45 protein-coding genes and 11 pseudogenes are annotated in these 52,962 nt (G+C 67.5%); 28 read left to right on the forward strand and 28 right to left on the reverse strand.

Annotated features, from left to right (window positions below):
* Nucleotides 1-193 precede the first annotated feature (193 nt).
* Nucleotides 194-1,000 (forward strand): annotated as a pseudogene (locus FE633_RS36465) (transposase).
* A gap of 19 nt (nucleotides 1,001-1,019) precedes the next feature.
* Here the strand turns inward: FE633_RS36465 and rocD are convergent.
* Nucleotides 1,020-2,315 carry an ornithine--oxo-acid transaminase gene (gene rocD / locus FE633_RS36470; protein ID WP_138049463.1) on the reverse strand — a complete coding sequence of 432 codons (1,296 nt, stop codon included), beginning with the start codon at nucleotides 2,313-2,315 and terminating at the stop codon, nucleotides 1,020-1,022.
* Between the two features lie 212 nt (nucleotides 2,316-2,527).
* Here rocD and FE633_RS48845 point away from each other — a divergent pair.
* Nucleotides 2,528-2,649 (forward strand): annotated as a pseudogene (locus tag FE633_RS48845) (IS110 family transposase); the annotation flags it as partial.
* A 102-nt stretch (nucleotides 2,650-2,751) separates the two neighbouring features.
* On the opposite strand, the gene FE633_RS36485 reads toward FE633_RS48845, so the two are convergent.
* Nucleotides 2,752-4,029, reverse strand: a complete 1,278-nt coding sequence (locus tag FE633_RS36485; RefSeq protein ID WP_119104003.1) for an ArgE/DapE family deacylase — start codon at nucleotides 4,027-4,029, stop codon at nucleotides 2,752-2,754.
* A gap of 186 nt (nucleotides 4,030-4,215) precedes the next feature.
* On the opposite strand from FE633_RS36485, the gene FE633_RS36490 reads away from it, so the two are divergent.
* Complete coding sequence (locus tag FE633_RS36490) at nucleotides 4,216-4,653, forward strand: Lrp/AsnC family transcriptional regulator (RefSeq protein ID WP_119104022.1); 438 nt, start codon at nucleotides 4,216-4,218, stop codon at nucleotides 4,651-4,653.
* A 1-nt stretch (nucleotide 4,654) separates the two neighbouring features.
* On the opposite strand, the gene FE633_RS36495 is transcribed toward FE633_RS36490, so the two are convergent.
* The 3 genes from FE633_RS36495 to FE633_RS47910 are packed head-to-tail and all read right to left on the reverse strand — an operon-like array spanning nucleotide 4,655 to nucleotide 7,018.
* Nucleotides 4,655-5,422: an amino acid ABC transporter ATP-binding protein gene (locus tag FE633_RS36495; RefSeq protein ID WP_119104004.1), complete on the reverse strand. Its 768-nt coding sequence runs from the start codon at nucleotides 5,420-5,422 to the stop codon at nucleotides 4,655-4,657.
* Nucleotides 5,422-6,243 carry an amino acid ABC transporter permease gene (locus FE633_RS36500; protein WP_246113991.1) on the reverse strand — a complete coding sequence of 274 codons (822 nt, stop codon included), beginning with the start codon at nucleotides 6,241-6,243 and terminating at the stop codon, nucleotides 5,422-5,424. The genes FE633_RS36495 and FE633_RS36500 overlap by 1 nt, the downstream gene beginning before the upstream one ends.
* The gene (locus FE633_RS47910) at nucleotides 6,236-7,018 is read right to left on the reverse strand and encodes an ABC transporter substrate-binding protein (RefSeq protein WP_246113992.1); all 783 of its coding nucleotides are present in this window, start codon (nucleotides 7,016-7,018) and stop codon (nucleotides 6,236-6,238) included. The genes FE633_RS36500 and FE633_RS47910 overlap by 8 nt, the downstream gene beginning before the upstream one ends.
* Nucleotides 7,019-7,732: 714 nt before the next feature.
* Between FE633_RS47910 and FE633_RS49900 the strand changes: the two genes are divergently transcribed.
* Both FE633_RS49900 and FE633_RS36515 read left to right on the forward strand, forming a co-directional pair.
* Nucleotides 7,733-8,194: a helix-turn-helix domain-containing protein gene (locus FE633_RS49900; RefSeq protein WP_484422052.1), complete on the forward strand. Its 462-nt coding sequence runs from the start codon at nucleotides 7,733-7,735 to the stop codon at nucleotides 8,192-8,194.
* Between the two features lie 53 nt (nucleotides 8,195-8,247).
* Nucleotides 8,248-9,064 (forward strand): annotated as a pseudogene (locus FE633_RS36515) (IS701 family transposase); the annotation flags it as partial.
* An 84-nt stretch (nucleotides 9,065-9,148) separates the two neighbouring features.
* Here FE633_RS36515 and FE633_RS36520 read toward each other — a convergent pair.
* From FE633_RS36520 to FE633_RS36545, 6 genes and pseudogenes are all read right to left on the reverse strand, one after another.
* On the reverse strand, nucleotides 9,149-9,859 hold the full coding sequence (locus tag FE633_RS36520) for a LuxR C-terminal-related transcriptional regulator (RefSeq protein WP_138049465.1): 711 nt from the start codon (nucleotides 9,857-9,859) through the stop codon (nucleotides 9,149-9,151).
* A gap of 114 nt (nucleotides 9,860-9,973) precedes the next feature.
* On the reverse strand, nucleotides 9,974-10,915 hold the full coding sequence (locus tag FE633_RS36525; RefSeq protein ID WP_138049466.1) for an SGNH/GDSL hydrolase family protein: 942 nt from the start codon (nucleotides 10,913-10,915) through the stop codon (nucleotides 9,974-9,976).
* 372 nt (nucleotides 10,916-11,287) lie between these two features.
* Nucleotides 11,288-11,587, reverse strand: coding sequence for a response regulator (locus tag FE633_RS36530; RefSeq protein ID WP_171060265.1), 300 nt, complete (start codon nucleotides 11,585-11,587; stop codon nucleotides 11,288-11,290).
* 154 nt (nucleotides 11,588-11,741) lie between these two features.
* Nucleotides 11,742-13,052: a sensor histidine kinase gene (locus FE633_RS36535; protein ID WP_138049467.1), complete on the reverse strand. Its 1,311-nt coding sequence runs from the start codon at nucleotides 13,050-13,052 to the stop codon at nucleotides 11,742-11,744.
* A gap of 613 nt (nucleotides 13,053-13,665) precedes the next feature.
* Nucleotides 13,666-15,858 (reverse strand): annotated as a pseudogene (locus FE633_RS36540) (MMPL family transporter); the annotation flags it as partial.
* Nucleotides 15,859-16,063: 205 nt separating this feature from the next.
* Complete coding sequence (locus FE633_RS36545; RefSeq protein ID WP_138049468.1) at nucleotides 16,064-16,915, reverse strand: IS5 family transposase; 852 nt, start codon at nucleotides 16,913-16,915, stop codon at nucleotides 16,064-16,066.
* A 68-nt stretch (nucleotides 16,916-16,983) separates the two neighbouring features.
* Here FE633_RS36545 and FE633_RS36550 point away from each other — a divergent pair, with 68 nt between their 5' ends.
* Both FE633_RS36550 and FE633_RS36555 read left to right on the forward strand, forming a co-directional pair.
* Nucleotides 16,984-17,523, forward strand: a complete 540-nt coding sequence (locus tag FE633_RS36550; RefSeq protein ID WP_119104012.1) for a Ku protein — start codon at nucleotides 16,984-16,986, stop codon at nucleotides 17,521-17,523.
* 127 nt (nucleotides 17,524-17,650) lie between these two features.
* Nucleotides 17,651-18,483, forward strand: a protein-coding gene (locus FE633_RS36555) for an IS5 family transposase (protein ID WP_138049469.1) whose coding sequence is annotated in 2 segments (ribosomal slippage) — nucleotides 17,651-18,011 and nucleotides 18,011-18,483 — 834 coding nt in all. Because the reading frame shifts where the segments join, the coding sequence is not laid out codon by codon here.
* A 96-nt stretch (nucleotides 18,484-18,579) separates the two neighbouring features.
* On the opposite strand, the gene FE633_RS36560 is transcribed toward FE633_RS36555, so the two are convergent.
* Nucleotides 18,580-19,431 (reverse strand): SDR family oxidoreductase, encoded by an 852-nt coding sequence (locus tag FE633_RS36560; RefSeq protein ID WP_138049470.1) that lies wholly within the window; start codon nucleotides 19,429-19,431, stop codon nucleotides 18,580-18,582.
* 101 nt (nucleotides 19,432-19,532) lie between these two features.
* Here FE633_RS36560 and FE633_RS36565 point away from each other — a divergent pair, with 101 nt between their 5' ends.
* Complete coding sequence (locus FE633_RS36565) at nucleotides 19,533-20,108, forward strand: TetR/AcrR family transcriptional regulator (protein ID WP_138049471.1); 576 nt, start codon at nucleotides 19,533-19,535, stop codon at nucleotides 20,106-20,108.
* 542 nt (nucleotides 20,109-20,650) lie between these two features.
* A pseudogene (locus tag FE633_RS36570) lies at nucleotides 20,651-20,813 on the forward strand (IS5/IS1182 family transposase); the annotation flags it as partial.
* Between the two features lie 11 nt (nucleotides 20,814-20,824).
* Here FE633_RS36570 and FE633_RS36575 read toward each other — a convergent pair.
* Nucleotides 20,825-21,511 (reverse strand): helix-turn-helix domain-containing protein, encoded by a 687-nt coding sequence (locus FE633_RS36575; RefSeq protein WP_246113993.1) that lies wholly within the window; start codon nucleotides 21,509-21,511, stop codon nucleotides 20,825-20,827.
* Nucleotides 21,512-21,575: 64 nt separating this feature from the next.
* Here FE633_RS36575 and FE633_RS36580 point away from each other — a divergent pair, with 64 nt between their 5' ends.
* Entirely contained in the window at nucleotides 21,576-22,379 is an 804-nt protein-coding gene (locus FE633_RS36580) for an NAD(P)H-binding protein (protein WP_138049472.1), read from the forward strand.
* An 881-nt stretch (nucleotides 22,380-23,260) separates the two neighbouring features.
* Here the strand turns inward: FE633_RS36580 and FE633_RS36590 are convergent.
* The gene (locus tag FE633_RS36590) at nucleotides 23,261-24,031 is read right to left on the reverse strand and encodes a transposase (RefSeq protein ID WP_138049474.1); all 771 of its coding nucleotides are present in this window, start codon (nucleotides 24,029-24,031) and stop codon (nucleotides 23,261-23,263) included.
* Between the two features lie 95 nt (nucleotides 24,032-24,126).
* On the opposite strand from FE633_RS36590, the pseudogene FE633_RS36595 reads away from it, so the two are divergent.
* Nucleotides 24,127-24,434, forward strand: a pseudogene (locus FE633_RS36595) (IS5/IS1182 family transposase); the annotation flags it as partial.
* Between the two features lie 8 nt (nucleotides 24,435-24,442).
* Here the strand turns inward: FE633_RS36595 and FE633_RS36600 are convergent.
* A pseudogene (locus FE633_RS36600) lies at nucleotides 24,443-24,775 on the reverse strand (transposase); the annotation flags it as partial.
* Nucleotides 24,776-24,809: 34 nt separating this feature from the next.
* On the opposite strand from FE633_RS36600, the gene FE633_RS36605 reads away from it, so the two are divergent.
* Nucleotides 24,810-25,400 (forward strand): MBL fold metallo-hydrolase, encoded by a 591-nt coding sequence (locus FE633_RS36605; protein ID WP_246113994.1) that lies wholly within the window; start codon nucleotides 24,810-24,812, stop codon nucleotides 25,398-25,400.
* A 441-nt stretch (nucleotides 25,401-25,841) separates the two neighbouring features.
* Here FE633_RS36605 and FE633_RS36615 read toward each other — a convergent pair whose 3' ends face one another.
* The 3 genes and pseudogenes from FE633_RS36615 to FE633_RS36625 form a co-directional block, all read right to left on the reverse strand.
* Nucleotides 25,842-26,537: an alpha/beta fold hydrolase gene (locus tag FE633_RS36615; RefSeq protein WP_138049476.1), complete on the reverse strand. Its 696-nt coding sequence runs from the start codon at nucleotides 26,535-26,537 to the stop codon at nucleotides 25,842-25,844.
* A gap of 114 nt (nucleotides 26,538-26,651) precedes the next feature.
* Nucleotides 26,652-27,903: pseudogene (locus tag FE633_RS36620) on the reverse strand (IS256 family transposase).
* Between the two features lie 130 nt (nucleotides 27,904-28,033).
* Entirely contained in the window at nucleotides 28,034-28,591 is a 558-nt protein-coding gene (locus FE633_RS36625; RefSeq protein WP_138049477.1) for a hypothetical protein, read from the reverse strand.
* 382 nt (nucleotides 28,592-28,973) lie between these two features.
* Between FE633_RS36625 and FE633_RS36630 the strand changes: the two genes are divergently transcribed.
* The 5 genes from FE633_RS36630 (at nucleotide 28,974) to FE633_RS36645 (ending at nucleotide 33,054) form a co-directional block, all read left to right on the forward strand.
* Nucleotides 28,974-29,423, forward strand: a complete 450-nt coding sequence (locus tag FE633_RS36630; RefSeq protein ID WP_246114003.1) for a hypothetical protein — start codon at nucleotides 28,974-28,976, stop codon at nucleotides 29,421-29,423.
* Between the two features lie 258 nt (nucleotides 29,424-29,681).
* On the forward strand, nucleotides 29,682-30,395 hold the full coding sequence (locus FE633_RS36635) for a transposase (protein WP_171060267.1): 714 nt from the start codon (nucleotides 29,682-29,684) through the stop codon (nucleotides 30,393-30,395).
* Nucleotides 30,379-31,344 carry a phosphotransferase family protein gene (locus FE633_RS36640; RefSeq protein ID WP_171060268.1) on the forward strand — a complete coding sequence of 322 codons (966 nt, stop codon included), beginning with the start codon at nucleotides 30,379-30,381 and terminating at the stop codon, nucleotides 31,342-31,344. The genes FE633_RS36635 and FE633_RS36640 overlap by 17 nt, the downstream gene beginning before the upstream one ends.
* A 550-nt stretch (nucleotides 31,345-31,894) precedes the next feature.
* Nucleotides 31,895-32,206: a hypothetical protein gene (locus FE633_RS48855; RefSeq protein WP_246113995.1), complete on the forward strand. Its 312-nt coding sequence runs from the start codon at nucleotides 31,895-31,897 to the stop codon at nucleotides 32,204-32,206.
* A gap of 14 nt (nucleotides 32,207-32,220) precedes the next feature.
* Entirely contained in the window at nucleotides 32,221-33,054 is an 834-nt protein-coding gene (locus FE633_RS36645; RefSeq protein WP_246113996.1) for an MFS transporter, read from the forward strand.
* Nucleotides 33,055-33,642: 588 nt separating this feature from the next.
* Here FE633_RS36645 and FE633_RS36655 read toward each other — a convergent pair.
* A complete protein-coding gene (locus FE633_RS36655) occupies nucleotides 33,643-34,464 on the reverse strand; it encodes an IS5 family transposase (protein ID WP_138049480.1) in 822 nt (273 codons plus the stop codon).
* 439 nt (nucleotides 34,465-34,903) lie between these two features.
* Here FE633_RS36655 and FE633_RS36660 point away from each other — a divergent pair, with 439 nt between their 5' ends.
* Both FE633_RS36660 and FE633_RS47915 read left to right on the forward strand, forming a co-directional pair.
* Nucleotides 34,904-35,749, forward strand: a complete 846-nt coding sequence (locus FE633_RS36660; RefSeq protein ID WP_138049481.1) for an NAD(P)H-binding protein — start codon at nucleotides 34,904-34,906, stop codon at nucleotides 35,747-35,749.
* A gap of 145 nt (nucleotides 35,750-35,894) precedes the next feature.
* A pseudogene (locus tag FE633_RS47915) lies at nucleotides 35,895-36,218 on the forward strand (transposase); the annotation flags it as partial.
* A gap of 1,158 nt (nucleotides 36,219-37,376) precedes the next feature.
* Here FE633_RS47915 and FE633_RS36670 read toward each other — a convergent pair.
* Nucleotides 37,377-38,170, reverse strand: a pseudogene (locus FE633_RS36670) (IS5 family transposase); the annotation flags it as partial.
* Between the two features lie 52 nt (nucleotides 38,171-38,222).
* Here FE633_RS36670 and FE633_RS36675 point away from each other — a divergent pair.
* The 3 genes from FE633_RS36675 (at nucleotide 38,223) to FE633_RS48865 (ending at nucleotide 40,127) form a co-directional block, all read left to right on the forward strand.
* Nucleotides 38,223-39,002: an MBL fold metallo-hydrolase gene (locus FE633_RS36675; RefSeq protein ID WP_138049482.1), complete on the forward strand. Its 780-nt coding sequence runs from the start codon at nucleotides 38,223-38,225 to the stop codon at nucleotides 39,000-39,002.
* A gap of 117 nt (nucleotides 39,003-39,119) precedes the next feature.
* The gene (locus FE633_RS48860) at nucleotides 39,120-39,557 is read left to right on the forward strand and encodes a TolB-like translocation protein (protein ID WP_246113997.1); all 438 of its coding nucleotides are present in this window, start codon (nucleotides 39,120-39,122) and stop codon (nucleotides 39,555-39,557) included.
* A 153-nt stretch (nucleotides 39,558-39,710) separates the two neighbouring features.
* A complete protein-coding gene (locus FE633_RS48865) occupies nucleotides 39,711-40,127 on the forward strand; it encodes a TolB-like translocation protein (protein ID WP_246113998.1) in 417 nt (138 codons plus the stop codon).
* Here the strand turns inward: FE633_RS48865 and FE633_RS36685 are convergent.
* Complete coding sequence (locus FE633_RS36685) at nucleotides 40,108-40,461, reverse strand: DUF4158 domain-containing protein (RefSeq protein WP_138049483.1); 354 nt, start codon at nucleotides 40,459-40,461, stop codon at nucleotides 40,108-40,110. The two genes, FE633_RS48865 and FE633_RS36685, sit on opposite strands and share 20 nt — an antisense overlap.
* 4 nt (nucleotides 40,462-40,465) lie before the next feature.
* Entirely contained in the window at nucleotides 40,466-40,609 is a 144-nt protein-coding gene (locus FE633_RS47520) for a hypothetical protein (protein ID WP_171060269.1), read from the reverse strand.
* A gap of 132 nt (nucleotides 40,610-40,741) precedes the next feature.
* Here FE633_RS47520 and FE633_RS36690 point away from each other — a divergent pair, with 132 nt between their 5' ends.
* Nucleotides 40,742-41,764, forward strand: a complete 1,023-nt coding sequence (locus FE633_RS36690; RefSeq protein ID WP_246113999.1) for an alpha/beta fold hydrolase — start codon at nucleotides 40,742-40,744, stop codon at nucleotides 41,762-41,764.
* 401 nt (nucleotides 41,765-42,165) lie between these two features.
* On the opposite strand, the gene FE633_RS36695 is transcribed toward FE633_RS36690, so the two are convergent.
* The gene (locus FE633_RS36695; protein WP_171060270.1) at nucleotides 42,166-42,987 is read right to left on the reverse strand and encodes a helix-turn-helix transcriptional regulator; all 822 of its coding nucleotides are present in this window, start codon (nucleotides 42,985-42,987) and stop codon (nucleotides 42,166-42,168) included.
* Between the two features lie 77 nt (nucleotides 42,988-43,064).
* On the opposite strand from FE633_RS36695, the gene FE633_RS36700 reads away from it, so the two are divergent.
* The 3 genes and pseudogenes from FE633_RS36700 (at nucleotide 43,065) to FE633_RS48875 (ending at nucleotide 44,463) form a co-directional block, all read left to right on the forward strand.
* Complete coding sequence (locus FE633_RS36700; RefSeq protein ID WP_246114000.1) at nucleotides 43,065-43,814, forward strand: dienelactone hydrolase family protein; 750 nt, start codon at nucleotides 43,065-43,067, stop codon at nucleotides 43,812-43,814.
* A gap of 152 nt (nucleotides 43,815-43,966) precedes the next feature.
* Nucleotides 43,967-44,191: pseudogene (locus tag FE633_RS48870) on the forward strand (helix-turn-helix domain-containing protein); the annotation flags it as partial.
* A 14-nt stretch (nucleotides 44,192-44,205) separates the two neighbouring features.
* Nucleotides 44,206-44,463: a hypothetical protein gene (locus tag FE633_RS48875; RefSeq protein WP_246114001.1), complete on the forward strand. Its 258-nt coding sequence runs from the start codon at nucleotides 44,206-44,208 to the stop codon at nucleotides 44,461-44,463.
* On the opposite strand, the gene FE633_RS36710 is transcribed toward FE633_RS48875, so the two are convergent.
* On the reverse strand, nucleotides 44,436-44,936 hold the full coding sequence (locus tag FE633_RS36710) for a GNAT family N-acetyltransferase (protein ID WP_138049485.1): 501 nt from the start codon (nucleotides 44,934-44,936) through the stop codon (nucleotides 44,436-44,438). The genes FE633_RS48875 and FE633_RS36710 overlap by 28 nt on opposite strands.
* A 344-nt stretch (nucleotides 44,937-45,280) precedes the next feature.
* Between FE633_RS36710 and FE633_RS36715 the strand changes: the two genes are divergently transcribed.
* Complete coding sequence (locus FE633_RS36715) at nucleotides 45,281-45,493, forward strand: hypothetical protein (RefSeq protein WP_246114002.1); 213 nt, start codon at nucleotides 45,281-45,283, stop codon at nucleotides 45,491-45,493.
* A 481-nt stretch (nucleotides 45,494-45,974) separates the two neighbouring features.
* Here FE633_RS36715 and FE633_RS36720 read toward each other — a convergent pair whose 3' ends face one another.
* Both FE633_RS36720 and FE633_RS36725 read right to left on the reverse strand, forming a co-directional pair.
* Nucleotides 45,975-46,409 (reverse strand): hypothetical protein, encoded by a 435-nt coding sequence (locus FE633_RS36720; protein ID WP_138049487.1) that lies wholly within the window; start codon nucleotides 46,407-46,409, stop codon nucleotides 45,975-45,977.
* Nucleotides 46,410-46,435: 26 nt separating this feature from the next.
* Nucleotides 46,436-46,936, reverse strand: coding sequence for a hypothetical protein (locus FE633_RS36725; protein WP_138049488.1), 501 nt, complete (start codon nucleotides 46,934-46,936; stop codon nucleotides 46,436-46,438).
* Nucleotides 46,937-47,343: 407 nt separating this feature from the next.
* On the opposite strand from FE633_RS36725, the gene FE633_RS36730 reads away from it, so the two are divergent.
* Nucleotides 47,344-48,480: a YecA family protein gene (locus tag FE633_RS36730; protein WP_138049489.1), complete on the forward strand. Its 1,137-nt coding sequence runs from the start codon at nucleotides 47,344-47,346 to the stop codon at nucleotides 48,478-48,480.
* 54 nt (nucleotides 48,481-48,534) lie between these two features.
* On the opposite strand, the gene FE633_RS36735 is transcribed toward FE633_RS36730, so the two are convergent.
* Nucleotides 48,535-51,642 (reverse strand): class I SAM-dependent DNA methyltransferase, encoded by a 3,108-nt coding sequence (locus FE633_RS36735; RefSeq protein WP_342791245.1) that lies wholly within the window; start codon nucleotides 51,640-51,642, stop codon nucleotides 48,535-48,537.
* A 36-nt stretch (nucleotides 51,643-51,678) separates the two neighbouring features.
* The coding region (locus FE633_RS47525) for a WD40 repeat domain-containing protein (protein WP_212747324.1) at nucleotides 51,679-52,962 on the reverse strand (1,284 nt) is incomplete at its 5' end.

The raw sequence follows: 52,962 nt of genomic DNA on the forward strand, positions 1-52,962 counted from the left end.
CCCGTCACGGCTCGCGGTATGAGGGGAGCGAGTAACTCCCACTCGTGGTCGGTCAGTTCATGGCGGCGTATCACACCCACCATGATCCATCACGAGATGATCTTTGAAGACGGACCCTAGGGCCTGTGTGAGGTCGTGATCGATCTGGCCGATGCGGATCCGCGTGGAAGGTGGGTCCGGTAGGAAGACGGTCGTGACGCGCAGGCAACTCACAGGCGAGCAGTGGAAGTTGATCGAGCCGTTTCTGCCGATGGGCGAGTACGGCCCGTACCCCGAGCGGCTGCGGGAGCAGTTCGAGGGGGTGATCTGGCGGTTGCGCACCAGCAGCCAGTGGCGGGAGATGCCACGTGAGTTCGGCCCGTGGCCGACGGTCTACGGCCGCTTCCGGGTCTGAAGGGAGCCGGCGTCTTCACCGCACTGCTGGAAGGCGTGATCGCCGAGGCCGCCCGCCAGGGAAAGGACAGACTTATCCCTGGTCAGCGTGGACTCCACCACCGCCCGCGCCTACCACGACGCCGTCGGCATGTGCATCGGCCAGGAGGTCATGGACGCCCTCGAGGAAGCCGCCGCCGACCAGGAACGGGCCCGGTAAAAGGGGGCGGCGGCCCGCCGGAACAGAACGGACAAGAAGGAAGCGACGCCCCCGACCAGGAAGAGCGGCGGCACATCAGGCGACGGCGCAAGCTCCGCTTGAAACAAGCCCTGCTCGGCAGGTCCCGTGGCGGGCTGACGAGCAAGGTTCATCTCGCCGCAGACCGCAAGTGCCGTCCGTTGTCGTTCGTCCTGACCGCAGGACAGGCAGCCGACAGCCCGCAATTCGTCCCCGTGCTGCAGCAGGTGCGGATCCGTCTGCCTGTCGGCCGTCCCCGGACCCGGCCTGGGGCAGGCCTGACGGGGCATCGCGACTCGATGCGACAAAACACTCGAGAGCTGCCTCACCGGCCTCCACCTCCGCGCCTCCATCATCTGGATCAACGACCTGCTGAAGGCAACCGATTGATCATGACGTCACACAGGCCCTAGGAACGCCATTGCGGGGAGACAGCGCTGGGTGAAATTCCCTCCGGGGGCAGGTCGCTGCGATCGTCGGCGGCCAACACCGCCGCCAACTGCTCCACGGCCCATTGCAGTTCCGCCGATTTCACGACGAGGGGCGGCGCGAGTCGGACGGTTGATCCGTGGGTGTCCTTGGCCAGGACTCCTCTGCGCAGCAGGCCCATGCACACATCGCGCCCTAACCGGCCGATGACATCCACCCCGGCCCAGAGGCCGCGGCACCGTACGGCTGACACATGCTCCGAGGGAAGTGCTCGCAGCAGGGCTTCGAGGTGTGTGCCGAGCTGCGCGCTCCGTTCCTGGTAGGTGCCCTCCTTCAGCAGCCGGACGACCGCAGTGCCCACCGCGCTCGCCAGCGGATTGCCACCGAAGGTGCTGCCGTGCTCGCCCGGCCGGAAAACCCCGAGCGCCTCTCGGGTGGAAACGACCGCGGACACCGGCAGGATGCCGCCGCCGAGGGCCTTGCCGAGGATGTACGCGTCAGGGGTGACGCCCTCGTGGTCACAGGCGAAGGTCGTCCCGGTGCGGCCGAGGCCCGACTGGATCTCATCGGCGAGCATCAGGACGTTGTGCCGGGTGCACAGCCGACGGACGGTGGCGAGGTAGCCGGCGGGCGGAATGACCACCCCACCCTCGCCCTGAACGGGTTCGATCAACACGGCGGCGGTGTCGTCGTCGATGGCCGCCTCGAGCTGGTCGGCATCGCCGTAGGAGACACTGACGAACCCGGGCGTGTACGGCCCGAAGCCGCGCCGCGCGACAGCATCGTCGGAGAAGCTGATGACGCTGATGGTGCGTCCGTGGAAGTTGCCCCCCGCGACGATGATCTTGGCACGCCCTTCGGGGATGCCCTTGACCTGGTAGCCCCACTTACGCGCCATCTTCAGGGCTGTCTCCACTGCTTCCGCGCCGGTGTTCATCGGCAGTACGAGGTCCATGCCGCACAGCTCGGCCAGCTCCGTGCAGAAGACACCGAGCTGGTCGCTGTGGAAGGCCCGGCTGGTGAGGGTGAGCCGTTCCAACTGCTCCTGGGCTGCCGCGATGAGCGCGGGGTGGCGGTGGCCGAAGTTAAGGGCGCCGTAGCCGGCGAGCATGTCGAGGTAGCGGTTCCCTTCGACGTCCCATACCCACGCCTCCTCGCCTTCGCGGACAACCACCGGGAGTGGACTGTAGTTGGCGGCCGAGTGCGACTCGACGACGTGGATCGCCTGTTCGGTCGCGACGCCGGGCAGGCGCGTGTCGGTGGACGACGACGTCATGAGTTTCTCCGTAAGTTGTTGTGGGCCCGGGCGGGCCGGGTGTGGCTGATGAGTTCTTTTCTTCAGTGGCTCAGCAGGAGTGGCCGCCCGGCTCTCCGGGGCGCCCTGGCTGCTGATTGAGATGTGCGCGCCTTGTGCGGTCGCTGATTACGGAGATGACGGCGGGGTGTTTCTCGGGCCGACGGCACGCTGCGCGGAACGAGGAGAGGCGAGTGAACGAGCGACGGGCCCGGGTCGGCCTCGACGCCGGCAAGGGCCACCACTGGGCCGCGGTAATCGACGAAACCGCGCGACCCTGTGGTCGAGGAAAATCGACAACGACGAGTCGGCGGTCCAGCCAGCGTCCTGTGGGCCCTGTTGCGCGACAACCGGGTCTTCACCCCCGCCCTGCCGGTCGCGCAAGCGGTTTGACTTCGTCATTGAGACTCCTTCTGCGTCATTTGGTGCCGACCGAGCGCAGCACGGTGAGTACCAGTGCGCGGGTCACGTCGACTGTCTCGCTGATCGAGACCTGTTCCTGGGGGCTGTGGGCGAGGCGTACGTCGCCCGGCCCGAAGTGCAGGGTCGGTATGCCGGCCGCGGAGTAGAGCCGCAAGTCGCTTCCGTAGGGCGCACCGCGCTCGCGCGGTACGGCACCGCCGTCCGCGACATCGGCGTACGCGGTCCGGACGAGGTCACGCAGGGGATGGCCCGCGGGCAGTCGGCCGCTGGCGAACTGGCCTCCGGGCCACGTCACGGCCGCGGGGTGATCGCGCAGCCACGGATCGGCCGCACAGACCTCGGCGACGCAGCGCTCGAAGTCGGCGCGGGCGGCCGCCGGGTCCTCGTCGAGCCGTACGCCCAGCCTGCCCTGGGCCACGAGCAGGTCGGGGACGGTGCTCGGCCAGTCGCCCGAGCGCAGCGTGCCGACGGACAGCGCGTAAGGGGTCGGGTATTCCGCCAGCAAGGGGTCGGGAGCGACATTGCGCTCGGCTTCCAACCGGGTCAGAGCCGCGTGGATCGCTCCGTACGCGGTGATGGCGCTGACCCCGGCGTCACGCGTACTCGCGTGGGCGGCCTTGCCCGCGACCTCGATGCGAAAGGTCAGTGCGCCGGCCGTCGCGGTCACCAAGGTGCCGCCCGTCGGTTCGGTGATGACACACGCGTCGCCGGTGTGTCCGCGCCGGAGCGTCCCGAAGGCTCCGATTCCGCCGTCCTCCTCGCCCACCACACAGTGCGCCGCCACCCGGCCGCGCAGTTCCGCCCCGCTCGCCCGGATCGCGGCCAGCGCCGCGAGGTTGGCCACCAAGCCGGCCTTCATGTCGCAGGCTCCGCGGCCGTGAACAAGGTCATTGGCCACCCTCGGCACGAACGGATCACCGTCCCACTGCGCCCGGTCACCCGCGGGTACGACGTCGACGTGCCCCTGCAGGATCATCGTCGGCCCGTCCCCGCCGTCAGGCGTGGTCGCCACGAGCCCCCAGGCTTCGTCGCGGGGTGCCTCAGATCCGGGGAAGGCAGGGTCGGCGCGAAGCTCGGGCAGGTCCATGGACCACAGATCGACATCGAGCCCGAGCCGGTCGAGGTGCCCGGCGAGCCGGTGTTGCAGTTCCGACTCGGCGGCGCTCCCGGTCACGCTCGGAACCGTGAGCACGTCGAGCAGCACGGTCGCGATCGCGTCCTCGTCCACGGCCGCCAGTGCGGACGCCTCCTCGGCACTGAGCCCTGCGGGCATAGTGATCTCCTGTCGGGTCGGTGGCCGGAGGGCCTTTTTCGATTTCCGCAATCGGCAAGCAGCGCAATGATGAGACGTTCTGAGCCCGATCAGTTTTGTTTCTTGCTCTTCGCCGGAGATGAGGGGCACAATCTTGCGTCCGGGGCGGAAAGCCCGATCACCAGCGGGACCAGACGGAGGCAGTTCGTGGACTCCATCGACGAAGAGATCATGCGGTGCGTCGTCCGCAATGCCCGAAGCACCTACGCCGAGATCGGGGAGGCGGCCGGGCTGTCCGCGCCCGCCGCCAAACGGCGGCTGGACCGCCTGGTCGCCACCGGGGCCGTCCGCGGGTTCACCGCCCTCATCGACACCCAGACAATGGGCTGGCGTACCGAGGCCTTCGTCGAGGTGTACTGCAAGGGCAACCCGACCCCAGGAGCCCTGGGGGAGTCCCTCGGGGAGATCCCGGAGGTCATCGAGGCGTGCACGGTGTCGGGCTCCGCGGACGCGATGGTGCACATGCTGGCCCGGGACATCACGCATCTGGAACAGGCGATCCAGCGAGTCCGTGAGGCGCCGGTGATCGACCGGACGAAGAGCGTCATCGTGCTCTCCCGGCTGATCGACCGGCCCCGGCTGTAACTCAGGCCGGCAACGCATGGGTGGGATCCAGCACGCGCCGGAGGAATGCTCGGGTCCGCTCATGGCGCGGGTTGCCGATCACATTGTCCGGGGTGCCCTGCTCGACGACGACTCCGCCGTCCATGAACACGACCCGGTCGGCAACTTCCCTGGCGAAAGCCATCTCGTGGGTGACCACGAGCATCGTCATGCCCTCCTCGGCGAGGTCTCGCATCACCGTGAGAACGTCTCCCACGAGCTCCGGGTCGAGTGCCGACGTCGGCTCGTCGAACAGCATCAGCATCGGATCCATGGAGAGCGCTCTGGCGATCGCGACCCGCTGTTGCTGTCCGCCGGAGATCTGGGCGGGATAGGCGGCGGCCTTCTCGGTGAGCCCGACCCGTTCGAGGTTGGCGCGGGCGATCCTGTCGGCCTCGGCGGTCTTACGCCCCAGCACTGTCTTCTGGGCGACCGTGCAGTTCTCCAGCACGGACAGGTGCGGGAACAGGTTGAACTGCTGGAACACCATCCCGACGTGTCGCCGGGCCGCGTCGAGGTGGCAGTCCGGGTCCGCGAGGTTCTCACCCCGCACGATCACCGCTCCGCCGTCTGGACGCTCAAGCAGGTTGACGCAGCGAAGAAGAGTCGACTTGCCGGAACCGGACGGACCGATGAGGCAGACGACCTCACCCTCACCGACGGCGAAGTCGATATCTCGAAGCACATGGTTGTCACCGAAGGACTTGTGCAGCCCCTTGATCTCGATCAGTTCGGTTCCGGAAGCAGCCATCAGCGAGCCTTTACGGAGGAGGATTCCAGCCGCCGAGCCAAGAAACCCAACGGAAGGGTGATGATCAGATAGCAGAGGCCGGCGGTGACCAGAGGGGTAAGGTTCGACTGCGTATTGGCCAGTTCCCGGCCGAAGCCGGTGAGTTCGTTGCCGGTGGCCGAGACGCCGATGATGAACACCAGGGACGAGTCCTTGACCAACAGCACCAGTTCATTGGTGAGCGGCGGCAATATGATCCTGAAGGCCTGTGGCAGCACGATCTTGCGCATCGCGAGACCCGCCGGCATACCCAGTGAGCGGGCGGCTTCGACCTGCCCTCTCGGGACAGCCTGGATTCCTGCCCGGATCGTTTCGGCCATATAGGCCGCCGCGACGATTCCCAGAGCGAGCCAGACCACGCCATAAGGATCGAAGGGAATGATCAATCCGCCGAACGCCAGCGGGAGCAGGCTGAAGGCGATGAACACGATGACGGCCGGGAGCCCGCGGAAGAACTCGATGTAGGCCATCGCGAACCACCGGTATGGACCGATCGGGCTGAGCCGCATCAGTGCGAGCACCGTCCCTGCCACGAGACCGATCAGAAAGGCGCCGGCGGTGTACTCGAGAGTCTTGACAAGCGCCGACAGCAGTCCGTCCGCAAAGGCAGACCTGATTAGCTGCGGTTCGAGGAATACGTGCGCGATCTGGCCCCAGTCGGCGCTCGCGGCCGCCCCCACGGCGACCATGGCGATCACGACGTACTGAAGGATGCGGTTGCGTCGGGCCTTGCGGCGTGGACTCAGCGCGGTTCGTTCTTCGATGACAGTCGCGCTACTCACCGCGGTCAACTCCGAACCATTTCTTGTAGAGCCGGTCGTAGTCCCCGTCCGACTTGGCCTTGGCAAGTACGGCGTTGAGCTTTGCGAGCAGCTTGGCTCCGTTCGCACCCTTCCGGTCCGCTCCGAACCCGTACTGCTCACCGGTACGGAACTCGTCCACCACGGCGGTGTCAGGATTGTTCTTGGTGAAGTTGTACAGCACGCCGTTGTCGTTGATCCCCGCATCCACACGGCCGGACTTCACATTGTTGGTGAGCAGTGCGAGGTCTTCGAAGACAACTGTGGTGAACCCGTACTTCTTGGCCTGCGAATTTGCGTACTTCTGGCCGGTGGTCCCCGACTGGACTCCGACCTTCTTGCCTGTGAGGTCGGCAAGAGATCTATAGCCGGAGCTCTTCTTCACGAACAGGACCTGGGTGGCATCCATGTAGGGATCGGAAATTCTGATGGCCCTTTTTCGCTCCTCGGTGATGGTCATGGCGCCCGTGCCTATGTCGCATTTCTTGGCAGCAAAGGCGCCGCCGGAAGTGATCTGCGACCATTCGATGCTCAGAAATTTCGGTTCGACGCCTAGATCCTTGGCCAGCAGGCTCAGCAGATCGGCATCGAAGCCGACGACCTTGCCGCCGTCCTTGTACACAAAGGGCTTGTACGGCAGCTGCGTGCAAATGGTGAGATCCACCGCGGAGACCAGACCGATGCCTTCCACCTTGCCGCCGGGCCCGGAGTTTGTCCCGCAGGCCGTCAGAGTCAGTACAAGACCAGCTGCTGCCACACCCGCAGTCGAACGGCGAGAGAATACGCCGGATGTGCAGACCACTTTCACCAGAACGCTCCCTTGTTACGGGCCCGGCAGCGGCGGATACCGCTACACCTCTGTTTCGGCCCATTGTTGAGATCTCTGCGGACCCGGGCGATTGCGGCCCGATTTGAATAGTGGGGCGCATCGAAGTGGAATCGTCGGTAATTCCGGGTGGCTCACCGGGTTCTCGCTGAATGTTAGGGCCGAGACCCTGCTGCAATCAATCGCTAATTTTGTTGCTTCGTATCATTTTTCTTGCGTCATTGAACTGTGTGTGGCGATCCGTTGCGCGGTTTTTCTCGCTGAATCTCGCCGCTCGGAGGCATCGACGGAGGTGGCGTCATACGGACGCACGTGCCGGTATGCGTGGGTCCCGCATGGTGAGAGGGGTGGGTTGCCGGCGCATCGAAGCCCCGGTGGCACCCTGCTCTGACCACCCCGCGTTTGCAGCGTGCCTTCCCCGGTACGGCGGGTTCCTCGACGCCATTGATGACTGCGGGCGCTCCTTCCAGGGCCACAGGACCATCCATCCGGCGCTGGAGCGACGCCGAACTCATGGCAAAAGGATGACCTTCGGCATACATCACTGGCGTCCAAGGCCCTGCAGCCCGAGGACGCCGGTCTGCCGCGTGGGCCGCGGCGTCGCTCCGGGGCCTGCGCCGCGAGGAAGCCGCGCTGCTGGCCGGCATGTCCGCCGACTACTACGCCCGCATCGAGCAGCAGCGCGGCCCGGTGCCCTCCGAGTCGATCCTCGCCGCGATCGCCCGCGCCCTGCACCTGACACTGGACGGCGATCACCTGTTCCGGGTCGCCGGGCACACTGCCCCGGGCCCCGTCCCGCACCGGACTGGCCCGCGGCCTGATCCACCGTTGGTTCACCGACCCCCGCTCCAGGCGGATCTACCCCGTGGCCGCCCCCCGTCGCGCAGCCGCGCCTTCACCTCCGACTTTCGCGCCTCCTGCACCCGCCAGGGATCGAACTCCCGTGCGGGCGAAATCACCGACGCGCTGCTGACCGGGAGTGAAGTGTTTCACCACGCTGCGGAACAGACACGAGATCGGCGTTCGGCGCCCGGACACCAAGCGCTTCGCACTCGGGTGACGAGCACCCTGCCACGCCCTGATCTTCGACCGCCTCGTGCCGGGTAGGGCCCGGGCTGCTGGTCGTGATGCTTCCGGCAACCATCCAGTACCCGCTGTTTGTGTTCCTCGCCTACGTTTCCGGCCGCGGACGGACGCTGATCGACCGCAGCCTGTATCTGCCCACGTCAGGGACGGACGACCGGGATCGACGCCGCCGGTCCGGCATCGACGACCACGTCGCCTTCGAGACGAAGGTGGCCATGGCCAAGACGATGGTCCGCCGGGCGATCGCCGAGCGGATCCCGTTCAGGTGGGTGACGGCAGACGCCGCTTACGGCTTCAGCAAGGGCTGGCGGTTCGAGCTGGAGCAGGCCGATGTCTTCCATGTCATGGCCACAACCCGGCACGACGCCGTCGTCACCCGCTGGGCCCTCGACCATCCCGTCCACGACCTGTTTCCCGGTCTGCCGCGGCAGAAGTGGAAACGCCGCCCCTGCGGCGCGGGGGCTCACGGCCGGCGGATCTACGACTGGGCCCGTGTCGAAGTGAGGCCCTGGCACCGCGAGGATCGCCGGCACTGGGTTCTCGCCCGCCGCAGTGTCAGCCCCGCCCGAGGAGATCTCCTACTACATCGCCTACTGCTCCGCCGACACGACCCTGGACGAGTTGATCCGCATCGCGGGCAGCCGATGGGCTGTCGAGGAGTGCTTCCAGACCGCGAAGCAGGAATGCGGCCTGGATGACTACCAGGTCCGCCGCTGTCCCGGCTGGCACCGCCACATGACCCTGGCCATGGCCGCCCACGCCTGCCTGACCGTTCTGCGCGCCCGCGAACTCGGCGCCGACGAACACATCCTGCACTGGCCGACATGGCGCTGCAGACGACAACACCAAGCCCGTATCAGTCACTACAAACGACGCGGACATAGCCCATGACAACTGCCCAGCACTCAGAACAAACACCGGTGCAGTACTAGGGTGCCCCTCCTTGCGGCTGCGACGAGTGGTCCACGGTCCGCCTCACAGGGTCGGGCGGGCGCGGCCGGGCGCTGGGAGCGGCGAGCGAGTGGTGTGCGGTTCGGTCAGGCCCGACTCGTAGGCGAAGGCTACTGCCTGGACGCGGCTGCGGGCGCCGATCTTGGTGAGGATGCGGCAGACGTGGGATTTGACGGTGGTCGGGGCGAGAGACAGGTGTGCGGCGATCTCGGTGGTGCTCCAGCCGGAGGCCACGGCGGCAAGGACCTGACGTTCACGTTCGGTGAGTGCGCCGAGCCGTTCCGTCGGGAGGGACGCGGAGGCGGGCGGCCGTCGTCGGATGGTGTCGATAAGCTGGCGGGTGAGACCGGGCGGGATGACGGCGCCTCCGGCCGCCACCGCGCGAATGGCCGCGGTCAGCTCGTGCGGGGCGGTGTTCTCCGGAAGCAGTGCGTCAGCACCGGCCGCCAGCGCGGCCCAGGCGTACCCGTCGGGCCCGACGGGGGCAAGCACCAGTACGCGAGGGTGGGGCGGGCTGTCGCCGCGTGCGATGCGGCGGACGGTGTCGATCGAGTCCGTGCCGGGCTTGAAGATGTGCATGAGGACGACGTCCGGGCGAAGCGCGGTGCTCATGCGGACCGCCTCGGCACCGCCGGCCGCCTCGCCGACCGGGCTCAGGTCCGGCTCGCAATCCAGCAGGAGGTGATAGCAAAGGCGTCGCAGCTCCTGGTCGTTGACGATGAGAACGGTGGGCATGCTGCCTGGGTTCTTCCTGTGGGTGGGACCATGCCGGCGACGAGGGCGGTGCCGCGGGGTGGACCGGACGGGCCGGTCGCCGGCGACTGGAAGTCCCCTGCCTCCTGCGGGCGTTCAGTCGCCGATCGCGCGGAGCACGGCGTCGGCCATGCTTTGCTCGCCGTGCGCGTTCGGGTGGACGGCGGCGGCTGGACTGCTGGGCCGCAGGGGCTCGATCCAGCGGGTCTTCTGCGCGGAGCAGGCGTCGTGGCCGACGGACGGGGAGTAGGTGTCGACGTACGTCGCTCCGACGGCCTCAGCCTGCCCGCGCAGCATGGTGTTGAGCTGCTTCCCCTTGTCGTGCAGGTAGGTCGCGTCACCGGGCGCGAGGGGCAGTTCCCTGCCGCAGCCTTTGCCTTCGGCGGGCAGGATCGCCGGATAGCCGACGACGTAGACCCGGGCCTTCGGCGCACGCCGTTCGATCTCGACCAGCGCCGCGGACAGCTGTCGGCCGGTCGCCTGGATCTTCTGTGCCACTTCGTCGATGCCGCCGTCGACGTGCTGCTTCTTGCAGGGCGCATCGTCGGAGAAGAGACGGTCGCTGCCGGTCGCACGGTACATCGCGCCCATCGTGACGCATTTCGTGACCGTCGAGCCGAAGCCGATGTCGTTGCCGCCGATGCCGAGGGTGACCAGCCGCGTCCGCGTCGAGAGGGCCGAAAGCTGGGCGGGGTTGGTGCCGTTGGACGTCTTTTGCGGCGCGGTGAGGTTGGTGATGGTGGCACCGCTGCAGCTGACATCACGGAAGTCGGCAGCCGTGACGCCGAGTTGGCGTGCCACCACCGCAGGATAGTTGTGGTCGGATCGGTCGCAGCCGGCCGGTGTCCCGGACTGTCGGGGGATCTTCGGGCCGGAGGTGTAGGAGTCGCCGAGAGCGACGTAGGGCCCCGGCTGCGGTCGCTCGTCCTTGGCGTTCTCGTCGTTGCCGGTGCCGTCCGGCCGCCCGATGAGGACGGCGGTGAACAGAACGCCGCAGCTCACGATCCCGGCCAGACCTGTGCGTGCATACGGTCCCATGGGTTTCTCCTGTCGTCGTCACTGATGACCAACTGCTGGGCGGGCACCGCAGCGCAGGCGGCTGCGTGCGATGGGCGGCGGTGCCCGGAGCGGGACCGGCAGGGTTGGCTGGGGAGAGAGGGTTTGCCCGGATCACGGCGGGGACGAGGCGTGTGCGACCCTGCCGTCAAACTAGGCGGGAAAACGCGCATGTCATCGGCACCGCGGGACCGAATACGGCAGTGCCGAGTAGTACCGCGGTAGGAAGGCGCGTCGACTCTGGGAGGAGGCGCGGTGGGGTCGGCCGGGCGAGTCCCGTGTCGTGGGTTGTACGCCGATCGTGACCAGGCGGCAATTTCGGCCAGGGCCTTGCGCTCATGCTGGGCAGGCCGGTCAGACGCGGGTCGCGGCGATGCCGAGCTCGGGCCGGGCGATCTGCGCGGTGACGGTTTCCAGCAGGCGGCGCGGGATGGCGGGCACGTCCACGGCGTCACCGCACGCGACCGTCCTGATCCCCACCAGGAGTTCGTCCGGGTGGGCGTCCGCGAGCCGGAACCCGCTGGCTCCGGTGCGCAGCGCGCCGTAGGCGTACTCGTGCAGTTCGAAGCTGGTCAGCAGGGACCCCGGGAGGTCCGCCGGACTCGACGATGTGCCGTGTGGTCTCGATACCGTCCATGCCGGGCATGCGGACATCCGTCAGGACGGCATCGGCGGAGTTCGGCGGCGGTACGGACTGCTGCGCTGGTCCGCGGCCTCGCCGACGGCGGTGAGGCCGGGGCTGAGCCTCCAGCAGCATGCCGAAGCCCAATCCGCTGCAGCGCCTTGTCGTCGACGGTGAGGACGATGGTCAAGCGGGGTCCTTCTCCAGGGAGTTGACCGGCGGGTTGGGGATGAGGGTGGCGTGGACGGTCCAGCCGCCGTGAGGGTTGGGGCCGGCGGTGACCTCGCCCCGGTAGAGGGCGGCGCGCTCGCGCATGCCGACCAGCCCCCGGCCGCTGCCCGTCCGGCCACGGCGTGCACGTGGGGTACGGGGCGGCCCGGTGTCCTCGACCGTGAGGCGCACGGTGTCGGGGTCGGCGGCGATGGAGACATGGACCGAACTGTCGGAGGCGGCGTACTTGACGGTGTTGGTCAGGGCCTCCTGGATGATGCGGTACGCGGACAGCTGGAGTCCCGGGGCCAGTTCGGTGAGGTCGCCGTGCGCGTGCAGGGCGACGGTCGGGCCGGCGGCGCGGACTCGGTCGAGCAGCGCGTCGAGGTCGGCGAGGCGGGGCTGCGGGGCGAGCGGGACGTCGTGCGACCGGCCCTGACCTTCGCGGTCGTCGCCGATGACGGCGAGCAGGCGGCGCAGTTCGGCCAAGGCGTCGCGGCCGCTGGCGCTGATGGTGCGGAGGGTATGGGCGCCGCGTTCGGGCTTGGTCTCGGTGAGGCCGGCTGCGCCGTCGGCGAGGCCGACGATGACGGCGAGGGTGTGGCCGAGGATGTCGTGCATCTCGCGGGAGACGCGAGCGCGTTCCTGAGCGGTGGCGAGACGGGCCTGCTGGTCGCGTTGCTTCTTCAGGGCGTCGATGTAGGCGTAGGCCAGCCGCAGGAGCAGGCCCAGTGCCGCGAACGCCACTACGGTGACCATCACCATCAATGTCACGGGCTCCGGACGCGTGACGTACTCCAGCTGCTGGCCGCGCCAGAAGAAGTAGGCCCATGCGACGAGTTGCACGAGGGTGACGCCGGTGGCGACGGCTAGGTGGCGCGGCGTGCAGTGACGGCCGACATTGAAGAGGGCGACCACCCGGGCGAATTCGGCGCCGGTCAGCACACCCAGAGAAAGAGACACGACGGAAACGGCCGTGGTGAGGGCGAAGACCAGCATGGGGCGTCGTTCCCGCCACAGCAGTGGGATGCAGAAGGCGAGGACGAGGGGCAGCTGGGGATTGCCGACGTTGTGGGGATTGAGGTGTGCGTCGCTGCCGCCCGCGAAGCAGAAGACCGGGACCCCCCACCGCCGGACCCAGGGACGGGCCCGGTCGGCCCGCCGCCACGAGGCGAGCCGGGAGACGACCGAGCCGATCACCCGTTGCTCGGGATCGCTCGTCAGGGCCTGAAGGAACTGGCGCTCGTCCGGGCGTGGGGCGGGAGCGGGGGCGCTCGGTGCGGTCACGGGACAGGCCCTTCGCGATGTCAGGCCGCCCGCCGGCCCGGGGGGATCGGGCCGGCGGGCGGGGCAGGGGAGACGGCCGGGGAGAGTCGGCCGCCACGTCAGGAGCCGGTGCGGAAGCCGGTGCTACGGCTCGCTCTCGTCAACTCCTGCGCATCGGGTTCTTCAGGAGCTTCCTGCGTACCGGTGCCTCCGACTCCGTCGTCTCGGCGGGGACGGTGGCGTCACCGCCCTGTGCGCGGCGCTGCCTGAGCCTGGACAGTCCGTGTGCTTTCCCGGGGGCCTGCTGTGCGGGTGCCTCCGACTCCGTCGTCTCGGCGGGGACGGTGGCGTCACCGCCCTGTGCGCGGCGCTGCCTGAGCCTGGACAGTCCGTGTGCTTTCCCGGGGGCCTGCTGTGCGGGTGCCTCCGACTCCTTCGTGTCGGCGGGGGCGGTGGCGTCGCTGCCCCGTGCGCGGCGCTGCTTGAGCCTGGACAGTCCGCGTGCCTTCCCGGGGGCCTGCTGGGCAGGTGTCGGCGTGTCCGGGCCGCCAGAAGTGGGGACGCCGGTGAAGGTGCGGGGGGCGCCGTGGTCGTCCGAGCCCGTGTGGACCCCCGCGGCGACACCGGCGAGCACGGGTTCAGGCGCGGAGTCCGTCGGCTCGGCTTCGAGCGCGTGGCGCAGTTTCTCGCCCTCGACATCCACGTCGGGCAGGATTCGGTCCAGCCACTTCGGCAGGGTCCAGGAGCGGTGGCCGAGCAGGGCCATCACCGCCGGGACGATGGTCATCCGGACGACGAAGGCGTCGAAGAACACGGCGGCGGCGAGCCCCAGGCCGATGGACTTGATCAGCACCTCGGCGTCGAGGAGGAATCCGGAGAAGACGGAGACCATGATGACCGCGGCGGCGGTGACCACCCGGCCGCTGTGCCGGAAACCCTGCACGATGGCCTGTGTGGGTTCGGCGCCGTGGACGTACTCCTCCCGCATCCGGGAGACGAGGAAGACCTCGTAGTCCATGGCGAGTCCGAACACCACGCCGATCAGCACGATGGGCAGCAGGCTGACGATGGGTCCGGTCTGGTCGACGCCGAAGAGGTCCTTCAGCCAGCCCCACTGGAAGACCGCGACCAGGACCCCGAGGGTCGAGACCACGCTGAGCAGGAAGCCGAGGGCGGCCTTGAGCGGGATCACGATCGACCGGAAGACCAGCAGGAGCAGGACCAGGGCCAGGCCCACGACGATGGCCAGGTAGGGCACGAGCGCGTCGGAGAGTTTGGTGCTGACGTCGATGTTGACGGCGGTCAAGCCGGTGACCATCAGGTCGGCGCCGGTGTCCTGATGCAGGGCGCCGCCGTGGCCGCGGATCTCGCCCACGAGGTCCTTGGTGGCCTCACTGGTGGGGGCGCTCTTGGGGACGGCGCCGAGCAGGGCCACGTCGCCGGCCTGGTTGAAGGAGGGAGGACGGACGGCCGCGACATCGTCCAGCTTGCTCAGCATGGTGTACGCGTCCTGGGCGGCTGCCTTGGGATTGTCGCTGTCCCGGGCGTCGACGACCACGGTGAGCGGTCCGTTGAAGCCCGGCCCGAAGCCCTTGCTGAGGGTGTCGTAGGCGATGCGCTGGGTGGTGCCGGGGGGCTTTCCGGAGTCGTCGTTCAGGGCCATCTTCAGGGACATCGTGGGGATGGCCACCAGGGCCAGGCCGACCACCGAGACGGCGAGCACCTTGACCGGGTTGCGGGTGACGAACCTCGCCCAGCGCACGCCCATAGACTCGCCCTCGCCGCGCTCCAGCGCCTTCATACGGCGGGTGAGCAGCTTGCTCGTCATGATCCGCATACCGGCGAAGCCGAGCACGGCGGGCAGCAGGGTCAGCGCGATGATCACGGCGACGGCCACGGCGAAGGCGGAGGCCAGGCCCATGGAGGTGAGCATGCCGATGCCGATGACGCTCAGGCCGCTCAGCGCGACGATCACGGTCAGGCCGGCGAAGACGACCGCGGACCCGGCGGTGCCCAGGGCCCGCCCGCAGGCTTCCTCGGGTTCGTGGCCGTCGCGGATCTCGTTGCGGTAGCGGGAGACGATGAACAGGGCGTAGTCGATGGCGACGGCCAGGCCCAGCATCAGTGCCAGGGTCGTGGAGGCCGAGGCCAGGTCGAAGAAATGCGTGGCGAGCGTGACCGACAGGATGGCCGCGGCCACCCCGAGGATCGCGGTGAGCAGGGGCAGTCCGGCCGCGATCATCGAGCCGAAGGTGATCACCAGAACAACGGCGGCGACTCCGACGCCAATCAGCTCGGCCGCCTTGCTCGCGGCCTTGTCCTTGACGGCGTTGCCGCCCAGGCTCACTTTCAGGCCGGCCTTCTCGCCTTGCTGAACGACATCGGTCTGGACGGCGTGGGCCGCGCCGCTGACGTCGGCCTGGGCGACCTTGTAGGACACCTGGGCGTAGGCGATGGTGCCGGACTTGCTGAGCAGGCCGCTGGTGAAGGGATCGGAGACGCCCGACACTTGTGGCGACTTCTCCAGCTTCGCCACCAGGGACTCGACCTCGGCCTTGTTGGCACCGGAGGTGAGCTTCTGCCCGCTGGGCGCCTCGAACACCACACGCGCGGTGGCACCGTCGGCGGATGCCTGCGGAAACTCCTTCTGCAGCAGGTCGATCGCCTTCTGCGACTGCGTGCCCGGAACGCTCAGGGCCCCCGAGGAGGTGCCAGGTGCACTCATGGCGCCGATGCCGATGGCGGCCAGGACGGCGACCCACAGCATCACGACGAGGCGTCGTCGCCGGAACGTCAGCCGGCCGAGCCGATAGAGGAAGGTGGCCACGGATTACTCCCACCAGGAGAAGAGATCATTGGGTGAGCTGGGCCTGACTGACCCGCGATCTCAACCTAGGAGCGGTACCGGGCGACCATCCCGTACCGCGGAACCGAATCCGGCGGGGCCCGTTAGTACCGCAGTACTACGCCCTGTCCTCCTCGCAGCCCGTCGGCCGACGATGCCCCGATCTAAGAGGGCATCTGATCAACGTTCACGACGTTGTGGGCGTGATGCCCGTTTCGTTTCGCCAGGTTGGTGTGGATTCTCCGGTGAGTTCGCGGCTCATTTTGTTAGCCATGGCCCAGTGGATCATCGCCCGTGACCGCTGGGGCAGGGCTTCATAGTCCCGCACCAGGTGGCGGTGCTGCATCAGCCAGCCGAAGGTCCGCTCGATCACCCAACGCTTCGGCAACGGATGGAACCCCGTGGCCGAGGTCCGCTTGACGACCTCCAGCCAAATCCCCAACGCGGCACCGTGGTTGAACACACGTCCCTGATAACCACCGTCAGCCCAGACCTTCGTCACACTCGGATGGGTGGCCGCGAGCTCGGTCAGCAACTGCTTGCCGCCAGTGGAGTTGTGGACCGAGGCGGCCGTGACGACGACGGCCAGGACCAGACCGAGGGTGTCCCTGATCAGGTGCCGCTTGCGTCCTTTGAGCTTCTTGCCGGCATCGATGCCCTGGCTCGACTCAGCCACGTTTGCCGAGGTCTTCACGCTCTGCGCGTCCACCACGGCTGCGGTCGGTTCCCTGCTGCGACCATGGGCCTGGCGGGTCTTGTTCCGTAACAGATCATGGACCCGCTGTGTGGTGCCGTCCGCTTCCCACTTGGCGTGGTAGTCGTACACGGTCTTGTACGGAGGAAAGTCCTGGGGCAGATACTCCCACGGGATTCCGGTGCGATTGACGTACAGGATCGCGTTCACGATCTCTCGCAGATCATGCACCCGCGCTGCCGTGCCGGGCCCGGTACGGGCGGTCCGCCAAGCGGCGAACACCAGCTCGATCAGGGCCCACCGGGCATCGGACACGTCACTGCGATACGGACGACGAGCACTCACACACCAGGCAACGACCGTCGGCCCCGACAGTCACAAAAACATCCCAAAACACTGACTACCTAGATCAGATGCCCTCTAAGCCGTATGTGCTGCTGCGGAAGGCCCTGGAGCGGACGAGCAAGGCGGCGATCGCGAAGTTCGCGTGGCACGGCCGGGAGCGGCTGGGCCTGCTGCGTATCCGGGAAGACGCGATCGTGCTGCATGCGATGCGGTGGGACGACGAGGTCCGTGACCCGGCTGCCCTGGCACCCGGCCAGGTGGAGGTGTCGGAGGAGGAGATCCAGAGGGCCGAGCTGCTGATGGACAGCATGATCCGCGATGATCTCGAGGGCGATGAGTTTGTGGACCACTACACGGACGCGCTCGCCGAGGTGATTACGGCGAAGCGGGAGGGCAAGGAGCTGCCGGAGATGCCCGAGACGGCGGCGCCGGCGGGCGAGGTCGTCGATCTCATGGCGGCGCTGGAGGAGTCCGTGAAGAAGGCACGGGTGTCGCGCGGCGAGGACGCCGAGGTCCACGAATTGCCGAAGAAGAAGACCGCGGCGAAGAAGGCGTCCGGCAAGAAGCCTGCCTCGAAGAAGAAGGCGAAGGCTGCGGGGAGCTCCTAGACGAGTAAGTCCGGTCTCCGGTCACTGATCGCCTACGACCGCTGACCGGAGATCGGAATTAGAACTCCTAACAGAATGACGCCTTCACCCTTGGAATGTTGGCGCCTGATGGAGTGTTGGCCTGCACATGCGAAGGGGTGAGCAGCTGCCATGGATTGTGCCGGATGAGCTGTGGGCGCGGATCGAGCCGTTGCTGCCGGTCGTGTCGCGCCGTGCGGATCACCCGGGGCGCAAGCGTCTGGACGACCGCAAGGTGCTGTCGGGCATCCTGTTCGTGCTGTACACCGGCATTCCTTGGGAGTTCCTGCCGCAGGAACTGGGCTTCGGCTCGGGCATGACCTGCTGGCGGCGCCTGCGTGACTGGAACGACGCGGGTGTCTGGCAGGGTCTGCATGAATCGCTGCTGGTCGAGCTGCACGCCGTCGGCGCGTTGGACTGGTCGAGGGCGGTGATCGACGGCTCTCACGTGCGGGCCATGAAGGGTGGCCCAAAACCGGACCGAGCCCGGTCGACCGTGCCCGAACAGGCTCCAAGCACCATCTGATCACCGAAGCGCACGGTATCCCGCTGGCCGCATCGCTGACCGGCGGAAACCGCAACGACGTCACCCAGCTCATGCTCTTGATCGAGGCCGTCCCGCCGGTGCGCGGCCGACGCGGACGGCCCCGCCGACGCCCCGACAGGCTCTACGCCGACCGCGGCTACGACCACGACAAGTACCGCAAGCAGGTCCGGGCGGTCGGGATCACCCCCGTCATCGCCCGTCGCGGCACCGAACATGGCTCAGGACTGGGCGTCCACCGGTGGGTCGTCGAGCAGAGCTTCGCGCTGCTGCACTGGTTCCGCCGCCTGCGGATCCGCTGGGAGAACCGCGACGACATCCACGAAGTATTCCTCATCCTCGGATGCGCACTGATCTGCTGGCGGCGCCTGATGGGATTGCGTAGGAGTGCTGGGTGAGACGACGTGCTGGACCTTCCGGATGTCGCGGTTGTGGAGATGCGTGGCTCGGTGGTTGCGGCCGGGGTGTTCTGACGTCTCGTGTCGGTGGGCGGATCAGTGGGTGAAGGCGACGGATGCAGCAAGTTCCTTCTGGGTTTCGAGTGCGGTGAGACGTTCGGTGAGTGCGGTGTGGATGGCGTTGTAGGTGTCGGAACCGAGAGCCAGGCGCAGGGGCGGGTTCGGGTGGCGGGTGGTGTCGTAGATGGCGGCGGCGAGCTTGGCCGGGTCGCCGGTGAAGACGCTCTCGTCGGCGGTCTCCAGGTAGCGCCGCGTCTGGCCGACGGCGTTGTCGCGGTAGGGGGTCGATTCGGTGGTGTAGCGCAGGGCCGAGGCGAAGCCGGTGCGGGTGGCGCCGGGCTCGACCAGGGTGAGGTGAATGTTGAAGTCGGCAACTTCGCGGCTGACGCTCTCGGTGAAGCCTTCCAGCCCCCATTTGCCCGCGTGATAGGAGCTGTGTGTGGGGGTGCCGATCTGGCCGCCCATGCTGGAGATCTGGATGATTCGGCCTCCGCCCTGCTCGCGCATCGGCTTCAGGAAGGCCCGGGTGATCAGCATCGGAGCGAGCAGGAGGACCTCGATCTGGTCGCGGATCTGCTCGACAGTCATCTCCTCGGCGGCGCCCACGACTGCGTATCCGGCGTTGTTGACGACGATGTCCACCGGTGCGGACTGGAGAGTCTTGCCGATCACCTTGTCGATGTCGGCCGACCGGGTGATGTCGAGGGTCTCGAGCGTCAGCCGGTCGCCGTACGTCTCGCGCATGTCTTGCAGAGCTGCGGGGCGGCGGACCGTGGCCGTGACGCGGTCGCCGCGCTGGAGGGCGTGCTCGGTGAGGTGGCGGCCCAGGCCGCCGGAGGCTCCGGTGACGAACCAGTGACGTACAGCCTTGTCGGAGGGAGTGGGCATGGAGTCTCCTGGAGTAGAGTGATACCGGAACGTATTCCGGTTAGGAGTTAAGCGGAACGCATTCCAGAATGCAACTGGAGACAGGCACTGGAGGAACCCGCATGCCCGCCACCCCCCGCCGGACCAGGAGCGATGCGCTACATAATCGGGAGCGTCTGCTGGAGGTCGCGGCACAGGTCTTCGCCGAGCAGGGGCTGGACGCCGCGCCGGCCGCCATCGCCAAGCAGGCGGGCGTCGGTGTCGGCACGCTCTACCGACACTTCCCGACTCGAGAAGCCCTCATCGACGCCGCCTACCGACACCAACTCACCCGCGTGTGCGAGAAGGCACCAGACCTCCTCGCCCAGCATCCGGCCGCCGAGGCCACCCGGATGTGGATGGAACACTTCCTCGACTACGCCACGGCCAAGAGCGGCATGTCCGCAGCACTCAACGCGGTCATCGCCTCCGGAGTCGACCCATACGCCGACAGCCGCGCACTCCTTACCGACGCCGTCGCCACCCTTCTCGAGGCCGGCGCCCGAGACGGCAGCCTGCGAACCGACGTCACCTCCGACGATGTCCTACTCCTCATGGGCGGCATCGCCTATGCCGTGCAGCACGGCACCAAAGAGCAGGCCAGTCGGCTCGTCGACCTCCTCATGGACGCGCTGGCCAAAGGCTCGACCGTGAGTTGAACCCAAGCTGCCGGACCGGCGCGTCGAATGCGCACGCAAGTGCGGCCATTCATCGAGCTGCTGCGCCAACACTCATGAGGCGCCGGACACATGACGCACACCAAGCTTCGAACGCATTCTGTTAGTGGTTCTGAGTCGCCCCGGAAGCGTGACGTGAAGTCGAACGCGTCCCGCCGGGCATCGTGGTCCAGCAAACTCACCTCTGCGGCCTTCGTATGAACGTGAATCCGTGGCGGAACGCATGATCATGCGAAGGCCGTCCGCCTGCCCGGCGAATCCCCGGACGAGTGAGCGCGTACGACGCGACGTTCGAGGTCAGAGGTTAAAAGACAAGGTGAGAAACTGTGTCGTATCTTCGCTTTGAGTAATCTGTGCTGGTCAAAGCGGTGCGGCACGCTGGCGGGGCGACCAGCTTCTGCCTGCGAGTGGACTCCTCTAATTTAGAGCTCGCACAGATAGGCGCTATGGGGCACCTCGGAGTAGGAGTGCCACAGGCCTTGGTGATCATGGAGTTGCGACGCTCTGTGATCACCGGGAAACCTGTGCCTGCCTTGCGATCACGGCTGACCGAACCTCTCTGGGACCAATTCGCAGCGCTGCTTCCACAGCGGACCGTCTACGAACCAACCCATCCGCTGGGCTGCCACCGCACACGGATCAGCGACCGGACCATCTTCGACAAACTGCTGCAACTCCGCCTTTCCCGGTCTTGGAACTCAGACAGTGCACGGAGTCGCGGCGGGACGCCGCCCCGCGGTGAACGCGGCCGGCGAGATGCCCATGAAGTGGCGGAACTCGCCCGTCATGTGGGACTGGTCGTAGTAGCCCGCCGTCGCGGCGATGTCCGACCACCGGCTGGCGCCCGCCGCGAGCACGGTGCGAACCCGGTCGATACGCGCGAAGTGCTTGGGGGACAGGCCGGTGCCCTCGGTGAACAGGGTGTGCAGGCGGCGCTCACTGATGTGCAGCCGGGCCGCGGTCGTGGCGACAGTGGCTCTGACCAGTAGGTGTGCCGCCTCTTCGAGCCGCGCTGAGGGCTCCGGGCGGTCGGCCAATGCTATTTCGAGAGCAGCGATCGGATCGGCGGCGAGCTGATCGACGTCCAGGCCCGGTAGTTCACGCAGCGGAAGGGCCCGGTCGGCGAGATCACGCAGCGGACGGCCGAGCAGGGCTTGGGCGCGACCCGGCCGCATGCGAACCCGCACGCACGAGTGGCTGGGCGCACCGACGTGATAGGCGGCCCTGGTGCGGGGGCCCATGACGATCAGCTCACGCTTTTCGATACGCAGGAGAAGTGTGGTGGCGTGATCGGGCACGTCGACCGCCGCCGAACCGGCCGCCGTTGCGACATCGATCCCGGCCACCCAACGCAGAAGGGCAGGCGGCATGTTGAGAGAGTTCACGCGGCCCCACGATAGTGCCGAAAACTCCTATCACGTGGCGTGAGAGCGATGCGATCGTCGGGCCATGATCCTTGTTACCGGTGCCACTGGCACCATCGGTAGTCACGTCGTGCGTCTGCTCACCGACCGGGGCGTGCCGTTTCGGGCGATGTCCCGCCGCGAGCGGCCCGGCGGGGTGCGGGCCGACTTCGACGACCCGGCATCGCTGGCGGGCGCGGTGGCCGGCGTCGACACGGTCTTCCTGGTGACCGTGCCACCCGTGCCGACAGCGGACCACGACATCGACCTGATAACGGCCGCGAGGGCAGCGGGCGTCCGTAAGATCGTCAAGTTGTCCGCGATCGGCAGTGGCAAGCTGTTTGACGGGGCGACCGTCGGCGAGTGGCACGTCGCCGCGGAGGAGGCGATCGAGGCCAGCGGACTCGTGTGGACGATGCTCCGCCCGCCGAGCTTCGCGTCGAACTTCTTGCGCTACAGGGCGCTGATCCAGGCCGGAGAGCCGATCCCGAACCTAACCGGCGACTCCCGGCAGGCCATCGTCGACCCGAGGGACGTGGCCGCGGTCGCCGTCGCCGCCATGACCAGTGATGCACACGACGGCCAGCGGTACGACCTGACCGGGCCCAAGCTGCTGACATTCACAGACCAGGCGGCGATCCTGGAGCGCGTGCTGGAGCGGCTGGTCAAGATCATCGACGTGAGCGCGCTCGACCAGCTGCCGACCGGGATGATCACTGGCATCAGCTGGGCGCGTGCCGGCGGCGCGGCCTACGTCACCGACGACGTGCTGCGGGTGCTCGGCCGACCGGCGGGCACGTTCGAGGAGTGGGCACGCGACCACCAGGAGGCTTTGGCTGCGATGCCGTAACCACCGCCGTCGCCGACGGCCGCCAGGCTGTCCTGCAACAGACCCTCATAGCTCAAGGGATAGAGCCCGTTCTCCTTCGGTGCTTGGCTGGAGCTGGAGATAACTCGCGCTAAGGCTTGTCCCGTAATGATCTTTTGGTCGGAGGGTTGTGAGGCTTTGCCTCACCGGCTTCGGGCTTGATGCTCTCGCACGCCGGGTATCGCAGCCCTATGCACGCATGGGGAGAGGCCGTGTGGACGGGACCCCGGTTGGAGACTTTTCTGCGAGGCGTGGTGCGGCGGGTGCTGGCGAGAGATGCGCCGCAGCCGTGGTGGATCCCGCGGCGCATGCTGAGTGTGGTGTCGGCAGATGTCGACGCCGCTGCCGGTGTCGGGGCGGTCTGGATCGTGTGGCGTCCGAAGTCACCGCAGATGCGTGAGCACATTGCGCTCCTGGAGTGGTTCGGCAAGCAGTGGCGGTACGTGGGGGGCGGCAGCGGCCCCGGAGAAGGTCCTGTCAACGTCGACGTACTCGACGTTCGCAGCGGCGGGGGCGTCCTCAGCCTTACTCGCAGCATTGACCCTCCGTGTTCCATCACTGCAGCCCCGTGGATCGGTTGCGCCAAAGTGCGTCTCGGGCGGGACGTGAGTCACGTTCTCGTCGGTGCTCGCCGGATCGAGAACCCCGAGCACTGCGAGCTCATCGCGGTTTGGGCGTCCCCCTACATCAGGCGCGGAGCCCGTCCCGTCATCGTGGCCCTGGGACGCGACGGCGCCGAACTCTCCCGCATCGGCCCTCATGACAGCCTGGACACTCGTACCTGGGCGCGGTTGAGAGAGGATCTATAACCAGCCTGCTTCCTGGGTCTTGTCGTCCTGGCTGTCCTGCGCTGTTCCTGCCGGTCACCCAGCGAGGGTGAGGTTGTGCAGGCGAGCGATCCCGAGCATGGCGTGGTGGACGCCGTCTCCTTTGAGGCGGCAGTCTCGGAGGATCTTCCAGGTCTTCATGCGGGCGAAGGTGTGCTCGACCCGCGCGCGGACCTTGCGGTGAACGGTGTTGTGTTCCTCTTTCCAGGCCGGGAGTTCGGCCTGGCCGGGTTCACGGCGGTGCGGGATGATCAGTCCAGTGCCCCGATAACCGCCATCTGCGATCACCGTGGTGTTGCCGACGGCGTCCTTCGCGCCGGACAGTTCCCATGCCTTGCAGTCGTTGCGGTTGCCCGGCAAGGGTCGGCCGACGGCGACCACGAGGCGGGTGTCGGCGTCGATGACAACCTGGTGGTTGGTCGAATACCGGTAGTTCTTCGACTGCTCGGCGACCTGGTGGTCGCGGGTGGGGACGAGGGTGCCGTCCACGATCAGGACGGCGTCGCGGCGGAACCGTTTGCGCGGCTGCAGCGCCAGCGCCGGCCCGAGATGGTCGATGACGCGGTCCGCTGTTGACTTCGATACCCCCAACAGCGGGGCGAGTTGGCGCAAGGTCAGGTTCGTCCGCCAGTACGCGGCGACCAGCAGGACCCGGTCCTCCAGTGGCAGGCCCCACGGCCGGCCCTTGCGGACCGGATCCGCACCTTCGCGCCGCAGTGCGGTGATCAGCTTGCCGAACTGACGTGGGCTCAGCCCGGTGAACGGGGCTATCCAGGACGGCTCAGACGCCGTGATCACACCAGCCACGACAAGATCATCTCACCCGCGACCAGCACTTACGGGACAGCCCTTAGTGAGTGTGGGGTCATGGTGACCGGGTGAGGCGGTTGTCCCAGCGGTGGGTGGTCCAAGCACCCGGAGGTGGAGAAGCCGCCGAACGCTCACCGGTCGACCGAGGCAGACAGGGCCTCAAAGGCTCGGGCATGACAGACGGTTACGGCATCCCGCTGGGCCGCGTCCTGGCCGGAGCGAACTGCCATGACTCGCCACTGCTCGCCCCGACCCTGGACCTTCTGGACGACTTGGGCCCGCTGCCCGCTGCCCGACGACATCACCGTGCACCTGGACACCGGCATACGAACGCCCGATCGACGTCATCAACGCCTTCTTCGACCTCACGGATGCCGTCATCACCGTGCGTAGCCTCCTCGCCGCGCATTGCCCCGTCGATGGCGATCTGGTCCAGTACGAGGCCGACGATGCGGTCGTACGCCTCCAGGGCGATGTGCCGGATCCGGGTGAAGACCCCGAGCCGGATCCACTCGTCACGACGGTTGCGGATCGTGGTGGCTGAGCAGTGGTGTCTGCCAGGGCTTCGAAGGAACAGCCGAAGCGGAGGAGTTGCAGCAGTTTGTCGAAGATGGTCCGGTCGCTGAACCGTGTGCGGTGGCAGCCGAGCGGATGGGTTGGATCGTAGACGGGCCGCTGTGGAAGCAGCGCTGCGAATTGGTCCCACAGAGGTTCGGTCAGCCATGATGGCAAGGCAGGCACAGGTCTCCTGGTGATCACAGAGCGTCGCAACTCTATGATCACCAAGGCCTGCGGCTCTCTTACTCAGGGGTGCCCCCGTAGCGCCTATCTGCGCGAGCTCCTGGTCGCGCTAGTCACCCCGCTGCCCGCGGCCGGCGGACCGGTGCTGGGCGAGATCATCGAGCATCAGGCGCACGCTGTCGGCCACGCCGCGGTCCTCCTCGCGAACCGTGGCGTCCTGCTCGCCGGCGACATGCTCTCCGACGTCCTGATCCCGCTCTTCGACTTTCGCCAAGACGATCAGGTGGGAGCCTACGAGGCCGCGCTCGCCCGGCTGGGTGAGGCCGCCGCGTACGTCGATGTCGTGGTCTCCGGCCACGGCGCCGTTGCCGAAGGTCCCGAGGTGGCGGCCCGCCTCGCCCCCGATCATGCCTACATCGACGCGCTCCGGCGAGGAGAGGAACCGGTCGACGCGCGTCTGGGGCCGCATGCGGACTGGCTCTCCGGCCCCCACCGGTCGAACCTGGAGCAGGCCCGAGGGCGGGTAGGGCCCGGGGGTCCATGGCGGGTCTGCCGGACCGACACCCTGACCAAGCTGGTCGGCTCGATGGCGGTCCCGCCGGGAGACCTCCTCGACTGCGGCTGACGGCCGGCCGCAGAGCCAAAGACGGGCAGGCTTCGCGGGCGGCTCCCGGGCGCCGAGGTTTGCGAGCCGGGACTAGCGCGGTGACAACTGCGCCAGTCCCGGCAACCGATCTGGAGACCGGTGGTCCCAAGACAAGCGGTCACCCGGAGCCACTTCGCGGCTCTGGCAGCGATCACGGCGAGCCGTCACGGTGGGTCACATGCTTGCCGGCCCGGTGTCTACCTCGGGTGGGCGTGCCGATTACGAGAACTCTGCCCACGATGTGTCCGGACATCGGTTTCGAGCAATTGTCAAATCTTGTGGATCGGTTGGGGTTGTTCACGCGACGCAAGGGTCTCGGGGCGTTCGACGAGCTGACCTCGTCCGAAGCGGGCTCCGGCTCTGACCAGGGCCACGAGGTGGGTGCATGCACGGCCCGCCAGCCGCAGGCCGAGCCGGCGATCAGCCGTGGATGGCGTTGAGGACGGCGGCAAGCTTTTCGGGCGCACTGATCATGGCCATGTGGCCGGTGTCGAGATCGATGACGTTGGGCCGAAGCAGCTCAATGGATCGCTGCTGGAGTTCTTCGACGTAGCACTGGTCGCGCGTGAGGTGCACGTACGTCCGGGGGATCTCGCGTTTATAGCCGCTCAGGTTCACGGCCTCGCTCAGCAGGGCGGCCGAGTCGTCGGCCAGCCGGTCCAGGGTGGACGCGGCGGTCGCCTCGTCCATGTCGTTGCACAGCATTGCGGCGGCGCCCTCGCGGGTCTGGTGGTAGACGCCGTCGGCGATGGACTGCTCGACCAGACCCCGCACTCCGGGATCGATCTGGTCAAGCACCCGGGATCTGTCCGGCGGCACCACGGCCGACACGAGGACGACGTGGCGGATCCGGTCAGGTATGAGGTCCAGGACACGCGGGATCGTGACGCCCGCGAAGGAGTGACCGACCAGTACCACGTCCCGCAGATCCTTCGCTTCGACGTCCTCGCGGACCACATCGGCGCAGTCCGCGAGAGTGACTGTGCCCAGGTCGACTTCGGCTCTGGTCCCGCGCCCCGGAAGGTCGACCGCCAACGCTTCCGCACCTAGATGGGGGATCAGCTCGTCCCAACAGTTCGCGCCGAAACTTGCCCCATGGATGAGAACGAACGCCATGATTGACCTCCTCGTCAACGATGTCAGCCAAACCATAATTGAATTCAGTTCTGTTGGGGAGGCTTGCGGCAGGGCAAGGGAGTAAAAGCCAAGACGTGGATCGGTTGGGGTTGTTCACGCCGCCAGGATCTCGGGGCGTTGAACGAGCTGACCTCGTTCGAAGCGGGCTCCGGCTCTGACCAGGGCGACGAGGTGGGCTCCGGTGACTGCGCGCCAGCGGGCCTGGGCGGATTCGACGAGCTTGAACACCATCGCGAGGGCCGCGGCCGGGCTACCGGCGCCGCGGGCGACCTTGGTGCGGAGCTTGACCGTGGAGAAGGTCGACTCGATCGGGTTCGTGGTCCGCAGGTGGATCCAGCGCTCGGCCGGGAAGTTGTAGAACGCCAACAGCTCCTCCCGGTCCTCGGTGATCTTCGCGACGGCCTTGGGGAACTTCGCGCCGTAGGTCTTCGCGAACGCCTCGACCGCCTTCTCGGCGTGCGCGCGGTCCTCGGCGTTGTAGATCTCCCGTATCGCCTTCGTTGCGCCCGGCTGTGCGGAGTTCGGCAGGGCGCTCGTGACATTCCGGGCCTTGTGGACCCAGCACTGCTGGTGGCGGGCAGCCGGGAACACCTCGGCCAGCGCCTTCCACAGCCCCATCGCGCCGTCGCCGACGACCAGCTCGGGATCGCGCATGCCGCGCCTGCGGCAGTCGCGCAGCAGGTCGGCCCACGACTCGGTCGACTCGCGCAGCCCCTCCGTCAGCGCGATCAGCTCCTTGGTGCCGTCCAGGCGCACACCCATCAGCATCAGGACGCAGGAGTGCGCCTGTCCGAGCCGGACCTTGGGGTGCACCCCGTCCGCCCACACGTACACGTAGTCGCTGCCCGCGAGGTCGCGCTGCTGGAAGGCGGCGTGGTCGTCCTGCCACTGCTTCGTCAGCCGGGTCACGGTGGCCGGCGACAGGCCGGCCGCCGAGCCGAGGAACTGCTCCAGCGCGGGCACGAAGTCCCCCGAGGACAGCCCGTGCAGGTAGAGCAGCGGCAGCACTTCGCTGACCTTGGGCGACTTGCGGCACCAGGGCGGCAGGATCTTCGAGGAGAACCGCATCCGCTCGCCGGTGGCCGCGTCCACCGCTTGTCGTTCACGCGCGGGCCGTGACCTCGACGGGACCTGCGGCGGTGGTCACGGTGCGGGGCCGGTGGTGTCCGTTGCGGACCACCAGGCGGCGCCCGGCCGCGTCCTTCTCGGCGGCCAACTCGGGTATGTACTAGTTGACTTCGGCCTCCAGCGCGGCGGCGAGCATCCGCCGGGCGCCCTCGCGGACGATCTCGTCGATCAGGGAGCCGGACTCGGTGGATCCGTCGGCGTTCACTACGCTGAGCACGGGCGTGCCTTCCCGACCCGCGCTGCGAACGCGGGCCTACTCGGTGACCATCACAGGATCATTCGGGAAGGTACGCCCTCCGCGTCCAACCCGAGGCCGATCCACAGGTCTGGAGCATTGCTCATCGGTTTCATCCGTTGCCGGCGTCCACGGGGTGCGTCGCTTCGTCGAGTGCAGCTCGAGCTGTTGTGGCGAAAGCGCCGATGCGTTCGGAAACTCTGGTCACCTCGACTGCATGCCGTTCCACGAACGTGACGTTGTGGTCGGGGGCTCCCTCTGCGGAGTCGCGCCATGCGAGCAACGTCGTGTGCATCGAGTGGAGTGCAGTCTTGACGCCGTTGGCTGCCTGTTCCACAGACTCGGGTCCTTCGACCGCAAGAGCAGCCCAAGTTGCCTGCACTTCTCCTAGTTTGTCGTGTGCGTCATGGAGATAGTGGTCAGCCCCTTCCACATCCACATCGCCGATCAGGGCGCGTGCGGCCTGCTTCAGGGCGTTGCGCGTCTCATTGGAGGGAGCGAGAAAGGCGCTGTAGGCATCGCGCCGGGCCTGCCTGCGCCAATGCGCGTGGTCAACTCTGGCCTGGGCCCCAATCTGCTGCCGGCTCGACCACCCGGATATTGCCGATGCGGAGACGGTTCCGAGGACGCCTACCGTTGCCCCCAGCAGTGCTGCGATTCCCTGATCCACAGAGAGATTGTGCATGCGTCGGACTGCTTGTGTCCGGAAGGTGGCGGCTGTCGATCACGGGGAGCTGTCACGATCGGGGTTGTGTTTGGGTCCCCGGCTCGTGCCGGGGTGCGCTGTACCGCGCCGATCGTATTTGACGCTCCATCATGTCTATCGGGATCTGAGTGGAACGGCTTGGCGTAGTCGACGTCCTGGATGTGGATGGACGTGAACTCTCTTGGCGGGGTGTGCTGTTCGCGGGGATCGTGGTGTTCGCCGAGGCGACCTTGTGCGGCAAAGGGGCGTTGATCGCGCGGGCTCGTGGCCGGGCCCGGGAAGGAAACTGAGCTGCGGGCGACCGTCGTCTCGGGGGCACGATCGCTATCGACGGCAGTTGCAGGACGTGCCGCTGGCCGCCCGGCCGGTCCGCATCGTGCTGGACGTCCGCCGGTTCGTTTGCATGAACACGGAGTGCGGGCAGAGGACGTTCGCCGAGCAGATCCCGGGCTTCACCAGCCTGTTCGCCTGCGTCGCGGATCGGTTGGGTGTGTTGCTGGACGGGTTCGTGCTGGTGTTGGCCGGCTGTGCCGGGGCGCGTATGGTCCTGGCGCTGGGCATTACGGCGGGGTGGGTGGGGGGTGTTGGACCGGATTGGGGCGATGCTCGATCCGTCGTATGGCACTCGGCGCGTGCTGGCGGTGGCGATTTCGAGATCAAACGCGGCCACTTGTACGCCACCGTGCTGACCGACGGGGAGACGCACAGCGACGTCGACGTGCTGCCCACCCGGGACACCGCACCGCTGACGACCTGGCTGCTCGCCCACCCCCGGCGTCGAGGTCGTGTGTCGTGACCGGGCCGGTGCCTAAGCCGAGGGCGCCACTGCCGGGGCGCCCGGCGCCCAGCAGGTGGCTGATCGCTTTCACCTGTGGATGAACCTCGGTCAGGGCCGTCGGGAAGTGCGTCGCCGCGCATCGCGCCTGCCTGCGTCCATCGTCGGCACCGGCTCCGTCGGTGCCCTCCACCGGCCTCGTCGCAACCCGCGACGTCGCACGGCAACGGGCGCCTCGCCGCGCGGTTGCGGGTGCATCGTGCCCTGGTCCATGGTCTGTTGGACGAGGGGTTGGGTCTGCGGGTCATCGCCCGGATTCTGGGCTGGGGCCGTCACACCGTGCAGTGGTACGCCCGTGCCGAGCACTGGCAGCAGGTTTCTCTTGGACGCCACCGCCGCGGCAGCAGCCTGGATATCCACCACGTCTACCTCAGCCGGCGCATCGCCGAGACCCGGGGGCGCATCTCGCTCGTGGCCCTGCATCGCGAACTCGCCGAACGCGACTGGCACGGCAGCTACTCCACCCTGCGGGACTGGGCCGCACACCGTCTTCACCAGCCTCACCGGACCCCGCGGCCACCGCCGGCGCCACCCAGCACGCGGCAGGTCACCGGCTGGCTTACCCGTCGTCCCTCCACGCTCACCGGGGACGAACACCAACAGCTGAAGGCGGTCCTGGACGGCTGCCCCGAGCTGGCCACCATGCACCGGCTGGTCCGCGGCTTCGGGGACATGCTCACCCAGCGGACCGGCGTCCTGCTGCCCGCCTGGATCGAGGGCGCCGCCGAGGCGGAACTGCGTGGATGGACCGGCTTCGCCCGCGGCCTCACCAGCGACCTCGACGCCGTTACCGCCGGACTCACTTTCCGCTGGCGCTCGGGCGGCACCGAGGGCACGCGTGAACCGCATCAAAAAGATCAAAAGGCAGCTGTAGGGACCACTGTCGCGGGTGTCGTGGTCGGGATGATGGGGTGGCATGGTGACCAACCATGATGAGGCAGTGGTTGTCCGACCGTTGACCCTGGCTTGGGTGAGCCGGCATCTGGAGGCCGGCGAGCGGGTCGTCAGAGCCGAGGCGCTGGACGGCGGTATCACTGCCGAAATGCGGCGGCTGACAGTCGGCACGCTGGATGGAGGCACCCGTGACCTGGTGCTGCGGACCTTCGTCGACCCGTTCTTCGTGGAGCACGCTGAGGTGTGGCTGAACAGGGAGGCTGGCGCTCTGACCCTGCTCACGGGGACCGGCGTGCCGGCTCCTGGACTGGTTGCGGTTGATCCGACCGCCGCGCAGTGCGAGTTTCCATCACTCCTGATGACACATCTGGCGGGCCGGACGGTCCTCGACGATGAGGGATTGGAGGCGCGCGTCCCTGTGCTGGCCCGTCAACTCGTGGCGATCCACGCGTTGCGACCCGTCGAGCGGCCCCGGGAGTATGTGGCGTTGACGACCGCCGGCACCGTCGTGACTCCGAAGGGCGCCGACGCGGCGGCTTGGGCCGCGGCGATCGATGTGATCCGCAAGCCCGCGCCGCTCTATGAAGGGCGGTTCCTGCACGGGGATTTCCATCCCGGTAACGTGCTGTTCGACGTGGCGCCCCCAGGGCCGGCAGGTGCCCGGATCACCGGCGTGGTCGACTGGGCGGCTGCCTCCTGGGGCCCGGCGGATGTCGATGTGGCGCACTGCTGCACCAATCTCGCGCTGCTGCACGGCCCGGCGTGGGGTCTGCGGTTCGCTGAGGCGTATGAGGAGGCCGGCGGGGTGCTGGCCGCGGCCGCGTGTGAGCGGCTGTACTGGCGGGTGCGGGACGGGCTGGCGTTCTCAGAAGAAGTGCAGTTGGTGTCGCAGCCATGGCGAGAGGCAGGGAGGATGGAGCTGACGACGCGGGCCGTGGAGGAGCGGCTGGATGCCTATGTCACCGCTCTGATGGACGCGCTGGGCTGAGCCGAGGCGGTCCGGGGCGCGGGCACGGCGGCGAGCGCCGGGACCGCCTTCCACGTCCGGCAGCAAAGACGATCGCACACCCGTACCGGGGCACCCCGGGTACGGACTGGCTCCCGGCCGACGGCTCTGCGACGAGGCCGAATCGAACGGCGACATCACTCGCCGTGACCGTTTCCCCGTGATCTGTGACAGTTCCCTGTATTGGCTCCGCCTTTCCTGCTTGGGCTGGCCCCGCTTCACTGTGATCAAGGTGTCGGGTTCCGGCTTGTGATGGGCGCGGCTTCCGGCCTGTGCTGGCCCCGTTGGAACCAGCAGGACGTCGGCCGACGCTACGAACGCAAAACCGGCCACTTCCTGGTCTTCACCAGCATCGCCTGCTGGCTCATCTGCTGTCGCAGACTCGCCGAATGAGATGACGTGGTAAGGGAGTTGCACGGTTCGTGGCTTTTCCAATGGGTCACCGGTGACAGATTCCAGCGACGAACTGGCCCGCTGAACGGGCATGGAAACGGGGAGCCTTCGGGCGGCTGCGTCCCCTAGGTTTCACCCCATGGCCTCATCCGTCGGTCCTGAAGACCGAGTTGCCGGGGCGCGGCCGCGTCTGGTGACCCGCCCGCTGCTTTTGCGCTGTGTGACGGTCGTCGGCTCCTCGGCGAGCTTCTATCTGCTGCTGTCGGTCGTCCCGGCGTACGCGCAGAGCGCGCCGGGCGGGGGCAGCGACAAGGCGGGCCTGGTCACCGGTGCGCTGATGCTGGCCACGGTGGCCGGCGAGCTGATAACCCCATGGCTGGCCGCACGCTGTGGCTATCGCGTGATGCTGGGGGCGGGCTTGTTGTTCTGGGTGCTCCGGCACTGGCCCTGACCGTGTCGCAGAGTATGGCGTGCATCGTGGCGGTGTGCCTTGTCCGGGGGCTCGGCTTCGCGTTCACCCTGGTGGCGGGTGGGGCGCTGACGGCGTCGCTGATCCCGCCCGAACGCCGCGGGGAGGGGCTGGCCCTGATCGGCATCATGGCCGGTGTGCCGTCGCTGGTGGGCCTGCCGCTCGGGGCCTGGCTGGCATTGCACACGGGGTACGGGCCCGTCTGCTCGGTGGCGGCACTGGTCGCCCTGGTCTCCATCGCCGCCGTCCCAGGCCTGCCCGGCAGGGAAGCGGCGCCGGGGCCGGGCCTGGGGATCTTCGCTGGGGCCCGTTCCGGCACCCTCGGCCGCCCCACGGCCGTGTTCGCGGTGACGGCAGTGGGCGCGGGGATCGTCGTCACCTTTCTGCCACTGGCCGTGGCGCCGGGCTCTTCCGGCGTGGTCGCCGCGGCACTCTTCGTGCAACCGGCCGCCGCGACCGCATCCCGCTGGTTCGCCGGTCGGTGCGCCGACCGGCGCGGAGCCGCCGGGCTGGTCGTGCCGGGGCTGGTCGCCTCAGCCGCCGGCATCCTCGTCGTTGCCCTCACGGGCGTCCCCGTCGCGGTCGTCGTGGGTGCGGCCGTGTTCGGGGTCGGCTTCGGCATCACCCAGAGCGCAACCATCACGCTGATGTACTCCCGGGTCCCGGCCTCCGGGTACGGGACGGTGAGCGCCCTGTGGAATGTCGCTTACGACGCGGGTATGGGCATCGGCGCGGTCGGCTTCGGCACGGTGGCCGGCTTGACCGGCTACCCCTGGGCATTCGTCCTGACCGCGCTGCTGATGCTGACAGCCCTCGTCCCGGCCTGGTAGGACCAAACGGCAGCGTGCAAACAACGTGCGACGACCAGGGAGGATCGGGCGGTGACGCAGGAGGGGCAACGGTGAGCGATTACCCGCACCCTCATCCACCACCGCAGACTCGCCAAATGAGATGACTTGTCAGTGCCAGTTGGTGATGCCTGGCGTTTACGGCAATTCCTTGCGGTGGCGGGTAGCTGATCGCCCTGCTGATGCGCAGAGAGCTGACTGATCGGCTTTGGAACCGTGGCACAAGCCGAACGACTAACCAGGCACTTTGCCCTGGACGAGTATCGAGTGCACTACAGAGTCACGCCGCTGCCCGGGTTTTGGGATGTGCTCGCGGATGAAGCCCTCTTCGACCATGTCGGCCGCAGCCATGGTCTTCGCTGAGGCCTCGTTGAGCGGGGAGCGGGCGCCCCGGATGAGATTCAGCCGCAGGTCTTCAAACCCAAGGCTGAGCAGGATGCGTACGGTCTCGATGCCGTAGCCGACACCCCATGTTCCGGACGCAGCGCGGACCCGAAGGTGGCTGCGCGCTGCTGGGCGGTTCTGTGGTGAGGCGGCCGAACCTGATCAGCTCCTGGGTCTTGCGTTCGATCACCGCGATTCCCGGGTCAGCCGTCTGCTTATGAGGTCGATCATCGCAAGGTGGATCATGGCTTCGGAGCGGTGCGGGTGGGTCTCGTAGTCGCGGGCGAGGCGACGGTGGTGCATCAGCCAGCCGAAGGTCCGCTCGACGACCCAGCGTCGCGGGATCACCTGGAAGCCCTTCGCGGCGGGACCCCGGCGGACGGCTTCGACGTCGATGCCGAGGCGGGCGCCATGGTCGATGGCCTTTGTTCGATAGCCGGTGTCGGTCCAGGCCTTGCTGACGTGCGGGTTCGCTGCGGCGATCCAGGAAAGCAGGTGGATGCCTCCGACGTTGTCGGAGACGCTGGCGGTCGCGACCCAGACCGCCAGCAGGAGGCCGAGGGTGTCGACGCCGAGGTGGCGCTTGCGGCCTGCGATCTGCTTGCCTGCGTCGATCGCCTGGCCCGTGGCCGGCACGTTCGCGGAGGTCTTGACGCTCTGGGCGTCGAGCACACAGGCACTCGGCTGGGCGTCCCGGCCTTCAGCCTCGCGCACCAACTGGCGTAGGAGGCCGTTGAGTTGGTCGAAGATACCGTCCTTCTGCCACTTCGCGAAGTAGCCGTAGACGGTTTCCCACGGCGCGAAGTCGTGCGGCAGATAGCGCCAGGGGATGCCGGTCCGGTCGACGTACAGGATGGCATCCATGATGCGGCGCAGGTCGTGCTCGGGCGGGCGGCCGATGTCCAGGCCCCTGCCTCTTCGCTCGGCCCGCCAGGCTGAAAGAACGGGATGCAGCAGTTCCCAGCGGGCGTCGGACAGATCGCTGGGATATGGGCGGTGTCGCGTCATGTTTCGGTAGTACCGTCGGGCACCGCCTGCCCCCAGGGCGCAAACGGCGTCAGACGGGGGCGCCTTGGGATCAGACAGGAGCGAATCGGCCGAAACAGGCTGACGCTCGATTCACCTGTCACATGCGCAGCATCAAGCCCGTCTGTCGCAGCGACACCAGGCCGGCTCGCCCCCTAAAGCACCATCAAACACTTCTGCCGGGACAAAACGCTCTTTGAGCTTGTCGTTTATCCGTTGAGATCGAATGGCCTTCGAACTGGGTCGCTCACCTGGGCATTCGCCAGACGTGCGGGTGGCCTCGGCGTGATCATGTGAGTCCTTGGCCGGAGAGCCTCAGCAAGGCCCCGGCATGCGCTCTACGGCCGTGCCCGTCCTCGCCTTCGAGCCCCCGGGCCCGGCAGGACGGAATACTCCGAGCACGGCCGAAGCTGACCTGATCATGAGTGAGATTCTTGTGACTGGCGCGACCGGCAATGTCGGCCGGCAAGTTGTTGTTCGGCTCCTGGCGACAGGCACCGCTGTGCGTGCGTTGGCGCGTGATCCCGAATCGGCCGAGCTACCGAAGGGAGTCAAGGTCGTGGGCGGGGACCTGTCCGAGCCGGACACGCTGGAGGGGGCGCTGACCGGGAGCGAAACAGTGTTCCTGATCTGGCCGTTCCTTACGACCGAGGGGGCCCTGGCCGTGCTGGAGGCGATTGCACGACATGCCCGTCGCATCGTCTATCTCTCGTCGTCGGGTGTGAACGAGGACGCCGAGCGGCAGACCGACCCGATCAATCAGCTCCACGCCGATATGGAGCGCCTGATCGAAAAATCCGGCCTGGAGTGGACCGTCCTGCGGTCGAACACCATCGCCTCCAACGCACGAGGGTGGGCCGAGCAGATCCGCACCACGCACGTCGTTCGCGGTCCCGACATGGCCGCCACGGCGGTGATCCACGAGCGCGATGTCGCGGCCGTGGCGGTACATGCGCTGACCGATGACGGGCATGCGGGCATGAAACACGTCCTGACCGGCCCGCAGGTACTGAGCAGAGCTGAGCAGGTACACACCATCGGGGAAGCGATCGGCCGCCCGACGCGCTTCGAGAAGGTCCCTCTACAGGTCGCACGAGAGCAGATGCTCGCCGACGGCAGGCCACCTGCTCTCGTCGAGGCCCTGTTGGCCAGCGCTGAAACGCGGCCCGAATCGACCTTGATCACCTCCACGGTGGAAGAGATCACCGGAGCGCCGGCGCGCACGTTCCGCTCGTGGGCGCAAGAGCACGCGGACGATTTCCGCTAGGTTCGCCGTTTCAAGTCCCGGCCCGAAAAGGTCCTCGAACTGGGTCGCTCACCTGGGAGTTCGCCAGACGTGGGGACGGCCTCGGCCTGATCATGTGCTCCGGCCAAGGACGCACAAACAGACCGAGACCGCGGAGACGAGTGTGCTGCACCAGAACGACGGATGGGAGGCGTTCACAGCGCTGTCACGCTCGCGGGGCGACTTCTACGACTGCCTGACCGCACGCCAGGACGCGCTGTTCGAGCTGACTGACGCGCTGCTGTGCACGGACGGGCCGGTGCGGACGCTGGTCGACCCGGCGCTCGCGCCGGAACACCGCCGCGGCCACGGCGCCTTGTACGGCAGCCTGAACAAGGGTCGCCTCAACGTCGACCGGCTGCGGCGGACATTGGCCGGGCTGCCGCTGCCTCGCGCGGCGGATGGCCGCCTGGTCCTGGCGGTCGACGTCTCTCCGTGGCTACGGCCGGACGGAGCCGACCAGCGGGGAGCCGGTTCCTTCTGGATCGTCAACTGGTTCGCCGTACCGCCGCGTATCCGTGGCGACCACCCCCGTGACGAGGCCGTCCAGGCCCGCTACCTCGGTGAACTCATCGACCAGTACGACGCCGAGCGCGTGCACGGCTGCTTCGTGTTCACCTTCGCCATGCCCGACTTCCCGTGTCACGAAGATCCTCGTCTCGACCTCGACAAGGCCGGCTTCGGGATCGTGGCAGTGACCGGCGACGGCGCGTGCAGACCCAAGGAGGCGTTCCACGAGGTCGCGCGGCGCTACGGCGACACAGCCGTGGAGGAATGACCGAGTGAGCGGAGCGGCCAGGCATCCAACACCGAACCCCCGAACGAGCCACGCAAACACCGCACCTCAAACCAGCGACACGGATCCAAGACCAACCTCGCAGGGCATCTGAAGCACCAGCGTTGCTACTTCGCATCGACATTTTCGAGCCCTGTGATCGCTAAGTGCTGCCCAAAACCGTCGACAAACGTTGCCCGTTCCCACTTACAGAGCCACGGGAGCGGCGGTCGCCGTGGCGGTGGTCCTCACGGGGTATCGCCGAGGTGCCCGGGGCGCTGTGGAGAGGCTGGCATCGGCCGAGGAGCGCCCGGTGGACCCGAGGGCACAGTGCGGACGCTTGGAGGCCGACGTACTCAGCCGTCCGACCTCGGCCCTCAGTGCACTTGACTACGTCTTCGCCGATGAATCCCAGTGGGACCGCGAAACCGCCGGCGTCTACAGCCCCGAAGGGCTGTCGGACCACCAGATGCTGGTCGGATTCTTCGGCCGGTACGGGGAGGGAGGTCCTCGTGCGGCCATCCGCTCGCCGTGTCGTCTCCGCTCGTCACCCTATGTCCCTGCTCGGCCTTCCCACCCGGCGTCTCAGCGGGCCCCCTATGGCCCTGCGCGCTGCGAAGCCGACCGCTCTCACCTGACCGGAACCGCGCCTCTCGATAGTCATGCGACGCATTGACCCCACAGCGCCATCGCGGTTGCATGCTTGTGGCCCTCCGGTGGGGAACCGGGGAGAAGGACCATGTCCTGCCTTAGGGGGAAAATGAGAGGAAACGCGAATCGGAGCGCCACCAGACGTGTGCGGGCCGCCTTAGACGTCGTCTCATTTGGCGAGTCGCGGTAGCAGATGAGGCTGCAGGCGATGGCCGTGAAGGCCAGGAAGTGTTCTGCCTTGCGTTCGTAGCGGCGGTGCAAACGGCGGCAGCCGCCCAGCCAGGACATCGTGCGCTCGATCGTCCAGCGGTACCGGCCGAGCCGGGCGGCGGACTCGATGCCCCGGCGGGCGATGCGGTGCCGGATGCCGCGCTGCCGTAGCCATCGGCACAGGTCGTCGTAGTCGTAGCCCTTGTCGGCATGAAGTTGGGCGGGCCGTCGTCGGCGCGGCCCGCGCCGGGAGCGGATCGGCGGAATGCCGCGTACGAGAGGCTTGAGCGCCTGGCTGTCGTGGAGGTTGGCGCCGGAGATGCCGATGGAGAGGGGTAACCCGGTCCGCTCAGTGATCAAGTGGATCTTCGACCCTTTCTTGCCCCTGTCTACCGAATTCGGACCTGTCAGCTCCCCCCTTTCAAAGCCCGCATGTTCACCGAGTCGACCGCGCAGCGCGACCAGTCCAGCTCACCACGCGAGCCGAGTTCGTCGAGGACGAGACGGTGCAGCTTCGCCCAGACCCGGGCGGCGGACCACTCGGTGAAGCGTCGGTGCGCGGTCGCCCCCGACGGGCCGAAGACCGGCGGCAGTTGCCGCCAGGTACAGCCCGTAGTTGCCACGAAGATGATCGCCGCGAGGACCTCGCGGTCCCCGTACCAGCGTCGGCCCCCACCCTGCGGCCGTATTGGAGCAGACGGCACCACACGTTGAAACAGCTCCCATAAAGACTCCGGCACCAACGTCTCGATCACGTCCGCTCCCATGCCCGGAAAATGCCTGCTCACGACAACGGCATGACAGCTACTGTTCTTTGGCATGCAACTGACCGTTCTCGGCGGCTGTGGAGCGTGGCCCACCGCAGTCCAGGCATGCAGCGGCTACCTCGTCGAGTACTCGGGCTTCCGCCTGCTCATCGACCCCGGGTACGCCACGCTGCCACGCCTGCTCGACCACAACACCGTCGACGCCATTGACGCCGTGCTGATCAGCCACGAGCACCCCGACCACTGCGCTGACCTCAACCCTCTCCTGCGTGCCCGGGGCCTGAGTGACACGCCACCGCCGGCACTGCCTGTCTACGCGCCCCACGGCGCCGCCGACGCCGTTCTCGCGCTCGACAAACCGAGCATGCTCGCCGGGGCGTACCACCTTCGCGAGTTCCAGCCAGGCGACCGGTTCGACATCGGCCCGTTCAGAACCGACACCTGGCTCCTTCCGCACTTCGTGCCCAACGCCGGCATCCGACTGACCACACCGGAAGCCGTGCTCGCCTACACCGGCGACACGGGTCCGAGCCCCGACATCCTGCGCCTCGCTCAAAGTGCTGACCTTCTGTTGTCAGAAGCCACATACATCCACGAGGTGCCGACCGCCGACGCACCGTATCTGCTGACCGCGCGCATGGCCGGCCAGTACGCCAGCCAGGCAGGCGCTGCCAGCCTCATGCTCACCCACCTGTGGCCGGGGACAGATCCGAAAGCCGCACACGAAACAGCCGCGGAATCCTTCCGGCACCCCATATACGTCGCCACTCCCGGGCTCGTCACCAACCTCGCCCGTGGAAGTGGTCATACGACGGTGCATAGCGCCCAATAGCGCGGACGCCCTGACGCTGACAGAACGACCATGCCGTGTTCCAAATGAGACGACGTCTTAGGCGCCACGGTCGTGGTCTGCGCGGTCACCATGGTGCTGCCCGCTTCGGCTGAGCCCATGACCGTGGCGGGCGTCGCGAGCGACAGCGGAGCCGGGGTCGAGCGGATCAGTGTCGCGACCGACGGCACCCAGGGCGACGGCGACTCCGCCGGCGCCACGATCACGACCGACGGCCGGCGTATCGCCTTCTCGTCGTCGGCGAAGAACCTCACACCCGCCAACCCGGCGACATGGGAAAGGGTGTTCGTCCGCGACCAGCGGACGAGCCAGACCACGCTGATGAGCACAAACACCTCCCCGATCCAGCCCCCGGTGATCAGCGGTGACGGGCAATACGTTGCCCTGTGGGGGCTGCGGTTCAGAGACACGAAGGTCTTCCTGTCCCAAGTGAGCTCGGGAAGCACGATCGGCATCAACTGCTCGGGCCTCAGCTGTAGCCAGCCGTCGCTGAGCGGAGACGGCCGCTACATCGCCCACGTCGCCACCTTCACTTGACCGCCGTCCGGGCAGCGCATCGAGGTACGGGACTGGAACGCCGACACCACGCAGACCGTCGCCGAGTTCGGCCACCCCGTCTCGGCCCGGCCGTCCATCAGCGGCGACGGCCGCTTTGTCGCCTACCAGGACGGCCAGGCAGAGGACGTCTTCGTGTGGGACCGGACCGACGACACCTCCTCCGGCCCGATCGAGGGCCCGTCCAAGGCGGCGACACTCGTCCAGCTCAGCAAGGACGGCAGCAAGGTCGTCTACCTCTCGGGCTCCGACACCTACATCCACGACGAGAGCTCGGGCACCGACCAACTGGTGCCGAACGTGCGGGGCGTGGCCATCGATCCCACCGGCCGCTATCTGCTGTACGCCCCACACGACACGAACGGACCGTCGCTCACGCTGCGCGACCTGCAGACGGGCACCGACGAGATCGTCTCGAACCAGCTCGCCTCGGCCGGGACCGACGCGGTCAGCGCCGGTGGGCGCGACGTGGTCTTCCATTCCACGGCCGACGACATCGTGCCCGGCGACACCAACGGCAAGTCGGACGTTTTCATCCGCCGCTTCTACTGATCGCCCCGGCCTCCACCACCTTCTCCAGCGCAACGTTGATCAGGTCCGCCGGGCGGTTCTTCGCCGTGGCTTCTTTCCGAATCGACGCCTCCGCGAACCTGCGGGCCCCGGCCTGGTCGTACGTCGCCGCAACCCGGCGGCGCACCTCCGTGCGCTGGCGCTCGGCCGTCCGGCCTATTGCCCACAACGGCTTCGTGCCCTCCGGCAACTCCACCGCGCGGCGGACGAAATCGACTGCCATCTCCGGGTACTCATCCGGCTTCGGAAACCGGCCCCGCCGCTGATAGGACTTCAACGCCAGCAGCAGAGCGAGCTGATGGCCGTCGGAATCCATCCGCTCAGCCGCCCCACGCCGCCGCCTCCCGGGTCAGCGCGAAGAGCAGATGCAGCTCATGTGCGATGATCAGCCGCTTGAACCGCGGATACGCGGTCCGTTCGATCGAGGTCGCAATCCCGCCCCGGGCCCAGACGATGGTCAACATCACCACCAACGACACTGGGTCGAACGGGTGACGGCCGGACCCGCCGGACCACCAAGATCAAACATTGGCGACTTTCGGGCTCACCTCGGCCCTCACCATGGCCAACCGAAGCCCACCGAGGAGCTCGACCGCTTGATCGATCTCAAGGAGACGGCCATCTCCTTGGCCTTCGGTCCGCCTGTGATCAGGCTACCGAGCCCGCGCGTTCCGGGGGTTCAGGAACAGGTACTGAGCTTGTTATTTAACCTTTGGCAGAGCTTCCGTGAGACCGGTAGGTTCTCCGCGGTGACCTCGATGGAGACGCAGGGCCTCGTGTCGATGACGGACAAGGCTCAGCTGCGCTGGATAGCGCTGGGAGACACCACCCGGCAGCCGCCCGTAGTCATGCTCCATGGTGGTCCGGGTCTGCCGGACTACCTGGGCGATGTCGCCGCCATGGTCGCGGACCTTGCGCCCGTGTACCGGTACGACCAGCGTGGCACGGGCCGGTCGCCGTGGCGGGGGCGCCATTCCCTCGCCCGGCATGTCGACGATCTCGCCGAGCTGCTCGACGCATGGGACGTGTCCAAGGCCGTGCTGATTGGGCATTCCTATGGCACCGACCTGGCGAGCCGGTTCTGCCTGGCGCACTGTGACCGGGTTGCCGCGATGCTGCTGATGTGCGGCCCGTTTGTCGGTGACTGGCGCTCCGCGGACCGAGCGGAGCGCGATCGCCGTATGTCCACAGCACAGCAGGAGCGGCTCCGCGCTTTAGAGGAGTTGCCGGACCGCACGGAAGAACAGGAAGTCGAGCTGCTCACGCTGGCCTGGTTCACCGACCACGCCGATCCCGAACGCGGGTGGCACTGGGCCGCGCAGGGCGCCCGGCGGCGTCGCCCCGTCAACTGGACCATGAATGGTGAACTTGGCAGGGAAGGACGCGCGGACCCGCTCGATGCGCATCTGGCCGAGCTGCGCGCGTGCCTGCCCGCGCGAACGGAACTCCTCGGTGGGGCCGACGATCCCCGCCCTGTGTCGGCTCTTGAATCACTTGCGCTCCGGCTCGATCTTCCGCTGAGGCGGATTGAGGGCGCTGGGCACGAGCCCTGGCTGGAGCAGCCTGACGCCGTGCGTGCGCACCTTCGGCGATTCGTGCAAGGCACTGTGGGCGCATAGGGTTTCGTCCGGTTTGCTGGCTGACGTCATCCCCAGCTGTCGGCACCGCGGAGGGGCCGGTGTCGAACGCGTCTCGCCGGGCATCGTGGTCCAGCAAACTCACCTCTGCGGCCTTGGTATGAACGTGATTCCGTGGCGGAACGCATGATCATGCGAATGCCGTCCGCCTGCCCGGCGAATCCCCGGACGAGTGAGCGCGTACGACGCGACGTTCGAGGTCAGAGGTTAAACGACAAGCTTAGTGGTCGGCTCCGGAAGTCCTTCTGGGGTTGACCTGAGCACTGGCCGTGTGGTGTCCCCGGGTCTGTAGCGGAGCGGACGTGCGACCGATGTTGTGCATGCTGCTGTCGGTGCGGTGCGGTGCGGTGCGGTGCGGTGCGGTGCGGTGAGGTGAGGCCCATCTAGAACAGTGAGGAGATCCGGTCCTGGACCTGATCGGTGGCAGTGAAGGTCACCAGTTTCTGCTGGGGATTGTCTGCGAGTTGGAGCACAACATGCTCCAACTCGATCTCCCCGAGGACGGGATGACGCAGCCGCTTGGTGCCGGAGCTCAGGGGGACGACCCTGTGCTGTGGCCACCACTCTCTTACCTCGGGGCTCGCCGCGTGCAGGCGCTCGAGCAACGTACTGAAGCCGGGGTCACCCGGGTGCCGTGCCGTGGCAGTGCGGAATCGGCCGAGCAGCGCGGATGCTTCGGCCGGCCAGTCGACCATCACCTGACGGGCGCCAGGGTCGGTGAACATCCACCAGAGGAGGTTGCGGGCTTCCGGCGGCCGGGCAGGCCAGTCGGTCCACAACGCCCGAGCGGCACGGTTCGAGGCCAGCACATCCCAGCACCGGCCGGTGACATAGGCCGGGCACGGGTCGAGCCGGTCGACGAGCGAGACGAGGGCAGGTGAAAGCGTTTCCACGACAGCGGGTGTTTCGGCGGGCGGGGCGCCGTGGATGAGTTCGTGGATATGACTGCGCTCGGCGGCGTCGAGCCGCAGGGCTGCCGAGAGGGAGTCGAGTACCTGGCGGGAGGGACGCATTTCGCGGCCCTGCTCCAGGTAGGTGTAGTACGTCGAGGAGATGGCCGCGAGCTGGGCCACCTCTTCCCGGCGAAGGCCGCGGGTGCGGCGTCGCGCCCCTGTGGGCAGACCGACATCAGCGGGCTGGAGCCGCTCGCGGCGGGAGCGGAGCAGCTCTCCCAGCTCCCTGGCGCGGATCGTGGTCTGAGGCATCCTGGTACTTCCATTACTAGGAAAAACATCCTGTGGATACCAGTCTAAGCCGTGGCTACGTTGGCGCCATGAACGTCATGAACACAAACTTTGGCATGACCGGGCCGTATGCCATCGGCACCGAACAGGTCGACATCCCGGTGGGCGACGGGCCGCCGATGGGTGCCTACATCGCCCGGCCAAGGGCCCCCGGCCCGTTCCCGGGTGTCCTGGTGGGCATGGAACTCTTCGGCGTCGATGCCGATGTCCGCGACGTCTGCGACCGACTCGCGGGACTCGGGTTCGTGGCACTCGCGCCGGACTTCCACCACCGCACCGCCCCCGGAAGCGAGCTGCCCCGCGACCCTGCGGGCCGGGAGCGAGGCTTCGAACTGCTGGGGCTGATGACGCGCGCCACCGTTCTCAGCGACGTGGGCGCTGCCATCGGCCACCTTCATGCAGTCGGCAGCGCACGCGTCAGCATGGTCGGACTGAGCCTCGGCGGTCACATCGCCTACCTCGCGGCCACCGAGTTCGACCTCGCCGCCGTGGCCGTCTTCTACGGCGGCTGGCTGCCGACCACCGACATCCCGATCAGCCGCCCCGAACCGACGCTGTCGCTGACCCCGAAAATCACCGGGCGTCTCCTCTTCCTCGTCGGCGAGAGGGACCACGTCGTCCCGCCCGCACAGCAACGCGAGATCACAGACGCGTTGCGTGAGGCCGGCATACAGCACGAGATGGTCGTCTACCCCGGCATCGGACACCGCTTCCTCCACACCGATCCGGCCACAGCAGCCGACGCATGGCATCGCGTCCACGCGCTGCTGACCAGCGCCGAAGACTAACCGCGAAGGCTTCCCAGAAGCGCGTGCGAGAAGCCAGCAGGCCCCACCACTCACGTTCACCGCCCCCGAATGATGGGCCGCCCTCCTCCATGCCCGCGTGCTCCGCCGTGCCCGTGGAACTGACCGCTTCCGAGCGCCACCGGCTCAAGAAGATGGCCTACGGCCACAAGACCGCGCACCAGGCACGCCAGCGGGCGACGATCGTGCTGCTGGCGGCACGAGGCCGCGGCAACGCTCGGATCGCCGCTGAAACCCGCCTGCAAGTGGACACCGTGCGCAGTTGGCGCGGCCGGTTTGCGGTCGGCCGGGTGCCTGCCCTGGCCGACCGCAAGCGGTCGGGGCGGCCGCCGACGTTCACCGCGCTGCAGATCGCCGAAGTCAAGGCGCTGGCTTGTCAGTTGCCCACCGAGTCCGGAACTCCGCTCTCAGGCTGGTCATATGCCCCGAGCTCGCGCGCGAGGCCGTCACTCGGGCCATCACCGACACTGTCTCCGCCTCCACGGTGCGCCGCTGGCTCAGGGACGACGCACTCAAACCCTGGCAGCACCGCTCCTGGATCTTCATCCGCGACCCGAACTTCCGCGCCACGGCCCAACGGGTCCTGGACTTGTACGCCACGCTCTACGGCTGGACTTCTAGGTCACGCTGATACCAGGTGCCTGGCTTACCGCCGATGTCGGCCGGGTCGGCCGGGCCAACCGGGACGAACCCGGCCTTGGTCAGCACCTTCTGGGACGCGGCATTGTCGCGGGCGGTGGCCGCCCGCAGTGTGCGGAGCCCGTGCCGCGCCGCCGCCAGCCGGCACAGCTCCCGGACGGTCGCGGTCGCCACGCCGCGGCCGGCGACATGCTGCGCAACCCGGTAGCCGAGTCTGGCAGTGCCGTCTTCGACGTCGTAGAGGTTGAACCGGCCCAGAACCGAGCCATCCTCGGCGACGAGCACGTAGAAGGCGCAGATGCCGGCCTCTTGCTCAGCCAGCAAGGCGCTGTGCCGGTCGGTGAACTGCTCGTAGAACTCGTCGCCGCGGTCGGAGATCGAGGCAGCGAAGTAGGCGCGGTTCGCGAGCTCGAAGGCCAGGACCGCCGGGGCATGGCTGGCATGCAGCCGTTGCAACTCGGGCACCGCCCGACTCTACCCAGATGATGCCCTGAGGCCACTTTAGTTTCCGCCCGCGCCAGACAGCCCCAAGACCAGGGCGCATAACGATCTACGACTGGAGTACTAGGACGGCACAGGTGACCCTGCAAGGAATCCCGCCCACTTGCGGATACGTGCACTTGCGTCCACTTGGTGCTCCCGAAGCTGAGCTGCACGCACTTCTCGGCCCTCTCTGAGGATCCTGTTCGCGAGATCTTGTTCGCAGGTGTGACGACCCTGGCTTGACAGGTAGTCAGTCGATCACCCCTAGACTGTGATCAACATCAAGTTGATCGGAGCACGACATGTATCGCCTTGCCGCCGTCCTCATGGCAGTCAGCACCCTCGCCCTCGCCGGGTGTGCGCAGAACTTCGACCAAGGGCCCGATGGGAAGGTCACCGACAAGATCAAGGACGGGAAGAAGTTCTACCTGGTTGTCGATCCGACCACGGCGGGCGAAGAGAAGAAGTTCCGGGTCAGCAAGTACGACTACCACGACTGCAACCGGGGCTCGAAGTACCCCAAGTGCGTCGACGACTAGCCTGGTGCGAGCCGCCCCCCAGACTGTCACACGGCGCCGGCCTTCAGCTCGCTCACCCCTCCCCAAAAGAAGCCCGGAACAGCCCGGAAGGCACACACGGCAGGCAGGCGCACGCACAAGCCGCCCGATGCTGCCTTCCTTTCGCAAACGATTGCTCACCAGTTGCGAATGGATCTCTGCGGCAGGATTTCTCTGATCAGTCATGATCAGAATCTCCTTTGATGCCATCGCGCGAGCTAGCTGCAGGTTCATGGTGGTCGTGACTTGTGGTTTCTCAGTTGTCTGGTGTTGACCTTTGAAGCGGTGGGTGCATCGAAGCGGTGGCCTGAGGTGCTGCTCGGTGCGACCAGTGACCTCGCCGGCCGGTACAAGAAGGAAACGGGGAGGTGATTACAGGGTGAGGGTCCAGGATCCGCGAGCTAGCGTGGTGGTCCCGTCCAGGGTGATGCTGACCCAAGCGGCGTATACGGGCAGTGCGCCGTCACGGTTGAGTCGGTTGCGGATGCGTTCCAGCTCGTTCTACAGGCGTTGAGAACCGCTCTGGTGAACGGTCGGGGAGCTGAAGGAAGCCAGTTGCCGTGGCGCGGGCCCATGAGCCGTCGGGGTGCAGTAGCCACACAGTGCGCGTGTCACCGTCCTGGCTGCGCCGGTAGTCGATGCCGGGGAGATGGAGCTGGAGCATTGACATGACGTCCCACGCGTCTGACGGGTAGAGCAGCGGGTACCGGCTGGTGATGACCTCCTCTCCCTCGGCTTCCGCGGCTCCCTTCCAGATGTCTTCGGCCGGGTGCTCGTAGTCGTCGCCCTGGCGGGCTGGCATGAATCCGGCCCGATCCCACTCGATACGCCCCGTGGCGCCGCCGTCTGCGGTCTTGTCGGCGGTGAGGATCAGGCCCGTGCCGGCGATCGTCGTCACGACCCTCCCGCCGGGCCGTAGCGCGGTCAGCCAGGATGCCGGCACGGGCCGGACGGAGGGTAGAACTCGGTGTCCTGCGGCTCGTACAGCGCGTTGTCCGCCATCGGCACCACGCTGGCGCCGTCGCGGAGGATGCCGTCGTCAGCGTCGGCAGCTTCTTCTCCCAGTGGCCAGCCGACCGCGGTGACACGTTCTCCAGCGTCCGTACGCAGACGGCCGATCAGGTGCTGGGCGTCGCCGTGTCCCCACCTTGCTGCCCAAGCCAGAGAATTGAACGCATCGGTCTTGCCACCCTCAAGATGGCTGACGAGCCTAAAGCTCTTGCCGCCCTGCACCTGATCTACGAAGCCGCTCGCGGGGGGAGTCATGGCCAGCAGGCGGGTCAGCGCGGCCCTGAAGGCAGCACCGGGGTGCTGCTGTTCGCAGGCAACCGCGAACCAGGCCTCAGCCCCGTCGAGGTCGCGACGGCGCAGTGCCTTGGTCCCCAGCCTGCAAGCAGCGTTGGCATCCTGTCGTGCCTCACTCACCTCGTGCTGGAAGCCTTCGCCTCCACCGTCTCGCACAGGCCAGTCGCCAGCCGACCGGTCCCAGAAGTCAGCCGGCCCAGTGACGGTCTGCGGGAGAGTGTCAGTTGAGCTTCGTCATCTGAGTGTCAGTGGCGCAGCCTCAGTGACCTGGTGGTTGCCACTGACCGGTGGTGTTCACCTGTTGCTGACGGGAGTGACGAAAGGCCAGGTCATTCTCACGCCGACTGCTATAGCGGGTGCAGAGTTTGCGCTGGTCAGAGGCGTGAGGGCCCCGTCCGGTTGGCGGAGCGGAACGAACGGCTTGCCATGCTCGGCATCCGGTGATTGACCAACGGTCCTGCCTCTGGAGTGCACCAGTAGTCTGGGCGCGTGACGCCCACCAATGGAGCGGGCAGTGGGGGGGATGTGTGAGCTTTGAGGAACAAGTCGTTCGGGCCCTGGGCAGGGAACGGGCCGACCGTGTTCAGGCGGCAGCCCGGCAGTTGATGACGCTGGCCGACGACGATGCCCAAAGCACGCAGGCCGTGGTTCACATCAATGTGCCGCTGCACGCACACAACGCCAACGACGCGACAACCGAGCTCGCCAACCTGCTCAACGCGGCCGCACCGGAGGAGACCTGGACGTTCGTCACCGTCTCCCATCCCGACGGCACGTGGTCGGGCAAGGCGAGCCCGTTCATACAGGACACCACCGCGCTCGGCTCACGGGACTGGATTGCCCACTTCGCCCTGTCCGACCTGCACATGAGAATGGCGGCCTGGCGGCTGACCCAGCTGTGGCGCGCCGCCGAGCTGGCTGAGCAGACCGTGGAAGCCCTGGGCCGCTGGCGGCTGCTCGTCGCGGCCGCATGCTCCCGCTCCCTGCTGGAGGGCGCGGCCGCCCTCACCCACGAAACAACCCTCCTCCACGAGGCATGGGACACGTTCAAGAAGGCCGGCCCGCCCACCACCGACTCCCTCACCCGATTCAGCGCCGACCTCAACAACCGCCTGGCAAAACTCCAGTACGCCTCACGCGTCGGACAAAGCGCCGGCCGGCCTCCCGTGCTCCAGAGCACCAACGTGATGACCTACATCAACAAACTGGCCAAGAACACCACCACCGTCGACGTGCTCGACCTGTACGAATGGCTGTGCGACGCAGTCCACCCCAGCTTCGGCTCCGCCACCACTCACACCGTGCTGCGGGCCTCGGACCGGCCCAAAACCCATGCCATCGAGCACTACGCACGCCGCCCCCTGAAGCCGCTCGCCGCCTCCGGCTACGCCATGCAGCCGACCGTCGCCCACGCCGCCGCCGACGCTCTCGTCCTGGCCGCCGATGTGGTCCACACCAGTCTTTCGCTCGTGAAGTGGACCATGGACGACATCGGCCTGACGGCAGAGATCCACGGCCTCAACCGTCTCTCCTACGCCGGCGGCAGCGACCAGCCACCCCAGCGCAGTGACGCATGCCCGTGCGGCAGCGGCCGCAAGTACAAGCGATGCGTGCACCGGTGGGGGCAACCAAGCACTCCACCCCCACCGGCCGCTGAGCCCTGAGAAGCCAGGCCGTAGCGCTGGCGCTCCTGGTCCGTGGAGGAACTGGCCGTAGGTTCACGGGGTGCCCCACTCGCGCAGCGCCTTGAAAACAGAGTCGCTGTCCAGTTCGTGGCCTCGATCCAGGCTCTTGAGGAGAGCCGTGGAACTCGTCATGCGGTCGGGGTAGTACAGCTCGGGTGCCAGACACGTGGGACAGTCGCTCAGGAGGCAGAACGGCGAGAGGGGGAGGGGTTCGTCGTTTGGGGGGATGAGGTAGAGCCGGTCGTCTGCCAGAGGGTGTGCCGTGTCGAAGGAGACCGTTGCGAAGTCGGGGTGGTCACCCATCAGGGCCAGGCCTGAGACGCGGAACTTCCCGGCGTCAGGCATCCATTGGAGCCGGTCCGTGTGAACCCATCGGGTGTGGGCGAGGAACGCGCACCCCGACAGGCTGCTGAGCATCAGCGGTTCGATGCGCCCAAGGCTCTTCTCCAGCTCGGCCCGTGTCCGAGGGCCTGCGCCGTGCCGGATCTTGTTGCGGAGCACGACCAGTTGGTCGAGATCGGCGACCAGGCCTTTCCCGCCCTTCTTACGGGCTGTTGCCTCGACGAGGCCGGCGGCGGGGTCACCGTGCTGGCGTGCGTCTTCGGCCACTGCCTTGACTACCCCCACCCAGTGGCCGAGGGAGACACCGCCCCGCTCAACGGACTGGCTCCACTGGGCGATGGCCGGCAGATCCTGACGGCCGCGGTCGGTTGCCAGGGCAAGGGCCATGATGCCCAGGGACAGGATCAAGGACTCGGCGCACTGGATGGCCGCCTCGTGCTTTTCCGCCAGGGACAGGGAGTGCCGGAACTTGCGGACCGCGCGCGCTACGGCGTAGGGGTACGAATCCTGGAACAGCTTGTAGGGCTCGTTGTGCCGGCGCAGGTTCTGCGCGGTCAAGGAGCTGATCGCGGCGGCGTCATCCAGCCGCCCACGCCGGGCCGAACCCGTTCCGCTTTCGAAAATCTGCATCCGTCTCCGGTGGAGGTCGTCCTGGATGCGTGCGGCTTCCCGTTCTCCTTCGTCGAGCATGGCGAGGGAGGCGCGGATTTCCGACAGATTGCCGTCACACCTGGGGATCCAGATGTCGGCCATCTCGCGGGCCTTGATGCGCGGGATGACTCCGTACTTCGGCAGCTGCTGCTCAGCCAAAGCGCTGGACAGGTAGGCGATCACGTACTCGTGGGGCAAAAGCTCCTCGGTGAGCCGGATGACGATCAGGCCCTGGCCGGGCTGCACGCCGTCGTATTGGCTCGGCACACATGTCCAGTGGCGGGTACCGGCGAGATCCCGTCCGATGATGTCGCCCTGCCGCAACCGGCGGCGGGGCTCGCGCTGGTCCGCACGCAGGGGCAGGTCTGCCACATCCGGCAGCGTGCTGGTCAGCAGGGTGGGTGTCAACACCCGCCGTCGCCCCGCCGTGTCCGTCGCATCCGGTTCCTCGTCCAGCTCGGATCTGCGCACGGACCCGGGAAAGATTTCAGCGAAGTCCCCCAGACGGATGCCTTCCTGAGCGGCCCGCTGCATCTCATGGATCTGACGGAATCGCCCCAGCGACAAGTTGTAGTCCTCCGCGGCGATCTCCGCGCTGGTCACGCAGAAGCTCTGCTCGGACCGGGCACGCCGACGCTCACTGCTGTGCCGCAGCCGCCAACGCCGCATGAGATCCGGGAGGTTGTTACGCGTGTGATCGACGGCATCCAGAACACTGTCGGGAGCCACCCCGAGCTTGTCCTGCGACAGCAGCGGCTCACGCCGGTCGTCCAGGCTCCAGCCGTCCGCCGTGAGATCGTAGAACCACACGCTGTCGGCCTGTCCGGCGTCCTTGGTGAAGAACAGGATCGCCGTCGAGACCCCCGCATACGGCTTGAAGGTGCCGCCGGGCAGCTGCACCACAGCCTCCAGCCCATGCACGTCCACCAGCAAGCGCCGAAGTTCGATGTGTGCAGAAGTCGAGCTGAACAGCAGCCCGGCGGGGACAATCACGGCCGCGCGTCCCTTCGGCTGCAACAGCCCCAGAATCATGGCGAGATGAAGAAGCTCGGCCTTCTTCGTACGCACCATTGCGAGCAACTCCGGTGCGACGGCCTCGTAGTCGACGCTGCCCGCGAACGGGGGATGGGCCAGGACAACTGAGTAGCGCTCACGCTCCGCCCCGACGCCCTCAGCCAGATTGTCCCGGTAGCGCAGATCAGCACCCTCGAAGCCCTGAAGAGCCAGCCGCATGCTGCTCAACCGCAGCATGGTCGTGTCGAAGTCAAACCCGTGGATCCTGCCGCTCACCACCGCCGCGCTCTGCTGCGTGGTGTCCGGGCGGGACCGGTGGACAAACTGAGCCGCGGCAGCCAGGAGACCACCCGTGCCACAGGTTGGATCGCATACCTCGTCGTCAGCTCCGGGCTCAGCCATCGCTGCCATCAGAGCCGTCAGATGAGGAGGCGTACCGAAGGCACCATAGGGACCGGCCGCGGCGACCCGGGCGAGTAGTTGCTCATACAGAGCGCCCGCGTTGGCATCCCCAGCCGAGAGCGCCTCCTCGAGCAGGACCACAACCCTGGCGAGGAGACTGGGAGTCGGGATCGTGAAACGAGCATTTTTGACGAGCTGCGAATAGCACACCCCGGCGAAAGTGTGGCGACGCAGCCAGGGAAACACCTCGTCGGTCATCGACGTATACATGCGTTGAGGCGTCAGGCGGATCAGATGGGACCAGCGCAGATGCTGCTCGTCCTGAGCGAAGATAGGCTGCCTCTGCAGTGGTTCCTGCCGAACAGTCTCCCGCTCCCAGTGTTTCTGGACGCCGTCCAGTTCACGGAGATAGAGGAGGTGGGATATCTGCTCCACGATCTCCAGCGGACTGGAGACTCCCGCTGCCCAGAAGGCGTCGAAGAGCCGGCTGGTGGTACGCATGAGACCGTCGTTCATCACGCATCGGAGACTATCCGCGCTGTCCACGGCCTGGTGGTGCATGCCGGCAAACCGGCGGGCGCCTGCGCCACGAACGCCCCGCGAGAGTATGTGCTGACCATACGCGTCTCGCTCAGGCCCGCAGCGGCGCCAGGACACGAGCGGGCCGGACCTCGGGCCTTCGCAGAGGCATTGCTGCCCAAACGCGTTGGGCCCGACCCGCGTGCGGGCCATCGGCTGCGACACGTCATCAACGGGCGCTTGCCGTCCCTACGACGGCTCTGCCTTCAGCGGCCAGCCGAGAGTGGCAAGCCCTGCTGGCCCGGCGATGTGCACACGCTGCGTGTCGCCTGCGGTGTGGACGATGTTGGTGACCGGTGCCGCGGTGAGCAGGGAATGTACGAGGCGTCCGGTGAGGGGGTCCCACAGCCGCATGCCGGTGCCGTTGCCGGCTGCCAGCAGCCAGGACCCCGAGGGCTGGGGGAGTGCGGTCATCACGGCGGTGTACGGGGTGTCGATACGGCCCACCCGGCTCCACCCCTGCGGATCCCAGAATGCGATCTCATGAGGCGTGGCGATGGCCACCGCGACACGATCTTTGGGCAGGGGGACGGGACACAGGGCGGTGACCGTGTTGCGGTAGGGCAGCGTGCGTTCCTCGACGAGTTCGCCACCGGCCACATCCCACACCAGCAGCCGGGAGCGCACCGTCCCCGCCACCAGGCACCGGCCAGCGGGGGAGGGCAGCGCCAGCAGCGCGCTGACTGGCCCGGTGCCAGGGAGCGGTCTTACCTCGCCGGTGACGGCGTCCACGATGATCGTCCCGCTGCGGTCGGTCACCACGAGAGCGGGTTGCCCATCCGGGAGCTGCACTGCGCAGCAGCGGGCTTGCTCGAACGAGCCGTTCACAAGCGGCCGGGCGACATCATCTGCGGTGTTCCACAGACGGATGCCCGTCGCATCGCCCACGGCCACGGCGGCTGAGCCGTCCCGGGCGGGCAGGGCTTCCAGGAAGGCCACGGGGGAGGAATGCTCGTAGCGGTCGAGGCACTGCCCGGTGACGGCGTCCAGGATCTCCACCTGGGAGCCAGTGGGGACGGCCAGCCGTTGCGTACCCGTCGCGGACAGCAGGGCGGCCATCATGTGCGCTGCCTGCACGACCCGCCGCGGCTTGCGTGCCGGCCGGGGCCGTGGGGAGGGGGATGGGCTGGGGTCCCACTGCACCGCAGGGTGGGGGCCGTGCAGTTGGACGCCCTCGTCACCGGTGACGGCAACCTTCCAGGCCTTATCTGGGCTGGGAATGCCGGCGAACATCGCTCGCGGCTGCGCCGGGTACGTTCCCACATGCCGCGGCTCGGGCCGGGATGCATCCCACACCTCGATGGCGTCGTCCGTCACGATGCCTGCCACGCTGGCGCCACTGGGAGCGGCCAGCGCCACGAGCCGCTGGCCGCGAACGGGCAATCGGCCTACTACCTCGCCTGCCTGGAGGGAATCGGTGGGGAAGAGCTCGCTCTGGCGGGCGGCGCTCTGGAAGGGGTTGAACAGCCAGAC

Source organism: Streptomyces montanus, from assembly GCF_005786655.1.
GTDB classification, from domain to species: domain Bacteria; phylum Actinomycetota; class Actinomycetes; order Streptomycetales; family Streptomycetaceae; genus Streptomyces; species Streptomyces sporangiiformans.

Bases quoted from the DNA above. Each gene is read 5' to 3' on its own strand.
- FE633_RS36735 (WP_342791245.1), bottom strand. From the start codon at position 51,642: ATGGCCCGCACGCGGGTCGGGCCCAACGCGTTTGGGCAGCAATGCCTC.
- FE633_RS36485 (WP_119104003.1), bottom strand. From the start codon at position 4,029: ATGCCCGCAGGGCTCAGTGCCGAGGAGGCGTCCGCACTGGCGGCCGTG.
- FE633_RS36700 (WP_246114000.1), top strand. From the start codon at position 43,065: ATGAACACAAACTTTGGCATGACCGGGCCGTATGCCATCGGCACCGAA.
- FE633_RS48855 (WP_246113995.1), top strand. From the start codon at position 31,895: ATGGCCTCATCCGTCGGTCCTGAAGACCGAGTTGCCGGGGCGCGGCCG.
- FE633_RS36615 (WP_138049476.1), bottom strand. From the start codon at position 26,537: ATGGCGTTCGTTCTCATCCATGGGGCAAGTTTCGGCGCGAACTGTTGG.
- FE633_RS36530 (WP_171060265.1), bottom strand. From the start codon at position 11,587: ATGTCCGCATGCCCGGCATGGACGGTATCGAGACCACACGGCACATCG.
- FE633_RS47520 (WP_171060269.1), bottom strand. From the start codon at position 40,609: ATGTTGACCATCGTCTGGGCCCGGGGCGGGATTGCGACCTCGATCGAA.
- FE633_RS36580 (WP_138049472.1), top strand. From the start codon at position 21,576: ATGATCCTTGTTACCGGTGCCACTGGCACCATCGGTAGTCACGTCGTG.
- FE633_RS36660 (WP_138049481.1), top strand. From the start codon at position 34,904: ATGAGTGAGATTCTTGTGACTGGCGCGACCGGCAATGTCGGCCGGCAA.
- FE633_RS36560 (WP_138049470.1), bottom strand. From the start codon at position 19,431: ATGCCCACTCCCTCCGACAAGGCTGTACGTCACTGGTTCGTCACCGGA.
- FE633_RS36655 (WP_138049480.1), bottom strand. From the start codon at position 34,464: ATGACGCGACACCGCCCATATCCCAGCGATCTGTCCGACGCCCGCTGG.
- FE633_RS49900 (WP_484422052.1), top strand. From the start codon at position 7,733: ATGTCCGCCGACTACTACGCCCGCATCGAGCAGCAGCGCGGCCCGGTG.
- FE633_RS36645 (WP_246113996.1), top strand. From the start codon at position 32,221: ATGGCGTGCATCGTGGCGGTGTGCCTTGTCCGGGGGCTCGGCTTCGCG.
- FE633_RS36695 (WP_171060270.1), bottom strand. From the start codon at position 42,987: ATGCCTCAGACCACGATCCGCGCCAGGGAGCTGGGAGAGCTGCTCCGC.
- FE633_RS36605 (WP_246113994.1), top strand. From the start codon at position 24,810: ATGATCACCAAGGCCTGCGGCTCTCTTACTCAGGGGTGCCCCCGTAGC.
- FE633_RS36525 (WP_138049466.1), bottom strand. From the start codon at position 10,915: ATGGGACCGTATGCACGCACAGGTCTGGCCGGGATCGTGAGCTGCGGC.
- FE633_RS36565 (WP_138049471.1), top strand. From the start codon at position 19,533: ATGCCCGCCACCCCCCGCCGGACCAGGAGCGATGCGCTACATAATCGG.
- rocD (WP_138049463.1), bottom strand. From the start codon at position 2,315: ATGACGTCGTCGTCCACCGACACGCGCCTGCCCGGCGTCGCGACCGAA.
- FE633_RS36685 (WP_138049483.1), bottom strand. From the start codon at position 40,461: ATGGATTCCGACGGCCATCAGCTCGCTCTGCTGCTGGCGTTGAAGTCC.
- FE633_RS36550 (WP_119104012.1), top strand. From the start codon at position 16,984: ATGCCCTCTAAGCCGTATGTGCTGCTGCGGAAGGCCCTGGAGCGGACG.
- FE633_RS48860 (WP_246113997.1), top strand. From the start codon at position 39,120: ATGACCGTGGCGGGCGTCGCGAGCGACAGCGGAGCCGGGGTCGAGCGG.
- FE633_RS36715 (WP_246114002.1), top strand. From the start codon at position 45,281: ATGGCAGTCAGCACCCTCGCCCTCGCCGGGTGTGCGCAGAACTTCGAC.
- FE633_RS36640 (WP_171060268.1), top strand. From the start codon at position 30,379: ATGGTGACCAACCATGATGAGGCAGTGGTTGTCCGACCGTTGACCCTG.
- FE633_RS36520 (WP_138049465.1), bottom strand. From the start codon at position 9,859: ATGCCCACCGTTCTCATCGTCAACGACCAGGAGCTGCGACGCCTTTGC.
- FE633_RS36675 (WP_138049482.1), top strand. From the start codon at position 38,223: ATGCAACTGACCGTTCTCGGCGGCTGTGGAGCGTGGCCCACCGCAGTC.
- FE633_RS36495 (WP_119104004.1), bottom strand. From the start codon at position 5,422: ATGGCTGCTTCCGGAACCGAACTGATCGAGATCAAGGGGCTGCACAAG.